The sequence below is a fragment of the Rhodococcus sp. Leaf225 genome (assembly GCF_001426145.1).
Lineage (GTDB): Bacteria > Actinomycetota > Actinomycetes > Mycobacteriales > Mycobacteriaceae > Rhodococcoides.
This window is the reverse complement of sequence record NZ_LMRN01000007.1, coordinates 573,443-629,243: the sequence shown is the minus strand read 5'-3', so window position 1 is coordinate 629,243 and position 55,801 is coordinate 573,443. Positions and strand designations below refer to the sequence as shown.

56 protein-coding genes (1 of these 56 only partly in view) are annotated in these 55,801 nt (G+C 69.3%); 31 read left to right on the top strand and 25 right to left on the bottom strand.

Annotated features, from left to right (window positions below; all coding sequences use genetic code 11):
• Together ASG69_RS03140 and ASG69_RS03135 are read left to right on the top strand one after the other, a co-directional pair.
• Nucleotides 1-641, top strand: partial view of a class II fumarate hydratase gene (locus ASG69_RS03140; RefSeq protein WP_027503925.1) — the 3' end only. It extends 760 nt beyond the left edge of the window; only the last 641 of its 1,401 coding nucleotides appear in the window; its start codon lies beyond the left edge, outside the window; its stop codon occupies nt 639-641.
• 71 nt (nt 642-712) lie between these two features.
• Entirely contained in the window at nt 713-1,123 is a 411-nt protein-coding gene (locus tag ASG69_RS03135) for a hypothetical protein (RefSeq protein WP_156380416.1), read from the top strand.
• Here ASG69_RS03135 and ASG69_RS03130 read toward each other — a convergent pair whose 3' ends face one another.
• Both ASG69_RS03130 and ASG69_RS03125 read right to left on the bottom strand, forming a co-directional pair.
• Nucleotides 1,124-1,990 carry an acyl-ACP desaturase gene (locus tag ASG69_RS03130; protein ID WP_056447371.1) on the bottom strand — a complete coding sequence of 289 codons (867 nt, stop codon included), beginning with the start codon at nt 1,988-1,990 and terminating at the stop codon, nt 1,124-1,126.
• A 146-nt stretch (nt 1,991-2,136) separates the two neighbouring features.
• On the bottom strand, nt 2,137-3,453 hold the full coding sequence (locus ASG69_RS03125) for a PhoH family protein (protein WP_027503928.1): 1,317 nt from the start codon (nt 3,451-3,453) through the stop codon (nt 2,137-2,139).
• A 304-nt stretch (nt 3,454-3,757) separates the two neighbouring features.
• On the opposite strand from ASG69_RS03125, the gene ASG69_RS03120 reads away from it, so the two are divergent.
• Entirely contained in the window at nt 3,758-4,582 is an 825-nt protein-coding gene (locus tag ASG69_RS03120) for an alpha/beta hydrolase (RefSeq protein ID WP_027503929.1), read from the top strand.
• Here ASG69_RS03120 and ASG69_RS03115 read toward each other — a convergent pair.
• The 3 genes from ASG69_RS03115 to ASG69_RS03105 are packed head-to-tail and all read right to left on the bottom strand — an operon-like array spanning nt 4,569 to nt 7,900.
• Entirely contained in the window at nt 4,569-5,372 is an 804-nt protein-coding gene (locus ASG69_RS03115; RefSeq protein ID WP_056447370.1) for a carbon-nitrogen hydrolase family protein, read from the bottom strand. The two genes, ASG69_RS03120 and ASG69_RS03115, sit on opposite strands and share 14 nt — an antisense overlap.
• A 6-nt stretch (nt 5,373-5,378) precedes the next feature.
• Nucleotides 5,379-6,683 carry a serine hydroxymethyltransferase gene (gene glyA, locus ASG69_RS03110; protein WP_027503931.1) on the bottom strand — a complete coding sequence of 435 codons (1,305 nt, stop codon included), beginning with the start codon at nt 6,681-6,683 and terminating at the stop codon, nt 5,379-5,381.
• Nucleotides 6,684-6,706: 23 nt separating this feature from the next.
• A complete protein-coding gene (locus ASG69_RS03105) occupies nt 6,707-7,900 on the bottom strand; it encodes a hypothetical protein (RefSeq protein WP_056447367.1) in 1,194 nt (397 codons plus the stop codon).
• 78 nt (nt 7,901-7,978) lie between these two features.
• On the opposite strand from ASG69_RS03105, the gene coaA reads away from it, so the two are divergent.
• Entirely contained in the window at nt 7,979-8,911 is a 933-nt protein-coding gene (coaA, locus tag ASG69_RS03100) for a type I pantothenate kinase (RefSeq protein ID WP_027503933.1), read from the top strand.
• Nucleotides 8,912-8,941: 30 nt separating this feature from the next.
• Here coaA and ASG69_RS03095 read toward each other — a convergent pair whose 3' ends face one another.
• Nucleotides 8,942-9,709: an isoprenyl transferase gene (locus ASG69_RS03095; protein WP_027503934.1), complete on the bottom strand. Its 768-nt coding sequence runs from the start codon at nt 9,707-9,709 to the stop codon at nt 8,942-8,944.
• Nucleotides 9,710-9,865: 156 nt separating this feature from the next.
• Between ASG69_RS03095 and ASG69_RS03090 the strand changes: the two genes are divergently transcribed.
• Genes ASG69_RS03090 through trhA form a run of 3 tightly spaced genes read left to right on the top strand, consistent with a single transcriptional unit; the run spans nt 9,866 to nt 12,615 of the window.
• A complete protein-coding gene (locus tag ASG69_RS03090; protein WP_056447618.1) occupies nt 9,866-10,306 on the top strand; it encodes an SRPBCC family protein in 441 nt (146 codons plus the stop codon).
• Entirely contained in the window at nt 10,303-11,904 is a 1,602-nt protein-coding gene (locus ASG69_RS03085; protein ID WP_056447365.1) for a phytoene desaturase family protein, read from the top strand. Before ASG69_RS03090 ends, ASG69_RS03085 begins: the two co-directional genes overlap by 4 nt.
• A gap of 42 nt (nt 11,905-11,946) precedes the next feature.
• On the top strand, nt 11,947-12,615 hold the full coding sequence (trhA, locus tag ASG69_RS03080; protein WP_056447363.1) for a PAQR family membrane homeostasis protein TrhA: 669 nt from the start codon (nt 11,947-11,949) through the stop codon (nt 12,613-12,615).
• 7 nt (nt 12,616-12,622) lie between these two features.
• Here the strand turns inward: trhA and ASG69_RS03075 are convergent, their stop codons facing one another.
• The 3 genes from ASG69_RS03075 to mca are packed head-to-tail and all read right to left on the bottom strand — an operon-like array spanning nt 12,623 to nt 15,776.
• A complete protein-coding gene (locus ASG69_RS03075) occupies nt 12,623-14,632 on the bottom strand; it encodes a thioredoxin domain-containing protein (RefSeq protein ID WP_056447362.1) in 2,010 nt (669 codons plus the stop codon).
• A 55-nt stretch (nt 14,633-14,687) separates the two neighbouring features.
• Entirely contained in the window at nt 14,688-14,927 is a 240-nt protein-coding gene (locus ASG69_RS03070) for a hypothetical protein (RefSeq protein ID WP_027503939.1), read from the bottom strand.
• Complete coding sequence (gene mca, locus ASG69_RS03065) at nt 14,928-15,776, bottom strand: mycothiol conjugate amidase Mca (RefSeq protein ID WP_056447616.1); 849 nt, start codon at nt 15,774-15,776, stop codon at nt 14,928-14,930. It lies immediately after the preceding gene.
• A gap of 136 nt (nt 15,777-15,912) precedes the next feature.
• Between mca and ASG69_RS03060 the strand changes: the two genes are divergently transcribed.
• The 3 genes from ASG69_RS03060 (at nt 15,913) to ASG69_RS03050 (ending at nt 17,994) form a co-directional block, all read left to right on the top strand.
• Nucleotides 15,913-16,344 (top strand): DUF4307 domain-containing protein, encoded by a 432-nt coding sequence (locus ASG69_RS03060; protein ID WP_056447360.1) that lies wholly within the window; start codon nt 15,913-15,915, stop codon nt 16,342-16,344.
• Between the two features lie 288 nt (nt 16,345-16,632).
• Nucleotides 16,633-17,127: a transcription elongation factor GreA gene (gene greA / locus ASG69_RS03055; RefSeq protein WP_027503942.1), complete on the top strand. Its 495-nt coding sequence runs from the start codon at nt 16,633-16,635 to the stop codon at nt 17,125-17,127.
• Between the two features lie 144 nt (nt 17,128-17,271).
• Nucleotides 17,272-17,994, top strand: a complete 723-nt coding sequence (locus ASG69_RS03050) for an FAD:protein FMN transferase (protein WP_056447358.1) — start codon at nt 17,272-17,274, stop codon at nt 17,992-17,994.
• Between the two features lie 19 nt (nt 17,995-18,013).
• On the opposite strand, the gene ilvA is transcribed toward ASG69_RS03050, so the two are convergent.
• From ilvA to ASG69_RS03035, 3 genes are all read right to left on the bottom strand, one after another.
• On the bottom strand, nt 18,014-19,231 hold the full coding sequence (gene ilvA / locus ASG69_RS03045; RefSeq protein WP_027503943.1) for a threonine ammonia-lyase: 1,218 nt from the start codon (nt 19,229-19,231) through the stop codon (nt 18,014-18,016).
• A gap of 26 nt (nt 19,232-19,257) precedes the next feature.
• Entirely contained in the window at nt 19,258-20,430 is a 1,173-nt protein-coding gene (locus ASG69_RS03040) for a cystathionine gamma-synthase (protein ID WP_056447615.1), read from the bottom strand.
• Nucleotides 20,431-20,493: 63 nt separating this feature from the next.
• Complete coding sequence (locus ASG69_RS03035) at nt 20,494-21,879, bottom strand: cystathionine beta-synthase (protein WP_027503945.1); 1,386 nt, start codon at nt 21,877-21,879, stop codon at nt 20,494-20,496.
• Nucleotides 21,880-21,997: 118 nt separating this feature from the next.
• On the opposite strand from ASG69_RS03035, the gene ASG69_RS03030 reads away from it, so the two are divergent.
• Both ASG69_RS03030 and ASG69_RS03025 read left to right on the top strand, forming a co-directional pair.
• Nucleotides 21,998-22,972, top strand: coding sequence for an SGNH/GDSL hydrolase family protein (locus tag ASG69_RS03030; protein ID WP_051613045.1), 975 nt, complete (start codon nt 21,998-22,000; stop codon nt 22,970-22,972).
• Between the two features lie 64 nt (nt 22,973-23,036).
• Nucleotides 23,037-24,254 carry an acetyl-CoA C-acetyltransferase gene (locus tag ASG69_RS03025; RefSeq protein WP_056447356.1) on the top strand — a complete coding sequence of 406 codons (1,218 nt, stop codon included), beginning with the start codon at nt 23,037-23,039 and terminating at the stop codon, nt 24,252-24,254.
• 79 nt (nt 24,255-24,333) lie between these two features.
• Here the strand turns inward: ASG69_RS03025 and ASG69_RS03020 are convergent, their stop codons facing one another.
• Nucleotides 24,334-25,182 carry a Bax inhibitor-1/YccA family protein gene (locus ASG69_RS03020; protein WP_056447354.1) on the bottom strand — a complete coding sequence of 283 codons (849 nt, stop codon included), beginning with the start codon at nt 25,180-25,182 and terminating at the stop codon, nt 24,334-24,336.
• Nucleotides 25,183-25,382: 200 nt separating this feature from the next.
• On the opposite strand from ASG69_RS03020, the gene ASG69_RS03015 reads away from it, so the two are divergent.
• Entirely contained in the window at nt 25,383-25,838 is a 456-nt protein-coding gene (locus tag ASG69_RS03015) for a hypothetical protein (RefSeq protein WP_056447352.1), read from the top strand.
• A gap of 39 nt (nt 25,839-25,877) precedes the next feature.
• Here the strand turns inward: ASG69_RS03015 and ASG69_RS03010 are convergent, their stop codons facing one another.
• Nucleotides 25,878-26,999, bottom strand: coding sequence for a class I SAM-dependent methyltransferase (locus ASG69_RS03010; RefSeq protein WP_056447350.1), 1,122 nt, complete (start codon nt 26,997-26,999; stop codon nt 25,878-25,880).
• Between the two features lie 65 nt (nt 27,000-27,064).
• On the opposite strand from ASG69_RS03010, the gene ASG69_RS03005 reads away from it, so the two are divergent.
• The 7 genes from ASG69_RS03005 to ASG69_RS02975 all read left to right on the top strand — a co-directional run bounded on the left by ASG69_RS03005 (nt 27,065) and on the right by ASG69_RS02975 (nt 33,749).
• Complete coding sequence (locus ASG69_RS03005) at nt 27,065-28,048, top strand: NAD-dependent epimerase/dehydratase family protein (RefSeq protein WP_056447348.1); 984 nt, start codon at nt 27,065-27,067, stop codon at nt 28,046-28,048.
• 106 nt (nt 28,049-28,154) lie between these two features.
• Nucleotides 28,155-28,742, top strand: a complete 588-nt coding sequence (locus ASG69_RS03000) for a biotin transporter BioY (protein WP_037183888.1) — start codon at nt 28,155-28,157, stop codon at nt 28,740-28,742.
• A 1-nt stretch (nt 28,743) separates the two neighbouring features.
• Nucleotides 28,744-29,874: a thiolase family protein gene (locus ASG69_RS02995; protein ID WP_056447346.1), complete on the top strand. Its 1,131-nt coding sequence runs from the start codon at nt 28,744-28,746 to the stop codon at nt 29,872-29,874.
• Nucleotides 29,871-30,551 carry an energy-coupling factor ABC transporter ATP-binding protein gene (locus ASG69_RS02990; RefSeq protein ID WP_027503952.1) on the top strand — a complete coding sequence of 227 codons (681 nt, stop codon included), beginning with the start codon at nt 29,871-29,873 and terminating at the stop codon, nt 30,549-30,551. Before ASG69_RS02995 ends, ASG69_RS02990 begins: the two co-directional genes overlap by 4 nt.
• Nucleotides 30,548-31,165 (top strand): energy-coupling factor transporter transmembrane component T family protein, encoded by a 618-nt coding sequence (locus tag ASG69_RS02985; protein WP_056447344.1) that lies wholly within the window; start codon nt 30,548-30,550, stop codon nt 31,163-31,165. The genes ASG69_RS02990 and ASG69_RS02985 overlap by 4 nt, the downstream gene beginning before the upstream one ends.
• Nucleotides 31,162-32,571: a class I adenylate-forming enzyme family protein gene (locus ASG69_RS02980; protein WP_235578825.1), complete on the top strand. Its 1,410-nt coding sequence runs from the start codon at nt 31,162-31,164 to the stop codon at nt 32,569-32,571. Before ASG69_RS02985 ends, ASG69_RS02980 begins: the two co-directional genes overlap by 4 nt.
• Nucleotides 32,572-32,741: 170 nt before the next feature.
• On the top strand, nt 32,742-33,749 hold the full coding sequence (locus tag ASG69_RS02975) for a substrate-binding domain-containing protein (RefSeq protein WP_027503955.1): 1,008 nt from the start codon (nt 32,742-32,744) through the stop codon (nt 33,747-33,749).
• Between the two features lie 75 nt (nt 33,750-33,824).
• Here ASG69_RS02975 and ASG69_RS02970 read toward each other — a convergent pair whose 3' ends face one another.
• On the bottom strand, nt 33,825-35,177 hold the full coding sequence (locus tag ASG69_RS02970; protein ID WP_056447611.1) for an MFS transporter: 1,353 nt from the start codon (nt 35,175-35,177) through the stop codon (nt 33,825-33,827).
• A gap of 138 nt (nt 35,178-35,315) precedes the next feature.
• On the opposite strand from ASG69_RS02970, the gene ASG69_RS02965 reads away from it, so the two are divergent.
• Entirely contained in the window at nt 35,316-36,701 is a 1,386-nt protein-coding gene (locus ASG69_RS02965; RefSeq protein WP_056447342.1) for an FAD-binding oxidoreductase, read from the top strand.
• A 23-nt stretch (nt 36,702-36,724) separates the two neighbouring features.
• Nucleotides 36,725-37,369, top strand: a complete 645-nt coding sequence (locus tag ASG69_RS02960; protein ID WP_056447609.1) for a class I SAM-dependent methyltransferase — start codon at nt 36,725-36,727, stop codon at nt 37,367-37,369.
• On the opposite strand, the gene ASG69_RS02955 is transcribed toward ASG69_RS02960, so the two are convergent.
• Genes ASG69_RS02955 through ASG69_RS02945 form a run of 3 tightly spaced genes read right to left on the bottom strand, consistent with a single transcriptional unit; the run spans nt 37,345 to nt 40,422 of the window.
• Nucleotides 37,345-38,442, bottom strand: coding sequence for a prenyltransferase (locus tag ASG69_RS02955; RefSeq protein WP_235578824.1), 1,098 nt, complete (start codon nt 38,440-38,442; stop codon nt 37,345-37,347). The genes ASG69_RS02960 and ASG69_RS02955 overlap by 25 nt on opposite strands.
• Nucleotides 38,429-39,181, bottom strand: a complete 753-nt coding sequence (locus ASG69_RS02950) for a class I SAM-dependent methyltransferase (RefSeq protein WP_027503960.1) — start codon at nt 39,179-39,181, stop codon at nt 38,429-38,431. Before ASG69_RS02950 ends, ASG69_RS02955 begins: the two co-directional genes overlap by 14 nt.
• Entirely contained in the window at nt 39,175-40,422 is a 1,248-nt protein-coding gene (locus ASG69_RS02945; RefSeq protein ID WP_056447340.1) for a glycosyltransferase family 4 protein, read from the bottom strand. Before ASG69_RS02945 ends, ASG69_RS02950 begins: the two co-directional genes overlap by 7 nt.
• Before the next feature lie 173 nt (nt 40,423-40,595).
• Between ASG69_RS02945 and ASG69_RS02940 the strand changes: the two genes are divergently transcribed.
• Nucleotides 40,596-41,075 carry an SRPBCC family protein gene (locus ASG69_RS02940; RefSeq protein WP_056447338.1) on the top strand — a complete coding sequence of 160 codons (480 nt, stop codon included), beginning with the start codon at nt 40,596-40,598 and terminating at the stop codon, nt 41,073-41,075.
• Nucleotides 41,076-41,083: 8 nt separating this feature from the next.
• On the opposite strand, the gene ASG69_RS02935 is transcribed toward ASG69_RS02940, so the two are convergent.
• From ASG69_RS02935 to ASG69_RS02920, 4 genes are read right to left on the bottom strand one after another with little or no spacing between them, the layout of a single operon-like run.
• Nucleotides 41,084-43,177 carry a xanthine dehydrogenase family protein molybdopterin-binding subunit gene (locus ASG69_RS02935; RefSeq protein ID WP_056447336.1) on the bottom strand — a complete coding sequence of 698 codons (2,094 nt, stop codon included), beginning with the start codon at nt 43,175-43,177 and terminating at the stop codon, nt 41,084-41,086.
• Complete coding sequence (locus ASG69_RS02930; protein ID WP_056447334.1) at nt 43,174-44,193, bottom strand: FAD binding domain-containing protein; 1,020 nt, start codon at nt 44,191-44,193, stop codon at nt 43,174-43,176. Before ASG69_RS02930 ends, ASG69_RS02935 begins: the two co-directional genes overlap by 4 nt.
• Complete coding sequence (locus ASG69_RS02925; protein WP_056447332.1) at nt 44,190-44,747, bottom strand: 2Fe-2S iron-sulfur cluster-binding protein; 558 nt, start codon at nt 44,745-44,747, stop codon at nt 44,190-44,192. The genes ASG69_RS02930 and ASG69_RS02925 overlap by 4 nt, the downstream gene beginning before the upstream one ends.
• Nucleotides 44,748-44,798: 51 nt before the next feature.
• Nucleotides 44,799-45,596, bottom strand: coding sequence for a PIG-L family deacetylase (locus ASG69_RS02920; protein WP_056447330.1), 798 nt, complete (start codon nt 45,594-45,596; stop codon nt 44,799-44,801).
• Between the two features lie 118 nt (nt 45,597-45,714).
• Between ASG69_RS02920 and ASG69_RS02915 the strand changes: the two genes are divergently transcribed.
• From ASG69_RS02915 to ASG69_RS02895, 5 genes are all read left to right on the top strand, one after another.
• Nucleotides 45,715-46,050 carry a DUF3140 domain-containing protein gene (locus ASG69_RS02915; RefSeq protein WP_056447328.1) on the top strand — a complete coding sequence of 112 codons (336 nt, stop codon included), beginning with the start codon at nt 45,715-45,717 and terminating at the stop codon, nt 46,048-46,050.
• Between the two features lie 278 nt (nt 46,051-46,328).
• Nucleotides 46,329-47,567, top strand: coding sequence for a glycosyltransferase (locus ASG69_RS02910; RefSeq protein WP_056447606.1), 1,239 nt, complete (start codon nt 46,329-46,331; stop codon nt 47,565-47,567).
• Nucleotides 47,568-47,752: 185 nt separating this feature from the next.
• Nucleotides 47,753-48,145 (top strand): STAS domain-containing protein, encoded by a 393-nt coding sequence (locus tag ASG69_RS02905; protein ID WP_051612937.1) that lies wholly within the window; start codon nt 47,753-47,755, stop codon nt 48,143-48,145.
• A complete protein-coding gene (locus ASG69_RS02900) occupies nt 48,142-48,651 on the top strand; it encodes an ATP-binding protein (RefSeq protein WP_056447326.1) in 510 nt (169 codons plus the stop codon). Before ASG69_RS02905 ends, ASG69_RS02900 begins: the two co-directional genes overlap by 4 nt.
• A gap of 89 nt (nt 48,652-48,740) precedes the next feature.
• The gene (locus ASG69_RS02895) at nt 48,741-50,090 is read left to right on the top strand and encodes a PP2C family protein-serine/threonine phosphatase (protein ID WP_235578823.1); all 1,350 of its coding nucleotides are present in this window, start codon (nt 48,741-48,743) and stop codon (nt 50,088-50,090) included.
• Here the strand turns inward: ASG69_RS02895 and ASG69_RS02890 are convergent.
• A complete protein-coding gene (locus tag ASG69_RS02890) occupies nt 50,070-50,621 on the bottom strand; it encodes a CinA family protein (RefSeq protein WP_081821031.1) in 552 nt (183 codons plus the stop codon). The genes ASG69_RS02895 and ASG69_RS02890 overlap by 21 nt on opposite strands.
• A gap of 108 nt (nt 50,622-50,729) precedes the next feature.
• Here ASG69_RS02890 and nadE point away from each other — a divergent pair, with 108 nt between their 5' ends.
• Complete coding sequence (gene nadE, locus ASG69_RS02885; protein WP_056447323.1) at nt 50,730-51,554, top strand: ammonia-dependent NAD(+) synthetase; 825 nt, start codon at nt 50,730-50,732, stop codon at nt 51,552-51,554.
• A 342-nt stretch (nt 51,555-51,896) separates the two neighbouring features.
• Here the strand turns inward: nadE and ASG69_RS02880 are convergent, their stop codons facing one another.
• Nucleotides 51,897-52,871, bottom strand: a complete 975-nt coding sequence (locus ASG69_RS02880) for a hypothetical protein (protein ID WP_027503970.1) — start codon at nt 52,869-52,871, stop codon at nt 51,897-51,899.
• Between the two features lie 154 nt (nt 52,872-53,025).
• Between ASG69_RS02880 and ASG69_RS02875 the strand changes: the two genes are divergently transcribed.
• Nucleotides 53,026-53,280, top strand: a complete 255-nt coding sequence (locus tag ASG69_RS02875; protein WP_027503971.1) for a hypothetical protein — start codon at nt 53,026-53,028, stop codon at nt 53,278-53,280.
• A 130-nt stretch (nt 53,281-53,410) separates the two neighbouring features.
• Here the strand turns inward: ASG69_RS02875 and ASG69_RS02870 are convergent, their stop codons facing one another.
• Complete coding sequence (locus ASG69_RS02870; protein WP_056447321.1) at nt 53,411-53,878, bottom strand: NUDIX domain-containing protein; 468 nt, start codon at nt 53,876-53,878, stop codon at nt 53,411-53,413.
• A gap of 98 nt (nt 53,879-53,976) precedes the next feature.
• On the opposite strand from ASG69_RS02870, the gene ASG69_RS02865 reads away from it, so the two are divergent.
• Nucleotides 53,977-55,635, top strand: a complete 1,659-nt coding sequence (locus ASG69_RS02865) for a catalase (RefSeq protein WP_056447318.1) — start codon at nt 53,977-53,979, stop codon at nt 55,633-55,635.
• Nucleotides 55,636-55,801: the final 166 nt, after the last annotated feature.

The window sequence follows — 55,801 nt, the reverse complement described above, 5'->3', positions numbered from 1 at the left end:
ACGCCCTCACCGCGGCGAAGAACTCGTTCGAGGCCCAGGCGGCTCGTGACGGTCTGGTCGAGGCGTCGGGCGCGCTGCGCACCATCGCCGTCTCGTTGACCAAGATCGCCAACGACATCCGCTGGATGGGGTCGGGCCCGCTCACCGGTCTCGGCGAGATCCGGCTCCCCGACCTGCAGCCCGGCAGCTCGATCATGCCCGGCAAGGTCAACCCGGTTCTCCCCGAGGCGGCCACCCAGGTGGCGGCGCAGATCGTCGGCAACGACGCGGCGATCGCCTGGGGCGGCGCAGCCGGAGCCTTCGAACTCAACGTCTACATCCCCATGATGGCGCGCAACCTGCTCGAGTCGTTCACGTTGCTCGCCAACGTCTCCCGCCTGTTCGCCGACAAGTGTGTCGACGGCCTCGTCGCCAACGAGGAGCACCTCAAGCAGCTCGCCGAGTCGTCGCCGTCCATCGTGACACCTCTCAACAGTGCGATCGGCTACGAGGAAGCTGCGGCCGTCGCCAAGCAGGCCTTGAAGGACAAGAAGACCATTCGCGAGGTCGTCCTCGAGCGTGGACTCGTCCCCGAGAAGTTGTCGGAAGAAGAACTCGACAAGCGCCTCGACGTCCTGGCGATGGCCAAGGTCCAGGACTGACCCAGCACTCCCCGCCCCGCATCACGGCGAAACGCTGTGGTGCGGGGCGATCAGGAGGAGTGTGACGTGTCATGACACGAACTGCAGTGGCACTCCTCGGCGGCGCCGCCGCGATCGGCGCGGCGCTGGCCGCCCCCGCACTGGCGTCCGCCGGACCCGTTCCCGACGGCGTCTACGTCGGCACCACGCCCGAGGGCGCTCCCGTCCCGCTGTGGGACGGCAAGACCATCACCGGCGACACGACGGTCAACCGACTTCTCGGCGTGAACGCGATCCCGGGCGACGTCTACCGCGCCCCGAGCATCGCGACCGGGGCCGACGTGGTCCACGTCTACTACTCGCGCCTGTCCCCCGCCTTCGGAGCCGTCTTCCACGACGAGATGACGCGCGACGCCGTGAACCCGAACCGTTGGAACGGCACCGTGTACTTCGTCGGTGCCGGTCAGCCGGTGGTGGTGGGCGGGTTCGCGATCACGCGCTGATCAGGACGCGGCAGTGGCGAGTGCGCTCTCGAGCTCCGCGCGGGCCGCGAGGCCGTCCTCGCCGAGGCCGTCGAGGGTGAACACGTTCCACGCCTCGAGCAGGGGCTTGATCACCTCTTCGGTCTCGATGGTGCGGTCGTAGAGCCCGATGCCGGCGAGCAGTTCGGCGCTGCCGCCGCGGCCGGGGAGATCGACGGTGGGGACCGAGAAGGACGCGACGGTGTCGGCGATGGCGCGGACGGCGCCGTCGGCATCGACGCGGATCGCGGCGGAGACCAGGTCGGTGAAGAGCGTGGTCTGCAGATCGTCGTCCTCGGCGATGCGGTCGAGGATGCTCGACAGGAGAGCGTCCTGCGACGACGCGGAGGCGCGACGGTGGCGCACGGCCGCTGCTCGCTCGTCGAGGGCGAACTTGGCGAGGATGTGCAGCACGTGGAGCGACGGTGCGGAGTAGCCGGTGGTCATGTGCTCGATGCGCACACGCTCGAGATCCACTGGGTCGACCGCGCGAGTCGTCATGAGGTAGTTGCGCAGCACGATGGCGTGCCGGTTCTCCTCCGCGGTCCACCGGCCGATCAGCTTCCACCAGACGTCGCTGCTCCGGAGAGCGAACGCCAGGTCGCGGTGGTACTCGGGCAGGTTGTCGGCGACCAGCACGCTGACGGTGGCACCGACGACCTCGGCGTCACCGAGCGTCACCTGCTCCGGAGACCAGTCCTCGCCGCCGAGGAACGCGAAGTTGCGACCCGAGTCCCACGGAACATAATCGTGGGGCTGCCAGTCCCGAGCAGCGTCGATGTGCTTCTGCAGCAGGTGCGCGGCATCGGCTTCGAGCTCGCTCAACAGGTCCTGGTCACTCTTCGGCATCACAGCAGCATAACGGCCGTAGGTGTCCACTCCGAACCTTCGGACCGCGCGACGCGGATTCCGGTGATCTCCCTGACAAAGAGGTCGGTGATAGTTCGGCGTCACACCGCGCCGGGCGGTCCGTGCCGCCCGGCGCGAACGGTGACTCAGGCCGGCCCGAACTCCTCGAGCATCTCGGTGACCAGTGCGGCGATGGGCGAGCGCTCCGAACGGGTCAGCGTGATGTGGGCGAAGAGAGGGTGCCCCTTCAACTTCTCGATCACGGCGGCGACACCGTCGTGGCGTCCGACCCGCAGGTTGTCGCGCTGTGCCACGTCGTGCGTGAGCACCACGCGTGATCCCGTGCCGAGCCGCGAGAGCACCGTCAGCAGGACGTTGCGTTCCAGCGACTGCGCCTCGTCGACGATGACGAACGAGTCGTGCAGCGACCGTCCGCGGATGTGCGTGAGCGGCAGCACCTCGAGCATGCCGCGTGCGGTGACCTCCTCGATGACCTCCGGACTCGCGAGACCGTCGAGCGTGTCGAACACCGCTTGCGCCCACGGGCCCATCTTGTCGCTCTCGCTGCCGGGGAGGTAGCCGAGCTCCTGGCCGCCGACCGCGTACAGCGGCCGGAACACGACGACCTTGCGATGGGTCCGTCGTTCGAGCACCGCGTCGAGGCCCGCGGTGAGCGCGAGCGCGGACTTACCGGTGCCGGCCTTCCCGCCGAGCGAGACGATGCCGATGCTCTCGTCGAGCAGCAGATCCAGGGCGACGCGCTGCTCGGCGGACCGGCCGTGCAGGCCGAACGCCTCACGCTCGCCGCGCACCAGCTGCACCTGCTTGTTCGCCGTCACCCGACCCAACGCGCTGGACGTGCCGCCGAGCAGTCGAACACCGGTGTGGCACGGCAACTCTCGCGCTTCGTCGATGTCGGCGAATCCCTCGGCGAACAGGCCGTCGATGGTCGCGCGCGACGCCTCGATCTCGGCCATGCCCGTCCATCCCGACGGGACGACGTCGTGAGCGTGGTACTCGTCGGCCGGCAGACCCACCGCACCGGCCTTGACGCGCAGCGGGATGTCCTTGCTGACCAGCACCACGTCCTTGCCCTCGGCGGCGAGGTTCAGTGCGCACGCGAGGATCCGCGAGTCGTTGGAGTCGGTCCGGAAGCCGACGGGAAGAACAGCGGGGTCGGTGTGATTGAGCTCGACCTGCAGGGTGCCGTTCTCGGTGCCGATGGGCACGGGCTGATCGAGGCGCCCGTGGCGGATCCGCAGGTCGTCGAGCATCCGCAACGACTCGCGCGCGAACCACCCCAGTTCGTGATGATGCCGCTTGCCCTCGAGCTCGCTGATGACGACGAGTGGAAGGACGATCGCGTGCTCGGCGAACCGAGTCACGGCCCAGGGGTCCGAGAGCAGAACCGAGGTGTCCAGCACGTAGGTGCGGACGGAAGAACCGGAGCGAGCTGCAGTCACGTGGGGCTCCTAAGGACGCGCGGTCACCGCGCATCCGTCGATCGCTGGACCGGTCGATCCCGACACCGCAGGGACCGGGGCCGGCCCCTCCCGACCGAATGACTCAGTCATGTGTGAGGACCTCCCGTACGGACGGCTTCCCCGCCACCCGCACTGCTGACGCTAGACCGGATCGGGGGCGCAGGCTCGGCGACACGTGGGGACGTGTGGGTGAACTCTGCGTTACACGCCCGTGCGCCTTTCGCGCATCCAGGAGTACGCAAAAGGCGCACGGGGCCGAAGGCCACGGTGTTAACTTCGGCCGATGCAGAACGCGCAGGAAATGCAGCAGCTCAGGGGAACCCACGGCACCGTCGCCTACCGTTCCTGGCCGTCCACCACGCCGGGATTCGTCGCGCTGCTCGCGCACGGGTACGGCGAACACTCGGGTCGCTACGGCCACCTGGCGTCGACCCTGACGTCGGCCGGAGCGGCGGTGTACGCCCCCGACCATCACGGGCACGGGCGGTCCGACGGGACGCCCGCCGAGATCACGGACGTGGACGGCATCGTCGCCGATCTGCACTCGATCGCGGACATCGCCCGCGGCGAGCACCCCGATCTACCGGTGATGCTGCTGGGCCACTCGATGGGTGGTCTCATCGCCACGCGCTACGCGCAGACCCACCCCGGCGAGCTGGCGGCACTCGTGCTGTCCGGTCCGCTGGTCGGGCAGAACCCGGCCTTCTCGATGCTGCTGTCGATGGACGAGATCCCCGAGATCCCGATCGACCCGTCCGTGCTGTCCCGCGACCCCGAGGTCGGCGCCGCCTACCAGGCGGACCCGCTGGTCTTCCACGGCCCCTTCGCGCGCGTCACCCTCGAGACCTTCACGGCCGCGGTGGAGACGGTGGCGTCCTCCGGCACTCTCGGCGACCAGCCCACGTTGTGGCTGCACGGCGGCGACGATCAGCTGGTGCCGCTGGAGACGACGACCGAGGCGATGCGCTCGCTGCGCGGCCCGTCGTTCGAAGAGAAGGTCTACCCCGGTGCGCGGCACGAGATCCTGAACGAGACCAACCGCAGCGAGGTCGAGTCGGACATCCTCGACTTCCTGGGCCGCGCCGGCCTGCCGCTCACTCGCGACTGAGGTCGCGGACGATCGACGAGTAGAGGCCGGGGCGGCGGTCCACCAGGTAGGGGTTGTCTCGATGGGCCGCCGCCACGACCTCGGTGTCCACCGTGCCGAGAATCAGGCCGGTCTCGTCGTCGAGCCGGTCGACCACCTCGGCGTCGGGGCCGACGATGCTGCTACGGCCGACGTAGGTGGTGGCGCGCTCGGTTCCGACGTGGTTGACGTACGCGACGTAGAGCTGGTTCTCCCATGCGCGGGTGCGGATGACGACGTCGGCCACGAACGTGAACGGCACCATCTGCGCGGTGGGAACGAGCAGGGCGTGCGCGCCCGCGAGGGCCGCGGCTCGGACGTTCTCGGGGAACTCGACGTCGTAACAGATCATCAGACCGAGCCGCACCCCGCGGAAGTCGACGACCGTCACCGAGTCGAGCCCGGGCGAGTACCACTCCCGGTCGAGCTCACCGTAGAGGTGCGACTTGCGGTGCTGCGCGATCACACTGCCGTCCGCATCGACGAGTGCGACCGTGTTGTACACCGCTCCCGCCTCGGTCTCCGGCAGACCCACGAGCAGCGCGATGCCGCGGCGGCGCGCCAGTGCGCACACCTCGGAGAGAAGGTCCCGTGACGTCAGGTCACCGAGGCGATCGCCGATGTCGTACCCGGTCACGAACATCTCCGGCGTGACCAGGAGGTCGGCTCCGCGCGCCAGAGCCGCCCCCGCGGCTCCGTCGAGTTCCGCGAGGTTGGCGTCGACGTCACCGGGTGACCCCGCCGTCTGCAGACCCGCCACGGTGAGCCGCATGTCGGATCAGCCCAGCAGTCCCCAGCCCTCGAGTCCCTCGTACAGCGGGAAGTCGTGGGCGAGCGTGCTGACGCGACCACGCAGGTCGTCGGTGGCCTCGCCGGTGGCGAGCGCCGTCGCGATGATGTCGGCGACCTCGGTGAACTCGGCCTCGCCGAACCCGCGGGTCGCGAGCGCCGCGGTACCGATACGCAGACCGGAGGTGACCATCGGCGGGCGCGGATCGAACGGCACCGCGTTGCGGTTCACGGTGATGCCGACCTCGTGCAGCAGATCCTCGGCCTGCTGGCCGTCGAGCTGCGAGTTGCGCAGGTCCACCAGCGCGAGGTGGACGTCGGTTCCGCCCGTCAGCACCGAGACACCCTTGTCGGAGACGTCGGCGCCGGTCAGCCGCTCCGCGAGCAGCGACGCACCGAGCAGGGTGCGTTCCTGACGCTCCCGGAACTCGGGAGTGCCGGCGATCTTGAAGGCGACGGCCTTGGCCGCGATCGCGTGCATGAGCGGACCGCCCTGCTGGCCGGGGAACACCGCGGAGTTGAGCTTCTTCGCCCACTCCTTCTTGGCGAGGATGATGCCGGAGCGGGGCCCACCGAGGGTCTTGTGGACGGTGGAGGACACGACGTCCGCGTAGGGCACCGGCGACGGGTGCACACCGGCGGCGACGAGCCCGGCGAAGTGCGCCATGTCGACCCACAGAAGCGCACCGACCTCGTCGGCGATGGAGCGGAACGCGGCGAAGTCCTGGTGCCGCGGGTAGGCCGACCATCCGGCGATGAGCACCTGCGGGCGCGCGTGCAGCGCCTGCTTGCGCACCTCGTCCATGTCGATGCGGTGGTCTTCCTTGCTCACACCGTAGGACTCGACCTCGTAGAGCTTGCCCGAGAAGTTCAGCTTCATGCCGTGCGTCAGGTGGCCGCCGTGCGCCAGGTCCAGACCCATGATCTTGTCGCCCGGGTTGATCAGAGCCATGAGAACGGCGGCGTTGGCCTGGGCGCCCGCGTGCGGCTGCACGTTGGCGAACTCGGCGCCGAACAGCTCCTTCGCCCTGGTCCGAGCCAGATCCTCGACGATGTCGACGTGCTCACACCCGCCGTAGTACCGACGACCGGGGTAACCCTCGGCGTACTTGTTGGTGAGGACGCTGCCCTGCGCCTGGAGCACCGCGCGGGGAACGAAGTTCTCCGACGCGATCATCTCCAGGGTGTCGCGCTGGCGTCCCAGCTCGCCGGCCATCGCCGCGGCGACCTCGGGATCCACCTCGGCGAGGGAGGCGGTGTCGATGTTGGTGGCAGAGACGGGCGCAGCAGTCATGCCGCCGAGTCTAATGCCCGTGATCAGCGCAGTTGAGACGGGATGAGGGGTTCGTCGAGCAGCCGCTCGAAGCGGTCGGCTCGGCCGTCCGCCGAGTCGGCCCGGTGCAGCCACGAGCGCAGCAGGCGATACCCCTCGACATAGGTGCTGGTGTAGGCACGCCAGAGCGGTGAGGACAGGAATCGCAGCATCTGACGGGCGCGTTCCGGTGTCGCGAGCGACCACTGCCCCAGGAACGCGGCCACGTCGTCCTGGCTGCGGTGCTCGTCGTGCAGCAGCAGCGCGGCGTCCTGACGCACCCCCAGCAGCTTCGCCGACGCGGTCTGCAGCGCCTCGGCGCGTTCCCCGTCGAATCGCAGGCCGAGGTCGGCGTAGACCTCCTGCGCCCACACTCCCCAGCCCGGCCCGACGATCGACTCGAGCGCCAGGTCCGCGAGGCCCTCGGCCATCAGGCACTGCGGAGTGTTGACGACGAAGAGCGTCTGCTCCGCCTGCCCGGCTCCGCGCACGAGCCCGGCCTCCTTGCGGCAGTGCTCGGTGTGGTGGCCCGGGTACGACTCGTGTGCGATGAGATGGGGCAGATGCGCCATGTGCTGCTTGAGGTCCGAGTTGATCGCGACGGTGGACCGGTAGTCGCCCAGGTAGTAGTTGAACCCGGACCACGGCTTGTCGCCCACCACCTCGTAGGTGACCTTCTCGGTGTCGGGCAGCGGGTACCGGCCGCGCACCTTGTCGCGCAACGCACTGGAGAACGCCTCGACGCACTCGGCGAGCCGCTCGGGCGGGATCTCGTCGGCCACGCGGTGAGCGCGCACCCGCTCCCCCAGTGGCCCCGCCCCGCCCAGCACCTCGTCCATCAGGCGATGTGCCTCGCGGTAGTCGTCGGTGTCGCCCGGTGCGATCGCGACGTCGAAGTAGTCGTGCACCTCGTCGACGAATCCGATCTCGTCACCGGCCAACTTCCGTGCCGACGTCTCGAGCGCGCGCAGGTGGACGTCGAGGAACGCGGCGCGGTCCTCGGAGAGCCCCGACGAGGGCAGTTCGGTCCGCAGTTCCGCCGCCCGCCGCGCCAGCGCGCGGGGTTCGGGCGGGGGCGCGTTCTCGACCTGGCGTCGCAGAGCGGGGTCGCCGGTGTAGGCGTCGACGAACCCCTCCTCGAGGCGATCGAAGGACAACCCCAGCACGAGGTAGTCGTGGACGAGAGTGTCGGCGTGCATGACGCTCGACTCTAGTCACGCACCACCCGGCTGTCGGTTCGCCGGAGCCACCCAGCACAATTCAGTCATGGAGGCAGCGTGTCCCGAGTGAGCGAGTCGAGTCCGTACGTCGAATTCGACCGTCGACAGTGGCGCACTCTCCGGAACGCGACACCCCTGGTCCTGACCGAGGACGAGCTCACCGGCCTGCGCGGTCTGGGCGAACAGATCGACCTCGACGAGGTCGCGGAGGTCTACCTCCCCCTCGCTCGACTCATCCATCTCCAGGTGGCCGCCCGCCAACGCCTGTTCGCGGCGACGGCCACGTTCCTCGGGGAGAAGACGCCGGACCGCCAGGTCCCGTTCGTCATCGGCATCGCCGGCAGCGTCGCCGTCGGCAAGTCCACGACCGCGCGCGTGCTGCAGGCACTGCTGGCGCGATGGGAGCACCACCCGCGCGTGGACCTGGTGACGACGGACGGGTTCCTCTACTCGTCGGCCGAGCTGGTGCGTCGAGGAATCATGCACCGCAAGGGTTTTCCCGAGAGCTACGACCGGCGCAAGCTTCTGCGCTTCGTCACCGAGGTGAAATCCGGCGCCGAATCCGCACGCGCACCCGTGTACTCGCACGTCTCGTACGACATCGTGCCGGGCAAGTACACCGAGGTGCGACAGCCGGACATCCTCGTCATCGAGGGACTCAACGTCCTGCAGACCGGTCCGCGCCTCATGGTCTCGGACCTCTTCGACTTCTCCATCTACGTCGACGCCCGCATCGAGGACATCGAGAAGTGGTACGTCGACCGCTTTCTCGCCCTGCGCTCCACGTCGTTCGCCGACCCGGCCTCGCACTTCCACCACTACTCGGGACTGTCCGACGAGCACGCCAGGATCGCGGCCGCGGACATCTGGCAGTCGATCAACCGGCCCAACCTGGTGGAGAACATCCTGCCGACGCGCCCCCGCGCCACCCTGGTGCTGCGCAAGGACGCCGACCACACCATCAACCGGCTGCGCCTGCGCAAATTGTGACGACCGGCCTCCGGCCTGCCCGGCTCCGGCTCAGGTACCGAATCTCCGGTGCCGCGCGGCGAAGTCGCGCAGCGCGCGCAGGAAGTCGACGCGGCGGAACTCGGGCCAGTAGGCCTCGGTGAACCAGATCTCCGAGTACGCGCTCTGCCACAGCAGGAACCCGGACAACCGCTGCTCCCCCGACGTGCGGATCACCAGATCCGGATCCGGCTGGCCCGACGTGTAGAGGTGCGAGTCGATGCCCTCGACGGTGACCGAGCGGAGCAACTCGTCCCCGTCGGCACCGTCGGACAGCCGTTCCGCGATGAGCGACTGCACGGCGTCGGCGATCTCCTGACGGCCGCCGTACCCGACCGCGACGTTGACGTGCGTTCCCGAGCGGCCGGCCGTGCCGGCGGCGGCCTCCTTGAGGCGGCGGGCGGATTCGGCGGGAAGCAGATCCATCGTGCCGACGATCTTCACGGACCAGTTCTTTCCCGGTCCGCTGATCTCCTCGACGACGTCGGTGATGATCTCGAGCAGCGAGTCGAGCTCGTCCGGTGACCGGCGCAGGTTCTCGGTGGACAACAGGTAGATGGTGGCCATCTCGACGCCGGCCATGTCACACCACGTGAGCAGCTCCGCGATCTTGAGCGCGCCCATCCGGTGCCCGTGGCTGACGTCGGTGAAGCCGTTCTCCCGGGCCCAGCGACGATTGCCGTCGCACATCACGGCGACGTGCCGAGGGTGCTGAGCGCCCTCGAGCTGACGCAGCAGGCGCCTCTCGTAGAGCGTGTACAGCAGACCGCGAGCCTTCACCCAGCTCCCCACTTCGACAGAATTGTTCAGCAGGTGATTACCCTACGCCCGCAGTACGACGCGATCGGCGTGACCGACTCGTCACCGCGCCGCATGATGGTTCCGTGGCGTACGGGGTACCCGGCTCCGACCGCACACGAGAGAACAGGAGCAGTCATGACTGTTGTCCGGGACACCACGGCGAGCGTCGATGCCGTGTGGAACGTGCTCTCCGACGGGTGGAGCTACGCGACGTGGGTGGTGGGCGCCTCGCGCATCCGCGCCGTCGACCCCGAGTTCCCCGCGCCCGGCTCGCGGATCCACCATTCGGTCGGGCTGTGGCCCGCCGTGCTGAACGACGAGACGCAGGTACTGAGCATGACGGAGGGACGCGAGGTGACACTCGAAGCGCGCGGGATGCCGGCAGGCAAGGCGACGATCGTCCTGCGCCTGACGCCGCGAGGCTCGGGGTGCCGGATCGAGATGATCGAGCACGCTCGGACCCTCCCGTTCTCGCTCGTTCCCGAGTCGGTCCAGCACGCACTCGTGTATCCCCGCAACACCGAGGCGACACGGCGACTCGCGCTGCTGGCCGAGCGTTCCGCGGTTCCCCGATGACGACCACGACGGTGGACGCCGTCGTGATCGGAGCGGGCCACAACGGACTCGTCGCGGCGTCCGTGCTCGCCGACGCAGGATGGGACGTCGTCGTCCTGGAGTCCGCCCCGGTGCCCGGCGGCGCGGTCCGCAGCGCCGAGCTCACCCCGGGATACGTGAGCGACCTGTTCAGTGCCTTCTATCCCCTCGGTGCGTCGTCCCCGGCGTTCACGGCGCTCGAGCTCGACCGCCACGGACTCCGCTGGACCCACTCACCCGTCGTCTTCGGTCACCCGCGCTCGCCCGACGACGAGGACGCCCCGGTGGTCCACCACGATCCCGAGGACACCGCCGCCATGCTGGCGGAGCACGATCCGCGCGACGGCGAGGCGTGGATGTCCGTGGTGGACCAGTGGAACCGGATCCGCGATCCTCTGCTGCACTCGCTGTTCGGCAGCTCCTTCCCGCCTGTCAAGGGTGCCGCGACGCTCTTCCGGCGCCTCGGGACCGCGGAGACACTGCGGTTCCTGCGCTTCGCAGTACTCCCGGCCCGGGCGATGGCGCACGAGTTGTTCCACAGCGAGGCGGCGCGATGCCTGCTGCTCGGCAACGCCATGCATGCCGACGTCCCCACCGACGCACCCGCGAGCGGCATCATGGGCTACCTGCTGACGATGCTCGCGCAGGATGTCGGCTACCCCGTCCCGGTCGGCGGTGCGCAGGAGCTGACCAGCGCGCTCGTGCGCCGTGCCGAGAGCGCCGGGGCGCGGGTCGTCTGCGGAACCGAGGTGACCTCGATCGACGTCTCCGGCGGTGTCGCCCGCGGCGTGCGGACGGCAGGCGGCGACACGTACGTCGCACGGCGAGCCGTCGTCGCAGACGTGTCCGCTCCCGCGCTGTACGGCTCGCTGTTGCCGCGGGACGCGGTTCCCGCCCGGGTGCACAGCGATCTCGAGAAGTTCGAGTGGGACACCCCGGTGGTGAAGATCAACTACGCGCTCGACTCCCCGATCCCGTGGCGCTCGAAGAGTCTGAACGAGGCGGGCACGGTGCACGTCGGCGCAGACGACGACGGTCTGGTGCGATGGAACGCCGACCTCGTGACAGGCCGCATCCCGGAGCGGCCGTTCATGCTGTTCGGTCAGATGACGACCGCGGACGCCACCCGCTCCCCGGCCGGGACGGAGAGCGCATGGGCATACACACACCTCCCCCGCGGTGTGACGGACGACGCCTCGGGCGACCTGCTCGCCGAGCGGGTCGACACCGTCCTCGAGGAGTACGCGCCCGGGTTCGCGGCGTCGATCGTCGGCAAGCACGTCCAGCGGCCGGGCGACCTGACAGCGGACGACGCCAACCTGTTCGGTGGCGCGGTGAACGGCGGAACGTCGCAACTGCAGCAGCAGTTGGTGTTCCGGCCCGTTCCCGGACTCGGACGTACGGAGACTCCCGTCAGTCGGTTGTTCCTCGGGAGCGCGTCCGCCCATCCGGGCGGCGGCGTGCACGGGGCACCGGGACTGGCTGCGGCGAGGGCCGCGTTGGCGAGCGACGGTGTGCGCGGATGGGTTCACCGCAAGACGATCAGTGCCCTGATGGATCTGACACTCGGTGACCGCTAGTTCGGCCACGGTCGGAGCGCGAACCTACGGTACCGTAGGTTCGTGACTGTCTTCGGGCTCGACGAACTGCCGGTGAAGCCGCGCATGCGCGGATGGATCCACCTGTACGCCTTCGGGGTGTCGGTGGTCTGCGGGATCGTGCTCGTGGTGCTCGCCTACTCGGCGGTGTCCGTCCGGGCCGGTCTCGCGATCACTGTCTACGCCGTCGCGACGTGCGGTCTCTTCGGAGTGAGCGCGACATACCACCGCGTCCACTGGCAGACCGTGCGCAGCCGGACGTGGATGAAACGCGCCGATCACTCGATGATCTTCCTGTTCATCGCCGGCAGTTACACGCCGTTCGCAGTGCTCGGGCTGCCGAGCCGCACCGGCACCATCGTGCTGATCGTGGTGTGGGCCGGTGCGCTGGCCGGAGTGACGCTGAAGATGCTGTGGCCCACGGCCCCTCGCTGGCTGGGCGTGCCCCTGTATCTCGTGCTGGGCTGGGCCATCGTGCCGGTCGCGGGCGAACTCACCCATCGTGTGGGCGTCGGACCGATGGCACTGTTGGTGGCGGGCGGCGTGTTCTACAGCATCGGCGCGGTTCTCTACGCAACGAAATGGCCCAACCCGTGGCCCACCACGTTCGGCCATCACGAGTTCTTCCACGCCGCGACGGTCGTCGCCGCGGTGTGCCACTACATCGCCGTGTGGCTGGTGCTCTTCACCTGATCCGGCGTCACCGGACCAGGAGTGCGGTCAGGTCCTCGGAGTCGGTGACCGGTCGGTCGCACACGAAGCCGTGACACACGTACGCGGCCGACTCGCCGCTCACCAGCGGGCGATCCGCGAGCAGCGGGACCGAGTCGGGCGGACCCGCGACCACCACCGTGCCGCCGGCGGCGACGCGGCGGGCGGTACGCACGAGGTCGTCGTCGACCGACTCCGTGGCGATCGCCACCTGCACCGGTCCCGCCACCGCGGCTTCCGCGACGGTCAGCCAGTGGCCGGCCGACCGGGGTGCCCGCTCGAGCAGGATCGACGCTCGCGCCAGCGACCTGTCCGCCGCCGCACCGAAGCGCGAGGAGTTCTCGCTGGACGCGGCCACCGTCAGCAGAGCCTCGGTGATCAGTGCCGCTCCGGACGGGGTCGCGTTGTCGAGTGGATCGCGAGGCCGGGTCACGAGCGTCTCCGCGTCGTCGGCGGTGTCGAACCAGCTGCCCGGCTGCTCAGGATCGGCGAAGTGGTCGAGCGCGACGTCGAGTACCTCCTCCGCCGCCGTCAGCCAACGTGCCTCCCCGGTCGCCTGGTGCAGCGCGGCGAGAGCGACGGCGAGTGCGCCGTGATCCTCCGCGATGGCCGCCGCATCGCCCACGACACCGCCCAGGGACGCACGCCGTAGTCGGCCGTCGACGCGGTGCAGGTCCAGGATGCGGTCCGCGCAGCGTGCTGCCGCATCGACCCAGTTCCGGTACCCCAGCGCGGCGCCGCCCTCGGCCAGCGCCGTGATCGCGAAGCCGTTCCAGGCGGTCACCACCTTGTCGTCGCGCCCCGGCTGAGGACGCGTGGCACGCGACGCGGCCAGTGCTGCGCGCATGCGTGCGAAACGCTCGGGGTCCGTCGGTTCGGCCCGCAGCTGCAACACGGACGCCCCCTCCTCGAACGTGCCCGTGTCGGTCACCCCGAACACCTGTGCGGCCCGAGCCCCGTCCTCGTCGCCCAGCACCTCGACCAGCTGCGCGGGTGTCCACGCGTAGGTCAGACCCTCCACCCCGTCGGTGTCGGCGTCCAGGGCGGAGGCGAAGCACCCGTCGTCCGTGCCGAGATCGCGCAGGAGGAAGTCGGCGGTGTCGACGGCCACACGATGAGCGAACGCATCGCCGCGGCGCGCCAGGTGAGCGTAGAAGCGCAGCAGCAACGCGTTGTCGTAGAGCATCTTCTCGAAGTGCGGCACCACCCAGTCCGCATCGACGGAGTACCGGGCGAAACCGCCCCCGAGCTGGTCGTACATCCCGCCGCGGGCCATGGCGTCGGCGGTACGGCCCACCGCAGCGCGGGCAGGCTCCGACCCGGTGCGCTCGACGTGGCGGAGCAGCCCCTCCACGAGAGACGACGGTGGGAACTTCGGTGCTCCGCCGAAGCCGCCGCGCGGCACGTCCTCGTCCGCCAGAACGCGCGCCACCGCCTCGTCGACCAGGGCGGCGTCGACGACTCGGTCGCCCTCCGGGATGCCCGCGGCGGTCCTGCGCAGTTCCGCGACCACCGAGGCCGACGCCTGCTGCACCTCGTCACGACGGGTGCGCCACGTCTCGGAGATGGCTTCGAGTAGCTGCGTGAACGACGGCATCCCCTGCCGAGGTGTGGGCGGGAAGTAGGTGCCGCAGTAGAACGGTTCCGCGTCGGGGGTGAGGAACGCCGTCATCGGCCAACCGCCCTGACCCGTCATCGCGACCGTCGCGTTCATGTAGACGGCGTCGATGTCGGGACGTTCCTCGCGATCGACCTTGATGCACACGAAGTTCGCGTTCATGATCTCCGCGATGGCGTCGTTCTCGAACGACTCGTGTGCCATCACGTGACACCAGTGACACGCCGAGTAGCCCACCGACAGCAGGACCGGGACGTCTCGTTCGCGAGCCCACGCCAGGGCGTCGTCACCCCACTGCTGCCAGTGCACGGGATTGTCGGCGTGCTGACGCAGGTAGGGGCTCGTCGAGTCGGACAGGGTGTTGCGCTCACGGGTGGCCACCCCTGCAGTGTCCCCCGTGACACCCGGCGCAATCACCGCTCGGGTCGCAAACCCCTCACCGCTCGGGTCGGAAGCCTCCGCGGTCCGTGCCCTCGTCCGCCGCCTGGTCCGGCGTCGGATCCTCCGGCTCGAAGGACGCCGGAAGCTTCTTGAAGTGCGCGTTCATCGACCGCACCAACAGGGCGGTACCGATGAGCAACAGCACGATGATGACGAGGCCGACGGGTGACGCCTTACCGAACTCGGGCCCGGTGTTGTTCTGCGCCAGTATGATCGACGCGCTGAGCACGGTCATCTAGGACTCGATCCCGGCGAACAGGTCGGTCTCGGGCAGCGACGTGCGCACGCGGGTCCGCGCCAGCTCGTACTCCTCGGTCGGCCACAGCTTCTTCTGCACGTCGACCGGGACCGCGAAGAAGCGGCCGTTCGGATCGATCTGGGTGCGGTGCGCACGCAGTGCGTCGTCACGCTGCTGGAAGTAGTCCGCGCACTCCACCTGGGTGGTGACGCGCTCCATGATCTCGCCGCGATCCTTCGGCCACTGCGCGAGCCATTCCGTGAACGGCCCCTCCTGACCGGAGGCGATCATCTCGTCGTCGAACAACTGCATGCGCTGGCGGATGAAGCCGTGGGAGTAGTAGAGCTTCGAGACCTCCCACGCCTCGCCCGTTCCGGGGAACTGCTCGGGATCGCCGGCCGCCTCGTACGCGGCGACCGACACCTCATGGCAGCGGATGTGGTCGGGGTGGGGGTAGCCACCCTTCTCGTCGTAGGTCGTCATGACGTGCGGCTTGAAGTCGCGCACCACGCGCACCAGAGCCTCGGTCGACTCCTCGAGCGGCACCAGCGCGAAGCATCCCTCGGGAAGCGGCGGCAGCGGATCTCCCTCCGGCAGACCGGAGTCCACGAACCCCAGCCACGTCTGCCGCACCCCGAGAATGGCTGCGGCAGCGGCCATCTCCTCCTTGCGCACCTCGGACATGCGCTCGCGCACACCGGGGATGTCCATGGCCGGGTTGAGGATGTCGCCGCGCTCACCGCCGGTGAGCGTGACCACCAGCACCTCGTTGCCCTCGGCCGCGTAACGCGCCATGGTGGCAGCGCCCTTGGAGGACTCGTCGTCGGGATGGGCGTGCACTGCCATCAGTCGCAGTCCGCTCACGTGTGCCTCACTTCAACTATCGGTGGTGCTCCGGTTCCGGTCCGGGCACCTCCAATAGTTCCACTTCGTCCGGTACCCCGCCGAGGCGGTACCGGGTCCGCGGGTAAGTTCGACGGCGATGTCCACCACGCCGCAGAGTCTCCCCGAGGGTCGCTACCCCACCAGTCGGGGAATCGCCCCGTCCCGTGTCCTCGCCGTGGCTCTGACGCTTCTGGTCATCGCGCTGGGCGTGGCCGTCGCCTACCTCGGATACACCAAGTTCACCACCCCCGACGTCGACGGGACCATGGTGTCGTTCGACATCGTCGGCGAGGACCGCGTCGACGTACGCCTGAACGTGACCAGGGACGACCCGTCCCAGCCCGCGGTCTGCATCATCCGATCGCGATCGCGCGACGGAACCGAGACCGGGCGACGCGAAGTACTGATCCCGGCGTCCGAGAACGGCACCGAGGACGTCCGCAGCTTCGTGATCACCTCGGCCGCGCCGGGCCTCGCCGACCTCTACGGATGCAGCCTGGACATACCGGAACATCTCACACCTCGGTGACCGTCGGGTGCCGACCAAGAAACCACGAAGTTCTTTCGTGGTAAAATCGCTTCGTACACGGCTCACCCAGTGGGGCCGTGTATTGCTGCATTGACGGGCGTAACGCGAGCACTCGAGCCAAGGGCCGTTCGCATCGACCGCGTTCCGCCCCGGCGGAACGCCCTGCTCGTGACGGAGCTCGCGCACCAGCGCGGGCTCTCTTTCACGTGTGGGCTCGGTGACACCACCGCACGCCGCCTACGAATACCGGAGCCGAACGGCTCTGAAGAACACGAGGGAGTGATCGAGATGAGCGAGACCCAGGTGACCTGGCTGACCCAGGAGTCGCACGACAGGCTCAAGGGCGAACTCGACCAGCTCATCGCCAACCGACCCGTCATCGCCGCGGAGATCAACGAGCGACGGGAAGAGGGCGACCTCAAGGAGAACGGTGGATACCACGCCGCCCGCGAGGAGCAGGGCCAGCAGGAGGCGCGTATCCGCCAGCTGCAGGAGCTGCTGAACAACGCCAAGGTCGGCGAGGCTCCCACCCAGTCGGGCGTCGCGCTCCCCGGGTCGGTCGTCAAGGTCTACTACGACGGTGACGAGTCCGATTCCGAGACGTTCCTCATCGCCACGCGTGAGGAGGGCGCACGGGACGGCAAGCTCGAGGTCTACTCCCCCAACTCGCCCCTCGGCGGCGCATTGATCGACGCCAAGGTCGGCGACACGCGCGAGTACTCGCTGCCCAACGGCAAGACCATGAAGGTCACGCTCGCGAGCGCGGAGCCGTACCACAACTGATCTCGCACGACGCATGTCGTTCGGCCCCGCACGTTCGCGTACGGGGCCGAACTGCGTTTCCCATCCGTGTGGCCGCCGGGCTCGAAGCCCTGGTGTAACAGGCACGCGCTCGCCGAGCGATGAACGCCATGGAGGTGCCACCAGATGAGTCTCGCCACGAAGGCATTCGCAGGGTTCGACATCGACGACCGCCACGTGCGGGTGGTCGTCACCGACGCGGCCGTGATCACCGATGCGGCAGCCGCGGCGCGCACCGCCCTGGACACGTGGCTCGACATCGTCTCGCTCACCCGTGCGGACTCCGAACTGCAGCGACTGAACCGCTCCTTCGGCCGGACCGTGCGCGTCTCCCCTGCTCTGGCGGACCAGGTGCGACACGCCCTCGCCGCCGCGGACCTGACGGCCGGCGCCGTCGATCCGCTCCGCAGCTCGCGCACGGACACTCACGAGGCCATCGAGGTCGACGGTCTCGGCGTGCGCCTTCCCGGCTGGGCCACAGTCGATCTGGACGCGACAGCGCTCGCCGTGGTCGTGGAGCGCATCGCCGCGACGATCGCACGCCGCTTCGCCTGCGGGGCACTGGTGTCGGTGTCGGGTGCGAACTCGACCGACACCGACATTGCCGTCGCCGGGCCGGAACCCGTTCGTGGATGGCAGATCTCGGTGATCGACGGCTCGGCGGAACGCCTCGTTCCGATCGCCTCGGGAACCACGATGGTGACCACCACGGGCACCACCACGGCCACGGTGGCCGCGCCCTCCCCCGTGGTGGCAGCCGCGCTGTCGCGCGCCGCGGCAGCGGGCGCCGACGCGCTGGTCGATCGCGCCGCCGACCACGCCTCCGCCGCGGTCTTCATCGCCGCCTGATCACTCCTGAACTGTCCGATCACTCCTGAACTTCGGCCTCGTATCCGGCGGCCGCGAGACCCGACAGCACGGCGGCGCGGTGATCCGGGCCCCGGGTCTCCAGGGTCATCATGATCTCGACCTCGTCCATCGCCAGCCGCCCTGCCGTGCGCGCGTGCACCACGTCGACCACACTCGCGGCCGTGTCGCGTGCCACGCCGAGCACCCCCACCAGGCCACCCGGGCGGTCGGGGATGACGATGCGCACCGTCAGATAGCGACCCGCCGCTCGCAACCCGTGCGCGACGACGTGTGTCAGCAGGAGCGGATCGATGTTGCCGCCGGACAGGACAGCGACGATCGGGCCGTCACCGTGGAACTGTTCGGGATGGTCCATGAGCGCAGCGACGGCTGCCGCTCCGGCGGCTTCGACGATGAGTTTGGCGCGCTCCATACACAGCAGCAGTGCCCGCGACAGCGCATCCTCGCTGACGGTGATCACGCGGTCCACCATTTCGGTGACGTGCGCGAAGGGGACCGCCCCGGGACGCCCCACGGCGATACCGTCGGCCATCGTCGACATCCGTTCGGCAGAGATCGGCATACCGGCCTCGAGCGATCCGGGCCACGCGGCTGCCTGTTCCGCCTGCACCCCGACGATGCGAATGTCCTTGCCGCTCAACGCGACGGCAGCGGCGATGCCGGCGACGAGACCGCCGCCGCCGGTCGGCACCACGATGGTGCCCACATCGGGCATCTGGTCGAGAATCTCGACGCCGACCGTGGCCTGGCCAGCGACCACGTCGATGTGATCGAACGGGTGGATCAGCACGGCGCCGGTCTCGTCGGCGAAGGCCATGGCCGCCAGGAGAGCCTCGTCGATGGTGGTGCCCACCTGGTGAATGGTGGCCCCGTACGCCTTGGTGGCCACCAACTTCGGCAGCGGCGCACCGTTCGGCATGAACACCGTCGACGCGGCCCCGAGTTCCGACGCCGCCCACGCGACGCCCTGCGCGTGATTGCCGGCACTGGCCGCGACCACCCCACGAGCGCGCTCCTCGTCGGTCAGACCCGCGATCCGGTTGTACGCACCCCGCGGCTTGAACGATCCGGTGCGCTGCAGGTTCTCGCACTTGAGCCACACCTGGCGGTCGGTGCGATCGGACAGGACACGGGACGCCACGAGGGGTGTGCGGCGCATGACCGGGGCGAGCAGCGCGGTGGCGCGGTCCAGCCGGTCGGCGGTGAGGAGATCCATGGCTGGAACCCTAAACCCGAATGCTCCTAGGCGAGCGCCTGTTCTATGTCTCCCACCAGGTCGGCGGCGTCCTCGATGCCGACAGACAGGCGCACCAGGTCGTCCGGCACCTCGAGAAGCGAGCCGGCGGTGGAGGCGTGGGTCATCGCTCCGGGGTGCTCGATGAGCGACTCGACGCCGCCGAGCGACTCCGCGAGCGTGAAGATCTCGGTGCGGGCGCACAGGTCGAGCGCGGCCTGGCGGCCACCCTTCAGACGGACCGACACCATGCCGCCGAACCGACGCATCTGCTTCGCGGCGACGGCGTGGGACGGGTGGCTCTCGGATCCCGGGTAGATGACCGAGGAGACGGCAGGGTGACCCGTCAGCAACTCGACGATCTTCTCGGCGTTGTCGCTGTGCCGCTCCATGCGCAGGGCGAGCGTCTTGATGCCGCGCAGCGTGAGGAACGCGTCGAACGGTCCGGGAACACCGCCGGCGCCGTTCTGCAGGAAGGCGAACGACGCGTCCAGTTCCTCGTCGTTGCACACGAGGGCGCCGCCGACCACGTCGGAGTGTCCACCGATGTACTTCGTCGTCGAGTGCAGCACCACGTCGGCTCCGAGCGTGAGGGGCTGCTGCAGGTACGGCGACGCGAACGTGTTGTCGACGACGATCTTCGCGCCCGCCTCGTGTGCGACGCCCGACAGAGCCTCGATGTCGCCGACGTTGAGCAGCGGATTGGTGGGCGTCTCGACCCAGACCAGCTTCGTGTTGGGGCGAATGGCCTCGCGCACGGCGTCGACGTCCGACACCGCGGCCACCGAGTACTCGATGCCCCACTGGGTGAACACCTTGTCGATGAGCCGGAAGGTGCCGCCGTACGCGTCGTTCGGGATCACGAGGTGGTCGCCCGGGCGCAGCGACGCCCGCAGGAGGGCGTCCGTCGCGGCCATGCCCGAGGAGAACGCGCGACCGTAGTGGCCGTTCTCGAGGGCTGCCAGGTTGGCCTCGAGCGGACGCCGGGTCGGGTTGCCGGTGCGGGCGTACTCGAACCCGCTGCGCATACCACCCACGCCGTCCTGGGCGAAGGTGGAGCTCGCGTAGATCGGGACGTTGACCGCACCGGTCAGCGGGTCGGGCTCGTACCCGGCGTGCACCGCGCGAGTGGAGAACCCCTGCCAGGACGTCGTGTCGGACTTGCTGCGCTGCTCACTCATGCGCACCAGCCTAACGAGCGGGCAGGCCGGAGGCCGGTCGGGATAGGTCAGTAGTTCCGTGTGTCAGGACGCGGTGGTGACGAATCCGAGGAGATCGTGGCGGGTGATGACGCCGACCGGCTTGCCGTCGTCGACGACCATGACGGCGTCGGTGTCGCCGAGCGTCTTCGTCGCGGCCGAGACCGGCTCACCGGCGCCGATGAGCGGGAACGGCGCACTCATGTGCGTCTTCACGGCGTCGGACAGGTTCGCCCGGCCCTCGAACACGGCACTGAGCAGATCGCGCTCGCTGACACTGCCCGCGACCTCGCCCGCCATGACCGGCGGCTCGGCGCCGACGACCGGCATCTGGGAGACGCCGTACTCGCGCAGGATCTCGATGGCGTCGCGCAGCGTCTCGGACGGGTGCGTGTGCACGAGGTCGGGCAGTGCGCCGGACTTGCCGCGCAGCACGTCACCGACGGTGGGCTCGGCGGTGCCGCCGTCGAGCCGGGTGCGCAGGAAGCCGTAGGAGCTCATCCACTTGTCGTTGAAGATCTTGCCGAGGTAGCCGCGACCACCGTCGGGCAGCAGGACGACGACGAGGGCGTCCGGGCCCTCGCGCTCGGCCACCTGCAGCGCGGCGACCATGGCCATACCGCAGGATCCGCCGACCAGCAGGCCTTCCTCGCGGGCCAGGCGACGCGTCATCTCGAACGAGTCGGCGTCGGACACGGCGATGATCTCGTCCGGGATCGACGGGTCGTACGCGCTGGGCCAGAAGTCCTCGCCCACGCCCTCGACGAGGTACGGCCGGCCGGTCCCGCCCGAGTAGACGGAACCCTCGGGATCGGCACCGATGATCTTCACCGCACCGCCCGACATCTCCTTGAGGTAGCGACCGGTTCCGGTGATGGTGCCGCCGGTACCGACGCCGGCGACGAAGTGCGTGATCTTGCCGTCCGTGTCGTTCCAGATCTCGGGTCCGGTGGTCTCGTAGTGGCTCTGCGGACCACCCGGATTGGCGTACTGGTTGGGCTTCCAGGCACCGTCGATCTCGCGCACGAGGCGGTCCGAGACGCTGTAGTAGCTGTCCGGATCCTCGGGGGCGACCGCGGTGGGGCACACGACGACCTGCGCGCCGTAGGCACGTAGGACGTTGCGCTTGTCCTCGCCGACCTTGTCGGGGCACACGAAGACGCACTTGTAGCCGCGCTGCTGTGCGACGAGGGCCAGGCCGACTCCGGTGTTGCCGGAGGTGGGCTCGACGATGGTGCCGCCGGGCTTCAGTTCACCGGACGCCTCGGCCGCCTCGATCATCTTGACGGCGATGCGGTCCTTCGAACTGCCACCGGGATTGAGGTACTCCACCTTGGCGGCGAGGAGTGCGGACCCGGGGGCGACGACGGTGTTCAGCTTCACCAGCGGGGTGTTGCCGATGAGGTCGACGACGCTGTTTGCAATGCGCATGCGTCCATCCTCCCAGATGTCCGGCCGGACACCCACCGAGCCTCGTCGCGCTGCGGCGATCGCACTGCACGGCACCACCGTCGGCGCACCTAGAATCGGACAGGTGAACGGAGGTGCGATGCAGCAGGGCGGCTCGGGTCGCGGTGGGTGGCGACAGGCAGCGGTGGCGGGAGCCGCCACCGTCGTCGCGGGATCCGGCGCGGGAACGCTGTCCTGGGCCGCGTACCGGCACCTGCTGGCGCAGGCGGCCGCTGCCCGGACCGTGATCGGCCGCAGCACGGACCGGCCGCCCGAGGCCGACGGTGTGTACGCCCCGGGTGCGCGCGTCCCGCAGCGGTGGCGCCCCGGCGTGCAGTCCGACCTGCACCTGATGATCTTCGGCGACTCGACGGCGGCCGGCATGGGCTGCGTCGTCGCGGACGAGGTGCCGGGCGTGCTGATCGCGCGGGGTCTCGCCGACGAGAGCGGGAAGCGGATCCGGTTGAGCACCAAGGCCATTCCCGGCGCGACATCCAAGGGACTCGAGGGTCAGGTCGATGCGATGCTGGTCGCCCACCACGACCGGCCCGACGCTGCGGTCGTCTTCATCGGCGCCAACGACGTCACCAAGAAGCATGCGGTGGCGGCCTCGGCCGAGCGTCTGCGTACCGCGGTGCGTCGCCTGCGGGCGGAGGGCACCGTCGTGGTCGTCGGAACGTGCCCGGATCTCGGTGTCGTCACCGCCATCCCGCAGCCGCTCCGCGCTGTCGTGCGGACGTGGGGCCACCGACTCGCGCGGGCTCAGACGTCGGCGACTCTCGCCGCCGGCGGCCACCCCGTCGCGCTGGCGGATCTGCTCGCCCCGGAGTTCCTCGCGGCACCGGAGCGGATGTTCTCGGCCGACCGTTTCCATCCGTCCGCGGCCGGATACGAACTCGCTGCCCAGCAGATCCTGCCCGTGCTGGCGGCCGCGCTGGGCGAATGGGCGGGCGGCCCCCTGCCGACGCTGCCCACGGTGTCGGACGTCGCCGAGCAGCGTCGCCTCGTCTCCCGCCTCACCGCCTCGGCCAACCGCCACGTGTCGCGGCTACGGCCGCGAGACGCCCTGCAGTGACCGGGGGCAGACCGGACGAGAGTTACCCTCCAGTCATATCGTCGCCAACCCCAGGAGTCCTCCCATGCCAGAAGCAGTGATCGTGTCCGTGGCCCGTTCGCCCATCGGGCGCGCGATGAAGGGGTCGCTCGTGAGCATGCGTCCCGACGACCTCGCAGCGCAGATGGTCAAGGCAGCCCTCGACAAGGTGCCCGCCCTCGACCCCACCATGATCGACGACCTCCTCATGGGGTGCGGTCTGCCCGGCGGCGAGCAGGGCTTCAACATCGGCCGCAACGTCGCCATCCAGCTCGGCTACGACTTCCTCCCCGGCACCACCATCACCCGCTACTGCTCCTCGTCGCTGCAGACCACCCGCATGGCACTGCACGCCATCAAGGCCGGCGAGGGCGACGTGTTCATCTCCGCCGGAGTCGAGACCGTCTCCCGCTTCGTCAAGGGCAACTCCGACTCCTACCCGGACACCCAGAACCCCATCTACGCCGACGCCCAGGCCCGCACCGAGAAGATCGCCGAGGGTGGCCAGACCTGGTCCGACCCCCGCGAGAACGGCAACCTCCCCGACGCGTACATCGCGATGGGCCAGACCGCAGAGAACGTCGCCCAGCTCACCGGCATCAGCCGTGAGGAGCAGGACCACTGGGGCGTCCGCAGCCAGAACCGCGCCGAGGAAGCCATCGCCAAGGGCCACTTCGAGAACGAGATCACCCCGGTCACGCTGCCCGACGGCACCGTCGTCAGCACCGACGACGGCCCCCGCGCCGGCACCACCTACGAGAAGATCTCGCAGCTCAAGCCGGTCTTCCGCCCGGACGGCACCATCACCGCCGGCAACGCCTGCCCGCTGAACGACGGCGCCGCGGCACTGGTGATCATGTCCGACACCAAGGCCAAGGAGCTCGGGCTGACCCCGCTCGCCCGCGTCGTGGCCACCGGCGTCTCGGGCCTCTCGCCCGAGATCATGGGCCTCGGCCCCATCGAGGCCTCGAAGAAGGCGCTCGCGCTCGCCGGCAAGACCATCGACGACATCGACCTGGTCGAGATCAACGAAGCCTTCGCCGTCCAGGTGATCGGCTCCGCCCGGGAACTGAAGATCGACGAGGACAAGCTCAACGTCTCCGGCGGCGCCATCGCCCTCGGCCACCCCTTCGGCATGACCGGTGCCCGCATCACCGCGACCCTGCTCAACAACCTGCGCGCCCACGACAAGCAGTTCGGTCTCGAGACCATGTGCGTCGGCGGCGGACAGGGCATGGCCATGGTGCTCGAACGCCTCAGCTGAGTCGTCCCGTACACAGCGAACAGCCCCCGCCCTCCGAGAGGAGGACGGGGGCTGTCGGCTGTGACGACTACTGCTGGAACTAGTCGTTGTTGAAGTAGCTCAGCAGTCGCAGGATTTCGACGTACAGCCAGACCAGGGTGATGGTCAGACCGAGCGCGACGCCCCAGGCAGCCTTCTCCGGTGCCTGGGCACGGATCAGCTGGTCGGCGGAGTCGAAGTCGAGCAGGAAGCTGAACGCGGCGATGCCGATGCAGACGAGGCTGAAGATGATGGCGACGGTGCCGCCGTCACGCAGTCCGAGCCCGCCGGGGGTGAAGAAGCTGGCGACCAGGTTGCCGAGCATGAGCACGACGACACCGATGAGGGCGCCGACGACCATGCGGGTGAGGCGCGGCGTGACACGGATGGCGCCGGTCTTGTAGACGACGAGCATGCCGAAGAAGACGCCGAAGGTGCCGAGCACGGCCTGGGCGATGAGCGCACTGCCGCCGACGCCGCCGAAGCTGATGTCGGTGAACATGAGCGACAGGGCACCGAGGAACACGCCCTCGAAGGCCGCGTACGCGAGCACCAGGGGCGCGCTGTCCATCTTGCGGCCGAACGTCGCCACGAGGACGAGGACGAAGCCGATGAGTCCGCCGCCGATGACGAACATCGGGGCCAGGCCGGGGTTGTTGCTCGCGAGCACGTAGGACGCGATGGCGAACACCGTGAGGACACCGAGGGTGGTGGCCGTCTTGGTGACGACGTCGTCGATCGTCATCGCACGCTGCTGCGAACCGGTCTGGTACGGCTGCGGCTGTCCCTGCGGGGAGCCGTACTGCTGGGTGACCGCACCGGCACCGGCGGCGGCCGAACCGAAGGAGGCATATCCGCCTCCCGCCTGCTTGGGCAGATTGCGGAACACCGGGTTGCTGGAAGTGCGCACCGTGTCTCATCCCTTTCGTGTGATGGAGCCTGTGTATCTCTCAACGTTCGGATGCGACGGAAAAGTTCCCATCGGACAAAACGGACTGTACCGGGCGGACGTCGCCGTTCCCCCAGCGCAGTACCGCATCAGTACACACGGTCGGCGCACGTTTGTCCGCTCACGTTTGTCGCTCGGGCGATCCGGGCACCTTCTCCCTCATGAGCATCGAAGACGGACCCGGAGACACGCTGGACCAGAGTGAGAGTCTCGACTCGGACGAGATCCGAGGCACGGACGACGTCGACGACGTGGTCACCCCGCCGGACTCGTGGACCGAGGCCGACAAGTTCGGCACCACCGAACGCGAGGCGCGGGAGGGTGAGAGCCTCGACCAGAAGCTGGCCGAGGAAGTGCCGGACGTCCCGCTCGAGGAGGAACTCGACGTCCCCGTGGCGGCGACACCAGACGACGATCTGACCGAGGAACTGGTGGACCGAGTCGTCGACAGCGACGACGAGAACGACTACATCGCGGACGCCACGGAGGACGACGGCACCGACGGCGCCGCCGTGAAGGACGCGGACGTGGTGGACGGAGTCGTGGTGGAGAACTCCGCGACGCACCGCGGCCAGATCGACGGTACCCCCGAGGACGCGGGCTCCTACTTCGACTGAGTCACGTCCGCCTGACTTGTGCGGCCGACACATTCACCGTCACCTGATCGACCGGGTGACGGTGAATTTGTCGTTGCGGCCCATCACCTCCGTCGGCCCGACCATGCGCGCGAGCATGGAGCGGAACCGCAGGTGTGAGTTGTGCACCGCCCACAGTTCGCCGCCGGGGCGCAGGACGGTCCGCGCGGCCGCGAACAGTTTCTCCGCTCCCCCGGTGTGCACGGCCGCGTTCTCGTGGAACGGTGGATTGCACAGGATCACGTCGGCGCTCGCGGGCGCCTCCGACGCCATGGCGTCGTCCCGACGCGCCGTGACCCACACGCCGGACGCCTCCGCCGTGGCCGCCGCCGAGGCCACCGCCGCGGCCGAGCGGTCTGTGACGACCACCTCCGCGTCCGGCCGCAGGCGCGCGGCGAGGACCGCGAGAATGCCGGTCCCGCACCCCAGATCGACGATGCGGCGCGCGTCGTGCGACATCCGGTCGAGGAACGTGCACAGGTACCGGGTGCCGATGTCCAGCCGGTCCCCGGAGAAGACGGCACCGTGGGCGACCACGGTGAGGTCCAGATCGGCGAGGACGGTCGACACGGGGTACGTCGCGCTCTCGCGAGGCAGCGGCCCGGTCGCCACCAACCCGCGGGACTTCTGCGCCGCGCGGGTGGCCGCCACGTCGGTGAAGTTCGCGGCGAGCACGTCGTTCATCGACCGACTCATGTGTTTGAGTCGACCCGCCGAGATGACGCGGACCGACGGATCCGCCCAGCGGGCAACGGCTTCGGCGATCTCGGTGAGCTCGGCGAGGGCGCGGGGAAGCTGCAGCAGCACCACGGTCGCACCGTCGAGCAACTCTCGATCCAACGCGTGGTTCGTGTAGACGTCGCCGAGGCCGAGCGCGCCGGCGTTGCGGGCCAGCGCGAGCTCGGAGGTGAGGGGATCCTGGTGCACGCGAATGCCGGTGAGGCCGTGCGCGGCGGCGGTCCCGAGGGTCAGCGCGCCGTACCGGTCGCCGATCACCGCGACCGACCCGGGCTCGGCGGTGGAGGTCGACTCCGCGGCCTCGGCCAGGATCAACCGGTCGGAGGCGTCGACGGCGTGGAGATTGGGCGCCTCGACATCGGGTGAGCGACGGAGCGCGCCGAGAACATGGTCCGGATCCTGCATCGTCGCAGTCTCTCACTCCCACCGAACCTTGCTTGAATCCCGACGTCAGCGGGCATCATCGACCCATGGGACTCACAGTGGCAGTGACCGGTCCGACCGGCGAGATCGGCATGTCGGCGGTGGACGCGCTCGAGCGCGATCCGGCCGTGGACCGCATCCTCGGCATGGCGCGACGACCGTTCGACGTGGACGAGCACGGCTGGACCAAGACGGAGTACCGGCAGGGCGACATACTCGATCGTGAGGCGGTGGACGTCTTCGTCGCCGAGGCGGATGTCGTGGTGCACCTCGCCTTCCTCATCATGGGATCGCGTGCCGAGAGTTCACGGATCAACCTGGCCGGGACTCGCACCGTCTTCGAGGCGACGGTGGCCGCCGCGCGGCCGACACGGCTCGTCTACACCTCGTCCGTCGCCGCGTACGGCTATCACTCGGACAACCGGGTGCCGCTGACCGAGGACACGCCGACGCGCGGATCGAAGGAGCACTACTACTCCGAGCAGAAGGCCGAACTCGAGGAGGTCCTCGACGAGGTCACCACGGGATCGGATCTCGAGGTGTACGTCCTGCGGCCCTGCATCGTCGCCGGCCCGAAAGCGCCCGCCCTGGCCGACTCCATGCCGTGGCGCTCGATCGCGGCCCAACTCCCCGCACCACTGGGGGCCGTGGTCGGCGCGGTGCGTCCGGTGTTCCCCGACCCGGGACACCCGCTGCAACTGGTGCACCACGACGACGTGGCGACGGCCATCGCGCTCGCCGCGACCACGGACGCACCTCCCGGCCCGTACAACATCGCGGGCGACGGGGTGGTGTCCCTGTCGCAGGTGGCGGCCGCGCTGGGCGCCTTCCCGGTGCGGGTGCCGTCCCTCCTCGGGTCTGCGGCGTCGGCGGTGATCCGCACCCTCCCGTTCGTCCCGTCGATGGTGGAGTGGGTGCACGTGGGACGGACGTCCGTCGTCATGGACACCTCGAAGGCCAAGCGCGACCTCGGGTGGCATCCCGCGCACAGCAGCTCCGCCACCCTGAACGCCCTCGTCGCGTCGCTGTGACACGACGGGGAGTTGCACCGGGTACGAGCACCCCACTAGCGTGACTCCGCGCACTTGAACACCGTTCAAGTGGTCCTCGCTCACGCCACGCACAGGAGTCCCGACCGTGTCCCCTCGTTTCTCGGCTCGTGACCTCGCTCAGGTCGCCGTCTTCGCGGCACTGATCGCGGCACTCGGCCTTCCCGGCTCCATCACGGTCGGCATCAGCGGTGTGCCCATCACCCTGCAGACCCTCGGCGTCATCGCCGCGGGCGCGGTTCTCGGCGCCCGCAAGGGTGCGGCCGCGGTACTGGTCCTGCTCGCACTCGTCGCGATCGGCCTCCCGTTGCTCGCCGGCGGACGCGGCGGTCTCGGCGTCTTCGCGGCCCCCAGCGTCGGGTACCTCGTCGGATGGGTCGTGGGCGCCTTCGTCATCGGCGCGCTCACGCGGCTGATCGTCCCGTCCTACCCGCTGTGGGCCGGTCTGCTCGTCAACGCCGTGGGCGGCATCGCCGTCATCTACGTCTTCGGCGTCCTCGGCCTCCTGCTGCGCACCGACCTCGGCGTAGGGGCGGCCATCGCGTCCACGGGCGCCTACGTTCCCGGCGACGCGGTCAAGGTCGTCGTCGCGACCGTCGTCGCGAAGGGCGTGCACCGCGCCTACCCCGGTCTCGTCGCGCCGCGGCGTCGCGCGACCGTCGGGTCCGCCGCCTGACATGGTGCGCTCGTCCCCGCGCGATCCGATCCTGCTGGCGGGACGGCGGACGGCGATCGGCACGGCGGGGCATGCGTTCGCCGACCTGACGGCCGCCGACCTCGCGGCACCCGTCCTCGCCGACGTCGCTCGCCGGGTGCACCATTTCGGCCGCATCGACGACGTCGTCCTGGGCAACTGCCTCGGTCCCGGCGGCGACCTCGCTCGGGTCGCCGCGCTGCAGGCCGGTCTCGGTCACCACGTCCCTGGCGTGACGGTCGACCGCCAGTGCGGCTCGGGCCTCGACGCCGTGGCCCTGGCCTCGTCCCGTGTCCGCGCGGGTGACGACGCCCTGATTCTCGCGGGGGGAGTCGAATCGGCGAGCACGGCGCCGTGGCGTTTCCACGCCCCGGTCGGCGACGGGGGTCCGCAGCGGTACACGCGCGCACCGTTCACCCCGCGCGGTCAACCCGACCCCGACATGGGCACGGCCGCGGACGATCTCGCCCGCACGCTCGGCATCGACCGGGAGCAACAGGACGCGTACGCCGAACGCTCGCACCGACTCGCCTCGCAGACGGACTTCTCGGCGGAGATCGTCACCGTCGCCGGGATCGATCGGGACGAGCGGGTGCGCAGCGGACTCACCACGGCGCGTCTGAGCAGGCTGCGTCCGGCGTTCTCCCCCGACGGCACCGCCACCGCGGGCAACTCGTGCGGCATCTCCGACGGCGCGGCCGTGCTCGCCGTGACGACCGCGGACCGGGCCGACGGCCCTGCCCTGCGGGTACTCGGCTCGGCCGTCGCCGGGACGGATCCCGCGCTCCCCGGACTGTCCCCCGTGCCCGCGGTCCGCGCCGTCCTCGACCGCTGCGGAGTGGACCTGTCCGACGTCGGGATCGTCGAGATCACCGAGGCCTTCGCCTCGGTGGCCCTGGCGGCCGTCGACCGGCTGGGCATCGATCCGGACATCGTGTGCCCGCACGGAGGGGCCATCGCGCTCGGACACCCGTGGGGCGCCTCCGGAGCGATTCTCCTCGTCCGGTTGGCTGAGCAGATGGCCACGACCGACTCCCCCGCTCTCGGTCTTGTGGTGTGCGCCATCGGCGGTGGTCAGGGCATCGCCATGCTCGTGGAACGAGTCGGAGCATGAGCGTGATCCGGTTCGATCACGTCTCGCACGGATACGGCGATCGGCCCGTGCTGCGCGACATCGATCTCGAGATCACCGAACACCGCGTCGGCATCGTCGGATCCAACGGCTCCGGGAAGTCGACCCTGGCCCGCATGATCAACGGTCTGGTGTCGCCGAGTTCCGGCACCGTCACCGTCGACGGTCTGAACGTCGCGCGCAAGGGTGGCCAGGTGCGACGGAAGGTCGGGTTCGTGTTCACGGACCCGGACAACCAGATCGTGATGCCGACCGTCGCCGAAGATCTGGCGTTCTCGCTGCGCCGCACCGGAGCGTCGAAGGACGAGGTGGCGGACCGCGTCGCCGACATGCTCGACCGTTTCGGGCTGGCCGGTCACGCCGATCATCCCGCGCACCTGTTGTCCGGCGGACAGAAACAGATGCTTGCGATCGGCGCAGTGCTGATCCGCCGACCCGAGGTCCTGGTGGCCGACGAACCCACCACGCTTCTCGATCTCCGCAACTCCCGCAAGGTCGGCGCGGTGTTCGACACTCTCGAGCAGCAGGTCGTCGTGGTGACACATCACCTCGATCTCCTGACGAACTTCGATCGCGTCATCGTGATCCACGACGCTCGGGTCGCCCACGACGGACGGCCCGCCGACGCCCTGCCCGCGTACGAGGCGCTGCTCGAATGATCGGCCTCTACCGACCCGGTCACTCGCTCCTGCACCGACTTCCGGCCGGGTGGAAGCTTCTGCTGCTCATGGTCGGCGTCATCGCGGTCATCGCCCTCGTTCGCCGACCGGTCGACGTCGCGGTCGCTGCCGGCGTGGTCGCCGTTCTCTTCGGGATCGGGGGCATCGGCCCGCGGACCGCACTCGCGCAGATCCGGCCGCTCTTCTGGATGATCGCGATCATCGCGGTGTTCCAGGTGATCATCACGACCCCGGCCCGCGCCGTGGTCGTGTGCGGGATTCTCGTCGTCACGGTGGCCGCGGCGAGTCTGGTCACCCTCACCACCCGGGTGACCGCGATGCTCGACGTGTGCGGCAAGGTCCTGGAACCGTTGCGGCGCTTCGGCGTCGACCCCGACCGCATCGGACTGCTGCTGGCACTGACGATCCGGCTCGTCCCCGTCCTCACCGGCATCGTGCACGAGGTCTCCGACGCACGGAAGGCCCGCGGACTGCAGTGGTCGATGACCGCGCTGGCGACACCCGTGGTGGTCCGCGCGCTGCGGACCGCGGATGCGCTGGGAGACAGTCTCGTCGCCCGCGGTGTGGACGACGACCGGGACGATGACGCGTGATCGCGGACTCGATCGACGAGCGCATCGGTCGTCGCGCCCGGGACCGTCCGGACTCGCTCGCGGTCGTCGCCGCGGACGGCAGTCTCACCTATCGTGAGATGTGGGATCGGTCGGGACGCGTCGCCGCACGCCTGCTCGGTGCGAAGCGAGTGGCCGTACTCCCGGCGTCCGATCTCGGTTCCGTCGTCACGGTTCTCGGCGCGATCCGTGCAGGTTGCTCGCTCGTCCTCCTGCACCGCCACCTGCTTCCCGACCACCTCGCATCGGTTCTCGAGATCGGTCGCCCCGCTGCGGTGATCGCCACGGAGCGCGGGCGGACCCGGCTGCGTCGACTCGGCGTCACCGGCACGCTCACCTCGCCCGACGACCTCGCCGCCGCACCCGCGGTCCCCCTCCCGGCACCGGACGAGGCCGGAGAACTGTTGGCGGGGTTGACCTCCGGCACGTCGGGCACTCCCAAGCTCTTCGTCCGCTCGCGGCGATCGTGGTCGCGCACGCTCGATCGGTCCGACGAGGAGTTCACCGTGGACCGGCACTCCCGGGTGGCCGCACCGGGCGTCCTGGACCACACCCACTTCCTCTACGGACTGGTGCACGCGCTCACGCGAGGTGCTGCCGTGGACCTACGACCCCTCGAGTCGTGGTCCTCCGCGGGAGATGTCGACCCGACGCACGTCTACACCGTGCCCACCCTCGCACACGACATCGCCGTGTCCACCCGACCCGGGCTGGCGCAGGTCCGAGAAGTGTTGTCCTCCGGTGCTTTCTGGCCCCGCTCCGGTCGCGACGCCCTGTCCGCTCGCGTTCCCGGCGCTCGGCTCGTGCACTTCTACGGAGCCTCGGAACTGTCGTTGGTGGCCGTGGACTCCTCCACCGAACCGGTTCCCGACGGCTCCGCCGGGCGGCTCGTCTCGGGAGTCCGCACGAGAACCGTTTACGGCGTCGTCAGCGTGCACAGCGACATGCTGTTCGACGGATACCTGACCCACCCCGATCACGCGGAACCGTCCGACGGGCCCGTGAACGGGTGGACGAGCGTGGGCGATCGGGGCGAGATCCGCGGCGGGTGGCTGTTTCTCGCGGGCCGCAGTTCCGACACCATCGTGCGCGGCGGCCTCAAGGTGGAGCCACTCGATGTGGAGACCGCCCTGCGGGGGTTTCCCGGCGTGCTCGACGCGGCGTGTGTGGGCGAGCCGGATCCGAGGATGGGGCACGTCCCGGTCGCGGCGATCACGGTCTCGGAGCCGGTCGACCGCACCGCTCTGCGGCGTCATCTGCGGGCGCACCTCGAGGCACCGGCGATGCCCACTCGCGTGGTCACGGTGCCCGCGCTCCCCCGCACGGCCCGCGGCAAGCTCGACCGCCCTGCCGTCCTGGCGATGATCGCGACCGGGCCTGGAGCCTGACGGCTCGCTGTGCTGCGGACGTATTGTCCGAACAAACTATTGACTTCCCTTGTGATGTGGATTACACATATGTCGGGCCGCGACCGAACAGGTCACCGGCTCGATCCATTCCAGTCGTACCCAGTATGTCGCCGCGTTGTTCTCTCGTCGGCGTTCGAGAAAGAGACCGAATGACACGTCATTTCACCCGTCGGGGCACTGCTGTCGCTCTCGGCGTGGCACTGAGCGTCAGCCTGGCAGCGGGCTGCTCCAGTTCGGGCGGCGCACCGGAGTCCTCCGGTGACGGCGGCGGCAACGCCGGCACGGCCGACACCCCGCGCGCCACGATCGCGATGATCACGCACGAGGTTCCCGGTGACACGTTCTGGGACCTCATCCGCAAGGGCGCCGAGGCGGCTGCGGCCAAGGACAACATCGAGCTGCGCTACTCGGCCGATCCCGAGGCACCGAACCAGGCCAACCTGGTGCAGAGCGCCATCGACTCCGACGTCGACGGCATCGCGGTCACACTGGCCAAGCCCGACGCCATGGCACCCGCCGTCGAGGCCGCCACGGCCGCCGGCATCCCGGTCGTCGCCTTCAACTCCGGCTACGACGCGTGGAAGGACCAGGGCGTCCAGCAGTACTTCGGCCAGGACGAGACCATCGCCGGCCAGGCCGTCGGTGCGCGTCTGACCACCGAGGGTGCGAAGAAGACCCTCTGCATCATCCAGGAGCAGGGCCAGGTCGCCCTCGAATCCCGTTGCGCGGGTGTGACGCAGGGCTTCACCGGCGGTTCCACCGAGATCCTGAACGTCAACAGCAAGGACATGCCGTCCGTCGAGGCCACCATCACGGCCAAGCTGCAGCAGGATCCGACCATCGACCACATCGTCGCCCTGGGCGCTCCCATCGCGCTGACCGCGGTGCAGTCCAAGGCGAACGCCAACTCCGAGGCCACGGTGGTCACCTTCGACACCAACGCCGCACTCGTCGAGGCCATCCAGAGCGGCGACGTCGCGTGGGCCGTCGATCAGCAGCCCTACCTCCAGGGCTACCTGGCCGTCGACTCGCTGTGGCTGTACCTGAACAACGGCAACACCATCGGTGGCGGCACGCCCGTTCTGACCGGCCCGGCCTTCATCGACTCGACGAACATCGACGCGATCGCCGAGTACGCCAAGGGCGGCACTCGCTAGCCTCCACGCACACGAGATCCGGTGCAGAGATCCGCGTTCACCGCGGATCTCTGCACCGGATTCGTCGTCGTGGGGTCAGGTCAGGTCGTTGTTCTTCGTCTCCACCAGTGCTCGCGTGCAGATCAGACTGAGCACCGACAGGAGCGCCAGCATGACGCCCACGGCGATGCTGCCGAACTGCGCCGTCAACGGAGCCGCCAGCAGCGGCGGGATCGCACCGCCGAGCACGCCCGCCAGGTTGTAGCCGAGACCGGCACCGGTGTAGCGGAACCGGGTCCGGAACAGCTCCGGGAGCAGCGCACCGGTGGGGCCGTAGGCGATACCGAAGATGGACAGGGTCACGCACATCGCGATCACGTACGCCGTACTCGATCCCGTGTCGAGGATCGGGAACAGGGCGAGCGACCAGGGAACGGCCACCGCGCAGGACACCATGATGACGCGGCGCCGACCCACCCGATCCGAGAACGTCGCCGACAGCGCGATGGTGATGCCGAAGATCACCGCACCGACGATGCCGGTCCACAGCACGAACGGCCGGTCGAAGCCGAGGGTCTTCGTGCCGTAGCTCGTGAGATACGCGGTGCCCATGTAGAACAGCGAGAACAGCGACGCCAGCGCACCGGCCGCGAGCAGCACCTCGCGCTTCTGCACGTGCCACGCCTCGAGCACCGGGAGCCGGGTGGGAGCGGACGGCGTGGTCGCGGCGGCGGCCTGATCGGCCTTGAACACCGGCGTCTCCTCGATCGCCAGGCGCATGTAGAGACCGATCAGCACCAGCACGGCGCTGAAGAGGAACGGGATTCGCCACCCGTAGTTCAGGAACGTGTCGTTGGTGTCGCCGAACACGGCGCCGGTCACCAGGAACGTCGCGCTGGAGAGGATGAAGGCGGCGGCCGGACCGAGCTGCGGGAACATGCCGTAGAAGCCGCGCCGCTTCGCCGGTGCGTACTCGGCGGTCAGCAGCGTCGCTCCCGCCCATTCGCCGCCGACGGCGAACCCCTGCCCGAACCGCAGCACCACCAGGATGATCGGTGCGGCGACGCCGATGGTCGCGGCACCGGGGAGCAGCCCGATGACGAAGGTGGAGACACCCATCAGCAGCAGCGTCGAGATCAGCGTCTTCTTGCGGCCGATGCGGTCGCCGAAGTGACCGAACAGCACGGCTCCCGCGGGACGCGCGACGAAGGCGACGGCGAAGGTGGCGAACGAGGCGACGGTGCCGGCCGTCGATCCCAGTGCCGGGAAGAACACCGTCGGGAACACCAGCGCGGCCGCGGTGCCGTAGATGAAGAAGTCGTAGAACTCGATGGTCGTTCCGATGCCGCTGGCGACGGCCACCTTGCGGACGCTCGTGGCGGGCGGTGCCGCGACGGGTGGTGCCGAGGTGGCGCGCGCCGTCGCGTCGTCCGGCGAAACTGTGGTCATGGTTCTCCATCCGAGGTGAGGATCGTCCGAATCGTCGGACTCGGGAGGAACGTATGTGACCTGAACCACTCCCACCACCCTCCGAAGAGGGGGGCGGGATCCGGCGGGCGGGCGGTCGCCCGGCGCTACGCTCGACCGATGATCGTCGATGCCCTGCTCGCCGTACTCCCCGCCGATCGGGTGGTGGTCGATCCCGACGTCATGGCGTCCTTCCAGCACGACGAGGCCGAGTGGGCACCGTCCGCGACCCCTCTCGCGGTGGTGCGTCCCGCCACGGCCGACGAGGTCCAGGCGACGGTACGGGCGTGCCTCGCTCACGGCACCGCCGTCGTGACCCGCGGCGCCGGAACAGGGCTCTCCGGGGGTGCGAACGCCACCGCGGGGTGCATCGTCCTCGCTCTCGACCGCATGACCGCGATCACCGAGATCGATCACCTCGAGCGGTACGCCGTCGTGCAGCCGGGTGTGGTCAACGACGATCTGCGCGCTGCCGTCGCGGAGGTCGGCCTGTGGTATCCCCCGGATCCGGCGAGTTCGCCGTGGTCGACCATCGGCGGCAACGTCGCCACCAACGCCGGCGGCCTGTGCTGCGTCAAGTACGGCGTGACCCGCGACTACGTCATGGGCATGGAGGTGGTCACGGGTACCGGTGAGAAGGTTCGACTCGGCCGACGCACCGCGAAGGGCGTCGCGGGGTACGACCTCGCCGGACTGATGGTCGGCTCCGAGGGAACGCTCGGCGTCATCACCGAGATCACCGTGAAGCTGCGCCCCTTGCAGGACCCGCAACGCACCGTAGCCGGCTACTTCGACTCGATCGTCGACGCGGGCCGAGCGGTCGCCGCCGTCGCCGCTGCCGGGCTCACTCCCTCCGCTCTGGAACTGGTGGACAAACAGTGCCTCCTCGCGGTGGACGCGTGGAAGAACATGGGACTGTCCGTCGACGCCGAGGTGGTGCTGCTCGGCCGCGTGGACACCCCCGGGCAGATCGGTGACCAGGAGGCGGAGAAGATGCTCGCCTGCTTCGACGAGGGCGGTGCCACCTGGTCTGCGGTGTCCACCGATCAGGAGGAGGCGGACGCGCTCTTCGCGGCGCGGCGCCTGGCCTACCCGGCCATGGAACGACTCGGCCCGGTGCTCACCGAGGACGTGTGCGTCCCCAAACGGCATGTCCCGGACATGCTCTCGCGGATCGAGAAGATCGGCATCGCCCACGACGTCGTCATCGCCAACATCGCCCACGCCGGCGACGGCAACCTGCATCCCCTGCTCATCACACCCCCGGGCGACGACGCCGCCCGAACTCGCTCGCAGGCAGCGTTCGCCGAGATCATCGACGCCGCGCTCGCCCTCGGTGGCACGGTCACCGGCGAGCACGGTGTCGGCCTGCTCAAGATGCACGGACTCGTCCAGGAGCTCGATCCGGTGGTCCTCGCCATGCACCGCGCGGTCAAGGGAGCACTCGATCCGCAGGGCATCCTCAACCCGGGCAAGGTGTTCGACCAGCTAGGCTCGCCCGTGTGACCGACACCCCCGCACGTCCCGTCATGCCCGCCGACCTGCGCGAGTTCGCGGAAGCAGCAACAGGATTCATGCCCGTCGACGAGGGACTCGCACTCTTCGACGCCACCGCCGAGTTCCTGGGCGACGGCGTGGTGGTGGAGATCGGCACCTACTGCGGCAAGTCGACCGTGTACCTCGGCGCCGCGGCACGCGCCACGGGCGGCCGTGTGGTCACCGTCGACCACCACCACGGATCCGAGGAGCACCAGGTCGGCTGGGAGTACCACGACGCCACGCTCGTCGACCCCGCCACCGGTGCGTTGGACACTCTCGGACGATTCCGGCGCACCCTGGCGGGGGCGGGCCTCGAGGACGTCGTCGTCGCCGTCGTCGGCCGTTCCGGCGACGTCGCCGCACTGTGGAAGCACCCTGTCGACGTGTTGTTCATCGACGGGGGTCACACCGACGAGGCGGCCACCGTCGATTTCCAGGGGTGGGCACCGTGGGTCGCGGTCGGAGGCGCCCTGCTCATCCACGACGTGTTCCCGGATCCGGCGGACGGCGGGCAGGCCCCGTACCGCATCTACCGGCGCGCCCTCGACAGCGGCATGTTCACCGAGAACCGCGTGATCGGCTCACTGCGCGTCCTGGTGCGGACCTCGGGTCAGCCGGGCACGCTCGCCGGGTAGAACTCCCCCGCGCAGCCGCAGCTGCGATGCGCACCGGAGAGTCCGACGGGCAGATCGTCTCCTCGGAAGATTCCGGATCCGGCACTGGACCGGGACAGGGCGTCGGCCGCCAGGATCATGGCTCCGGTGGTCCACGTCGTCCTCTCGACGGGCCACCGCTTGCCGTCCGCGTAGACCAGCCCGGTCCAGTACGACCCGTCGTCCTCCCGCAGGTGCTGCATGTTTCCGAGCAGGTCCGTGGCCACGTCGACCCGGTCCATCGCGTCGAGAGTCAGGACCAGTTCACACGTCTCGGCACCGGTGACCCAAGGCCGATCGTCGACACAGCGGATACCGAGCCCGTCCACGACGAAGTCCGACCACCGGTCGTCGATGCGCCGCCCGGCCGCCGGGCCGCGCACGGCGCCGCCCAGGATCGGGTAGTACCAGTCCATGGAGTACGACGGCTTCGGCGTGAAAGCCGAGAGGTGATGCCGCAGAACGTGACCCAGCCGGCCGACGGCGACCTCCCAGTCCGGCTGCGGGTCGCCGATGTACGCCGCGAGTGCCAGCGCGCACCGCAGACTGTGGTGGATGCTGGCGTTCCCGGTGAGCAGGGCCTCGGCACGCGATCCGTTCGGCCCTGCGGCCCAGGCGATCTCGCCGCGTTCGGTCTGCAGACCGAGGACGAAGTCGACGGCGCGGCGCACGGTGGGCCACAGGGCCAGGGCGAAGTTGTCGTCGCCGGTGACGAGGAAGTGGTGCCACACTCCCACCGCGATGTACGCGCAGAAGTTGGTGTCGGCGCCGGCGTCCTCCACGACGTCGCCGCGCAGCCGGATCGGCCAGGTGCCGTCGCTGCGCTGCGTGCGCCGCGACCACTCGTAGGCGGCGTCGGCCTCCTCGACGAGGCCCGCGGCGCTGAGCGCCATGGCCGATTCGACGTGGTCCCACGGGTCGAGGTGCCCGCCCTCGGACCACGGAATCGCCCCAGACCGGACCTGGACGGCGGCGATGCTGCGCGCACTGGCGAGACACTGCTCGGCGGACAGGATTCCGGGAACCGACGGCGTCACGTGATCAGTGAGCGCCACGTCCGGCCCCCGGTCCGCCGATCCCGGTCTCCGGCTTGCGCAGGTAGATCACCACGGACTTGCCGATGACGGGATTCAGGACCTGCTCGAGCACTCGGGTGGTGCGCGGGGCCTTCATCATGTCCCACACCAGCATCGAGTGATAGCCGCGCACCAGCGGGTGATCGTCGTTCCGCACCCCGACCGCGCACTTGAGCCACCAGTACGGAGCGTGCAGTGCGTGCGCGTGGTGGGTGTGCGTGACCTCGAGGCCGGCCGCGGTGAGCGACGCCGCCAACTCACTCGCACGGTAGATCCGGACGTGGCCACCCTCGTTCGCGTGGTACTCGTCGGAGAGGGACCAGCAGACCCGCTCGGGCAACCAGCGCGGGACACTCACCGCCACCGTGCCGCCGGGGCGCACCACGCGCGCGATCTCGGCGATGGCCGACGCGTCGTCCGGCACGTGCTCGAGCATCTCGGACACGATCACCCCGTCGAACCACTCGTCCGGGAACGGCAGGGACAACGCGTCGCCGACGACCGTCTCCGCCGTGGCGGACTCCGGTACCTGCTTCTCCTCGGCCATCGCGCCGAACATGACCTTGACCTCGTCGAGTTCGTCCGCGTTCTGGTCGAAGGCGGTGACATGGGCCCCGCGGCGGTACAACTCGTAGGAGTGGCGCCCCTGGCCGCACCCGATGTCGATGACGCGATCGCCCGCACCGAAGCCGAGTCGGTCGAAGTCCATCGTCAGCATGTCGTCTCTCGATTCCCTCGTCCACGGCGATCGGCGATCGCCTTCTCGTACTCCGCGACGGTCGCGGCGGCCACCGCCGGCCAGCCGTAGGTCTGCGTGGCCCGTTCCCGCCCGCGCTCGCCCATGGCGCGTCGGCGGGGCTCGTCGTCCAGCGCGCGCATCAGGGCCCGCGCCAGGGCGTCGCTGTCACCGGGAGGCACCAGATCGGCGCAGAGCCCGTCGGGCCCCACGACCTCGGGGATCGCCCCGGTGCGGCTCACCACGAGGGGGGTCGCGCAGGCCATGGCCTCGATGGTCGGGAGCGAGAAGCCCTCGTACAGCGACGGCACGCAGGCCACGTCGGCCGACGCCAGCACGCGCGCCAGTTCGGCGTCGTCGAGACCGCTCCGCGTCCGCACGATGTCGTCGATACCGAGATCGTCGATCAACGTCCGGGTCGGCCCTGCGGGGTCCACCTTCGACACCAGTTCGAGTTCGACATCCCGCTCGGTGCGCATCTTCGCGACCGCCTCGAGAAGGTGCCGCACACCCTTGAGGGCGACGTCGGCACTCGCGACGGCGACGATGCGGCCGGGAACTCGCGGCGCCGCGCCGGGGGTGAACACGGTGGTGTCGACCCCGAGCGGGACCACCGTCACCGCACCCGGAGCGACCCCGAACGCGTCCACGATGTCCACCGCGGACGAGCGGGACACGGTCAGCAACCGCGGGATCCGGCGCGCCACCCGCCGCTGCATGGTGAGGAAGCCGTACCAGCGCCGCACGGTGATCCGTCGTCGCCACGGCGCCGCCGCGAGGTCGAGGGCACGGTCGCGGGTGATGGGGTGATGAATGGTGGCCACGAGCGGCAACGGGATGCGCAGCAATCCGTAGCTCAGCGACTGGTTGTCGTGCACCACGTCGAACTCGTCGGCTCGCGCGCGCAGCAGACGAGCGGCGCGCGCCCCGAACGTGCGGGGCTCCGGGAACCCGGCCGTCCACATGGTCAGCACCTCGGACACGTCGACCAGGTCTCGGATCTCGGAGGGCCGCGGGGTGCGGAACGGATCGTCGTCTCGATAGAGGTCGAGGCTCGGTACTCGCGTGAGCCGCACCCGCGGGTCGAGATCGGGATAGGGCTGACCGGAGAACACCTCGACCTCGTGCCCCTCGTCCACCAGCGCTCGACTCAGACGCGCGACGTAGACACCCTGACCGCCGACGTGGGGCTTGCTCCGGTAGGACAGCAGAGCGATACGCACGTGGGTCCCCCGAGCTGTCGCGGCAGTGTGATGGCAGACACCCTCGCCGCGGTGGAACCGGCGATCATGTCCCGATGTGTCTACCACCTTCCGTTCTTCTCGAATCCACACGACCGACCACCAGCACTGATTCACACTGGACGTCCCCGCCACCCGAGATCGAGGAGACCACGATGACCGGAACCGGCGACAGGGCTCTGCACATCCACTCACCGGCGGGTCTGCCGTTCATCGATGTCCGGCGCGAGTTCGACGCACCCGTGTCCGCGGTCTTCCGGGCCCACGCGGAGCCCGAGCTGGTGGCCCGCTGGCTCGGTCCCGCCGGCTACGAGATGTCGGTCGAGGAGTACGACTTCCGCAGCGGTGGCCGGTACCGCTACGTCCACCGTGATCCCGGCGGTGCGGAGTACGCCTTCCACGGCGTGTTCCACACGGTGCGGACGGACGAGTTGGCCGTGCAGACCTTCGAGTACGAGGGCTTCCCCGACGTGGTGAGCATCGAGTTCCTCACGTTCGTCGACCTGGGTGACCGCTGCCGGCTGGAGGGCCACTCGGTGTACCCGACGATGGAGGCGCGGGACTCGATGGCGGCGAGCGGGATGGAGAAGGGCATGCGCGAGGGCTACGAGCGCCTGGACGATCTGCTGGGCTGACCGGGCGGTCACAGGCGCAGCGCGGGGTCCATCCGCTCGATCAGGGTGTCGAGAGTGATGGGCAGGTCTCGCACCCGGACACCGCACGCGTGGAACACCGCGTTGGCGATGGCGGCGGGCGACCCCACGATGCCGATCTCACCGATCCCCTTGCTGCCCATCGGATTCAGAGCGTCGTCGTGCTCCTCGACCCAGATCGCCTCGATGTCCGCGACGTCGGCGTCCACCGGGAGGTGGTACTCCGCGAGGTCGGCGTTGAGGAAGCCGCCGTGCCGACGATCCACGATGCCCTCCTCCATGAGTGCCATGCCGATACCGAACACCATGCCGCCCAGGAGTTGTGAGCGCGCCAGCCGAGGATTCAGTACGCGCCCCACGGAGAAGACGCCCAGCATCCGCGTCACCCGGACCTCCCCCGTGTCGACGTCGACGTGTACCTCGGCGAAATGGGCGCCGAACGCCTGCCGCGCCAGCGCCGCACGCTCCTCGAGGTCGTCGGTGGTGTCCGCGGTGGCCGTCGCACCCGGCGAGAGGTCTCCGTCCGAGCGCAGCGCACGACAGGCCTTGGTCACCGCCCAGCCCCACGACGACGTGCCCGAGGACCCGCCCGCGCCGGGCGCGGTGGGCAGCGCACTGTCCCCGACATGGATGTGGACCCGGTCCAGCGCGACCTCCAGCGCGTCGGCTGCGATCTGGGCGAGCACCGTTCGGGCGCCGGTACCGATGTCCGACGCGGCGACGGACACGTCGACCGTCCCGTCGTCGCGGACGGTCGCCCGCGCCGTGCTCGGCGATGTCATCGCGGGGTAGGTCGCCATCGCGACACCGGTGCCGACGAGGGTGCGCCCCTCGCGGCGCACCGCGGGCCGCGGGTCGCGCCCGGACCAGCCGAAGCGTCGCGCGCCCTCCTCGAACACGGCGCGGACGGTCCGCGAGCTGTAGGGGTCCCCGTCCGCGGGGTCGACCGACGGCTCGTTCCGCAGCCGCAACTCGACGGGGTCCGTTCCGAGCGCGTGGGCCAGTTCGTCGACCGCGCACTCGAGGGCGAACATGCCGGGCGCCTCACCGGGAGCGCGCATCCAGCGTGGTGTCCCGACGTCCAGTGCGACCGCGCGGTGCGTGGTCGAGACGTCGTCGATGTCGTACACGTGGCGACTGCCCTCGGAGGTCTGCTCCACGTACTCCATCACGGTGGAGGTCTGCTGGAGCGAATCGTGCAGCAACGCCGTCATCGAGCCGTTCGCGTCCGCGGACAGTCGGACCCGTTGGATCGTCGGCGTCCGGTAGCCGACGAAGTCGAAGGTCGACCGACGTGGGACCGGGAACGAGACCGGCCGACCCACGACGGACGACGCCATGGCAGCCACGACAGCGTTCGGTCGGGTGCTCCCCTTCGATCCGAAGCCGCCGCCCACGTGCCGGGCGATGACGCGCACGGCGTCCGAGTCGACGCCGAAGAGATCGGCGAGATCTCCGGCCACTCCGGACGGCGCTTGCGTCGAGTCCCAGACCGTGAGGGTCGACCCGTCCTCGCTCCACGCGGCGATCGACGCGTGCGGTTCCATGGGCGCATTGTGTTCGGGCGGCGTCGTGTAACGGACGTCGACGCGCACCGCGGACTCCTCGAAGCGCCGCTCCGGTTCCCCGGTGACGACATCGGTGTCGAAGCCCGCGTTCACCTGCTCGGGTGCGTAGATGCCCGGGTGATGCTCTCGTAATTCGTTGTCGCACTGTCGACTCTCGTACGTGACGTCCAGAACGGAGGCCGCGTACGTCGCCTGCTCCGACGTCTCCGCCACGACCACGGCGACGATCTGCCCGCGGTAGGCGACGACATCGGACTGGAGCACCTGCAACTCGCCGTCCCCGGCGGACCCGAGCGTCGGAGCGTTGCCGTGCCACAGCACGGCGAGGACACCCGGAAGCGTCAGCGCCGAGGCGCGGTCCACGTCCAGCACGCGCCCCGCCGGAACGGCGGCGACGACGATCGCCGCGTGGGCCGGTTCTCCGCCGACGTCCCGGTACTCCGCCGCGTACCGAGCGGCTCCGGTGACCTTGTCGCGGCCCTCGAGCCGCGCGACCGGTGTTCCCGTGACGGTCATCGGGTGGCCGCCTCGTCTGCGGCCGCGTCGGCGAGGGACATCACGGTGGAGGCCACCGTCGACGCGAGGAGCGACAGCTTGTAGTCGTTGTCGGGGAACGTGTGTGCCGCCGCGAGCTCGTGCTCCATCGCAGCGATCACGCCGCTCCGGGACGGGATCGCCCCGAGCAAGTCGGACTCCGCGACCGTGGCCCGCCACGGCTTGTGGGCAGCTCCGCCGAGCGCGATGCGCGCCGTGGTGAACACCCCGTTCTCCACGACCACGACGGCGGCGACCGACACCCTCGCGAAGGCGTAGGACGCACGGTCCCGCACCTTCCGGTAGGTCGAGCGCGCACCGGGTGGAAGCGGCGGTATGTCGAGATGTGTCACCCACTCGTCCTGTCGCAGAGTCGAATCGCGTTCGGGTGCGGACTCGGGAAGCCGATGCAGATCGGCGAACCGGATCTCGCGCACTCCGTCGGTCCCGACGACGGTGACAGTGGGATCGAGCACTGCGAGACCCACGGCCATGTCCGAGGGATGGGTGGCGATGCAGTGCTGCGATGCGCCCAGCACCGCGGCGTTGCGCCGATCGCCGTTCAAGGCCGAGCAGCCCGAGCCCGGTTCACGCTTGTTGCACGCGGTGTCGACGTTCATGAAGTACGGACAGCGGGTGCGCTGGAACAGGTTCCCACCTGTGGTCGCCATGTTCCGCAGTTGACCAGACGCACCCGAGAGCACGGCGCGCGACAGGACGGGAAACTGCGAACGCACGACGGGGTCGGCGGCCAGATCGCTGTTGCGAACGAGGGCCCCGACGCGCAGACCCGGCACCCCGCCGCCACTGCCGTCGTTCCACTCGATGTCCGCCAGGGCCAGACCCGTGATGTCGACGAGCCGGTCCGGGGTCTCGATTCCCAGCTTCATCAGATCCACGAGGTTGGTTCCGCCGGCCAGCACGCGGGTGGACCCCTCGGCGAGTGCGGACGCGATGGTCGACGCGTCGGCGGCACGGTCGTACGCGAAGGTTCTCACTGTTCCGCGCCCGTCTCCATCGTCCGATCGGATCTGCCGTCGACGTTCTCTCGCACGGCATCGACGATGTTGGGATAGGCGCCGCACCGACAGATGTTGCCGCTCATCCGTTCACGGATCTCCGCGTCCGAAGCCGTCGGCACGCTGTCGAGGTCCTCGGTGACGGCGCTGGGCCATCCGTTCTTCACCTCGTCGAGGACAGCGACGGCGGAGCAGATCTGACCGGGGGTGCAGTAACCGCACTGGAACGCGTCGTGCGCGAGGAACGACGCCTGCACGGGATGCAAGTCCTCTCCGTCGGCGAGCCCCTCGACGGTGGTGATGTCGTCGTCCTGCGCCGCGACGGCCAGCGTCAGGCAACTGACCACGCGCCGACCACCGGACAGCACCGTGCACGACCCGCACTGGCCGCGGTCGCATCCCTTCTTCGACCCGGTCAGCCCGAGCCGTTCACGGAGCGCGTCGAGGAGGGTCGTCCGGACGTCGCACTCGATCCGGTGCTCCTCGCCGTTGACCGTGAGGCGTACTCCGACATCTCCTGTGGCGAGGCTCATACTCCGGGCTACCCTGCGCTCCCGCCGTCAAACCGTCCCCGGAACACCGGACTACAGGGGCAGGGCGCTCTCACGCACGGCGCCGGGCGCGTCGACCGGGGGCACGATGCGTCGGAACCACTCGGTGCCGAACGCGGACGCGAGATCCTCGTCCGACATGGGGATGAACGGGCCGAAGTCACCGATCTGCGACTCGTGCACCACCATCGCCGCCCGCTTGGCGGCCAGGACCCCGGACACGTCCACCGCGGTGGTGAGTTCCGACTCGGGCAGGCCGAACGCCTCGATGTCGAGCTGCGAGGCGTCCTCGTTCTCGCCCGGATCCCAGTTGGGGTTCGCCGTCATCATCTCGCGCATGCGGTCACGGTTCATCGTCGCCTCGTAGACGAACGGCACCTCGGCGATGGCCGCGGCGCGCACCCCCACGTGGTGCACCTGCACGTGGTCGGGATGGCCGTAACCACCGTGCGAGTCGTAGACCGTCAGGACACGGGCCTGCTCCTCGACGAGAACGTCCGCGAGCCGCCGAGCGGCCTCCTCGACGTCCACGTTGGCGAAGGCGTGCGGGTTCGTGTTGCCCTCGGTCCCGGCCATCCCCGAGTCCGCGTATCCCAGCAGGACCACACGCTGCGCACCCAGCACCTCGGCCGATCGCTCCAGCTCGCGCTGCCGACGATCGTGCAGCGACTCGCCCTCGGTCAACAGGCCGTCGGGCACCTCACCGAGCGCACCGTCCGTCGCCGTCACCAGCACCACTCGGTGGCCGGCGTCGGCCGCCGACCGCATGATCCCGCCGGTGCCGAACACCTCGTCGTCGGGATGGGCATGAAAGCACACCAACACACTCATCGGCAGATGGTCGCACGGGCGCGGTGCGCGGGCTCGATCACGTCGGGTGTCGACCCGCCGCGTCGGTGCGCCGACAGATCGTGATTGTCGCCGTCGCTTCCGGGGAACGCGATGCGTCATGACGCAGAGGAACGAGACGGTGGACGACGTGTGGGACGACTGGAAGGACGCGGTCACCATGACGCGGAAGGAGCTCGAGGACTGGCTGACGACCGACGAGTCCCGCTCCGTCGGTGACTCGAAGGACGGTGAGTCGACGGGGCACGAGATGGGGCGGCGCATCACCTCGATCCTGGACACGAAGAAATCCGATCTCACGGACGACGACGTCGCCGCGATGCGCAAGGTCGTCGGATACGTGCACCGACATCGCGCCCAGGGCCCCTCGAAGGACGTGGAGCACTCGCGGTGGCGCTACTCGCTGATGAACTGGGGACACGATCCGCTGAAGTGACACCCACGTCAGATGAGGAGCAGGCATTCGGAGCCGATCGGCGTTCGGATGTTTTCTTCTCTCGATTCGGGATATTCACGACCTAGCTCGTCGGCGTGTTCATCACTCACGGTGTTCGACGGCCCGCGTACTTCCGCCTGCTCTCGACATACCCGCGGGCCCGACGTTCTGTCCGATCCGGTCTCCAGCCGACCTCGACTTGCACCACCGACAGTAGCGAGACGTCGTTCAGTCACCAGCGACGACTCGGAACGCACGATCCGAGGGACGGATTCCTCATGCGCATCGCCATGGTGTCAGAACATTCCAGCCCGCTCGCCGCGCCGGGCGGTATCGACGCCGGGGGGCAGAACGTCCATGTCGGATGCCTCGCCGTCGCCCTCGTCGCCCGCGGCCACGAGGTGTCGGTGTTCACCCGACGCGATTCGCGCGAACAGCCCGACGAGGTCGTCGTCGACGAGGGCTACCGCGTCGTCCATGTTCCAGCGGGTCCGCCCGAGCCGGTACCGAAGGACGAACTACTGCCCCACATGGGCGACTTCGCCTCGCACCTGGCCGAGCGCTGGACGCGAGACCGACCCGACGTGGTCCACGCCCACTACTGGATGTCGGGCTTCGCGACCCAGCTCGCGGCGCGTCCGCTCGCGATTCCCACCGTGGTGACGTTCCACGCACTCGGTGTGGTCGAGCGTCGGCACCAGGGCACGCGGGACACGTCGCCGCCGAGCCGACCCAAGATCGAGCGGCTCATCGCACGCGGAGCCGATCACGTCGTCGCGACGTGCTCGGACGAGGTCACCGAACTGGTCCGGATGGGCATACCGCGCCGACGGGTGTCGGTGGTGCCGTGCGGCGTAGACCTCGAGAAGTTCCAGCCGGCGCCGGTCAGCTCTCCCGGCCCCGCGCGACGGCGGCGGTTGGTCGCGGTCGGCCGTCTGGTGCCTCGCAAGGGTTTCGACCTGATGATCGCGGCTCTCGCGTCGATTCCGGACACCGACCTCATCATCGCCGGCGGCGAGCGCAGCGACGTCTCGAACGACGACGAGGCTCGACGCCTGAAGCAGATCGCGATCGCCCACGGTGTGGCCGACCGCGTCCGCCTGGTCGGGCAGGTCTCCCGTGAGGCGATGCCCGACCTTCTCCGCTCCGCCGACATCGTGGTCTGCACTCCCACGTACGAGCCGTTCGGCATCGTGCCGCTCGAGGCGATGGCGTGCGGGATCCCTGTGGTAGCCACCGCGGTCGGCGGTTTCCTCGACACCGTGATGGACGGTGTCACCGGCGTGCTGGTCCATCGCCGCACACCTGCCGCCGTCGCCGACGCCGTCCGTCGCCTGCTGAACGACGAGGGTCGACGCACCGGCTACGGCATGTCGGCCGCCGATCGCGCTCGCGCCCGGTATTCGTGGGAGCAGATCGCCGTCGACACCGATCGGGTCTACCGGTCATTGCTTCCGGAGCCGACCTCCACCGACACCGCGGACGTATCGGGGGACGACCAGCTGGACCGGGTGTGAGGCCCTGTCACCAGCCCGCGACGAGAACGCGTCGGCCGTCCGTACCGATGCTGCTCATCGGGGCTCGATACCCTGGAAAAACCCCGTCAAACTCCCCACCCGGCGCTCGGAGCCGGTGTGGCATCGGTCGGACTCGGCTGCTTGAATGGCCTTTCTGGACCGAACACCGAAAGGCAGGACATCCGATGTCGATCGCCGAGAACACCACGGACGCATTCCGTGTCGACACCGAATGGCACGACGACGCAGCGATCCTGACAGTCGTGGGCGAACTCGATCTGGCCACCGCGCCGATTCTTCAGGACGCGGTGGACGCCGTACGGACCACGGCGTCGAGCGCGCTGATCATCGATCTGACGGGTGTCGATTTTCTCGCGTCGGCCGGTATGACCGTGCTGGTGACCTCGCATCAGGCGGTGGGCGACGACGTCGCCTTCGCCGTCGTCGCCCGCGGTGCGGCCACCGCTCGCCCCCTGCAGTTGGTCGGTCTCGACGAGACGTTCCCCGTGCTCGACACCCGCGAGGCGGCGCTCGCGGCCGTCACCACGTCCGGTTCGCCCGTCGACGACCTCGCATGAGCAGCGCTCCCGGTGTGAGGACCGGGCACGCGTGGGGTACTCCTCCCCTCGTGATCGACGACGCGACGACTGAGCACCACCAGCCCCCCACCCAGTTGTCCCTCACCGATCTCGACGCCGAACCGCAGCGCATCACCGACGCTCGTGTCCGCTTCGGTGCGTGGTTGATGCACACGCCGTTCGACACGGCGCGGACGTACGACATCGTGCTCGCCGTCTACGAGGCGATGGCCAACGTCGTCGAGCACGCCTATGCCGCCACCACCGGTCGACGCGTCTTCGACCTCCAGGCCACCTACGACTCCGCGCGGCTCGAGGTCGCCGTCCGTGATCACGGGACGTGGTCCGACTCGTCGCCGGGGCCCCTCCGTGGCCGCGGTCTGCCGCTGATCGAGACCCTGTCGGACGACGTCACGCTGTCGTCCGCCGACTCGGGCACCACCGTGACCATGGCATGGGACGTGGCACCGACATCCGGCATCGACACCGACGATCAGGTCTCGTAGACTCGTACGCGATTGCTGAGGCTCCCCGTGAGTCTCTCCTCCTCCAGCCCCGGGGAGAGCATTACCGCTCTCGTCTCACCGGAGGCTTCGTGACTGCACTCTCGTCCCACGCGTTCGACTCCCCGCGCCGTGCCACGTCGAGAACGGCGATCGATGCCCTCGATCTCGGTCCCGACCTCGCGCAGGCCGCCGAGGCGGCACGCCTGGCCGCGTTGGACCGGTACGACGTCGAGCACACCGCCGCCGACGGCGCCTTCGACCGCATCGCCCGCCTCGCGGCCCGCTGGTTCGACGCGCCGTACGCGTCCGTGTCCATCATCGATGCCGACCTGGTGCGGTTCACCGCCACCTACGGCGACGGGCTCCCGGACCACACCGAACGTCACGACGCCCTGTGCACGATGGCGATGACGCACGACGGGCCGTTCGTCGCGTCGGACACCCTGGCGAACCCGGCCACCGCCGGTAGTGCCTTCGTCCGCGGCGATCTCGGCATCCGCTTCTACGCCGGCGCCCCCATCGTGACCGCCGACGGCTTTCGGCTCGGCACGGTCAACGTCTACGACGTGGTGCCGCGCACGGTGTCCGACGATCGCGCGGACATCCTGATGGAACTGGCCGACATCGCGATGGACGAGTTCGAGTTGCGACTGTCGGCCGCGACCACCGTGCGCGCCGAGCGGGAACTCCGCACGCGCGCCGAGGCGGACTCCGCGATCATCGGTGACTACGCCGCCGTGCTGCAGCGCACGCTGCTCCCACCCTCCCTTCCCACCATCGAGGGTCTGACGCTCGCGTCGCACTACCACGCCTCGTCACCCCTGCAGGTCGGCGGCGACTTCTACGACGTCTTCGCACTGGGCAAGGACCGGTGGGCGTTCTTCCTCGGCGACGTCCAGGGCCACGGTGCCGGCGCCGCGGCCGTCACCTCGCTGGTCCGCTACACCCTGCGGGCAGCGGCGCTGCACCACGACGATCCGACGGAGGGGCTCGCCGAGCTCAATCGACTGTTGTTGATGGACACCTCGCATCAGCGTTTCTGCACCGTGCTGTTCGGTGTGATCACCCCGGATCCTCGCGGCGGTTTCCGCGTCACACTGGCGACGGGCGGGCACCCACCCGCCCTGCTCCTCGATCCCGCTCGCGGCGAGGTGCACGAGATCCGTTCCAGTACAGGCATGTTCGTCGGCGCTCTGCCGAACGCGACCTTCAGTGCGTGCAGTTTCCGGTTGCAGGAGGGGCAGACACTGCTGCTCTACACGGACGGCATCACCGAGGCACGTCCCGACGGGCGCACCATGTTCGGCGAGGACGGTCTCGCGCAGTTCACGCAGGCCCGCCTCGGACTGTCCACGACGAAGATGGTCGAGGATCTGGTCGCCCTCATCCCCGACCTCTCTCCGATCGACGACATCGCCCTACTCGCGCTGGGCGCCTGACCGGGCGTGGTCGCGCAGCAGGCGTAGCGCGCGTTCGATGGTCGCGGCCAGGACGTCCTTCGGGTCGCCCTCGAAGACCACGCGCTCCGCGCTGGTCGTCCCGTGGTCGGCGATGCCGAACCAGACCGTTCCGGGTTCCACGTCCTCGTTCGTCTCCGGTCCCGCCTCACCGGTGACGGCCACGGCGAGATCCGCGCCGAGCGCCGACGCCGCTCCGCTCGCCATGGCCGTGGCGGCCTCCTCGCTCACCACGGGGCCGCGGGGTACCTGCAACAGCGAGTACTTCACCTCGCTGGCGTAGGCGACGATCGACCCGCGGAACCACGTTCCGGACGACGACGCGCGGCCCAGGTTGGCAGCGATGTTCCCGGCGGTGAGCGACTCGGCGGTGGCGATACGGAGGTCGCGTTCGAGTGCGAGTTCCGCGATCTCCGAACAGAGCTCGGCGAGATCCTCGTCGGTGTCGACACGCTGCTCCGGTTCGGCCGCCTCGCCCTCGATGAGTTCCTCGGTCTCGACGTGGTGAGACATGTGTCTTCCGTTTCCTCTCTCAGTGCTGCACGGACCGGTAGTCCTTCCCGCTCCGTCCGGTGACAAACATCCCCGGCACGCGCGGAGGATCGGCGCTAGCGTTGAGTCATGCCAAGCCTTCGCGACACCATTCGAACCGAACTCGAGGTCCGTCCGACCATCGATCCCGCAGCGGAGATCGACACGCGGGTGGGCTTTCTCGCCGACTACGCCGTCGCCACCCGAACTGCCGGCTTCGTACTCGGCATCAGTGGCGGACAGGACAGCACACTCGTGGGACGCCTGTGCCAGCTCGCCGCGGAACGCGTTCGCGCCGGCGGCGGCGACGCGACGTTCATGGCCGTACGACTCCCCTACGGTGAGCAGGCGGACGAGGCCGACGCGGCGATCGCGCTCGATTTCATCCGCCCCGACACCACGGTGACGGTGGACGTCAAGCCGTCCGCGGACGGCGCAGGCGTGGCGGCTGCCACGGCCCTCGGAGTCGATCGACTGCGCGACTTCGTTCGCGGCAACATCAAGGCACGCGAGCGGATGGTCGCCCAGTACGCGCTCGCGGGCGAGCGGAACCTGCTCGTCGTCGGTACCGATCACGCTGCCGAGGCCGTGACGGGGTTCTTCACCAAGTACGGCGACGGCGGTGTGGACCTCACGCCGCTGACCGGCCTGACCAAGCGCCAGGGTGCGGCCCTGCTGCGCGAACTCGGTGCCCCGGAGAGCACGTGGAAGAAGGTACCCACGGCCGACCTCGAGGACGACCGGCCGGCGCTGCCCGACGAGGAGGCACTGGGTGTGACGTACGCCCAGATCGACGCTTACCTCGAAGGCAAGGACGTGCCCGACGAGGCCGCCGCCACCATCGAGAACTGGTTCGTCAAGACCCGGCACAAGCGCACCACTCCGGTCACCCCCAGTGAGACGTGGTGGCGCTGACCGTCTCGGTCGGTCGGTGTGATCCTGCTCCGAACGGGTAATCCCCCTCACAGCGCTCGAGAAGTGAGGCGTCGACGCATTCCGGTGTTTCGACAGGAGATGAACAGATGGACATCGACACGGTGGTCTGGACCGAGACCGGTCCGCGGCAGGAATGGTGGGAGGCCGTGATGGCACGGTGCGGAGCGGAGACTGCACGACCGGTTCCCCTCGACTCGGCACCCTCCCGCCGAGAACGACCGGACCATGCCGACACCCCGACCAGGCGTGCGGGCTGACCGGACCGACGAACGACGAAGCCCCCGAGGATCGATGATCCTCGGGGGCTTCCGTGTGAGTGGATCAGGAGATGCCGACGATGTCCTTCGCCAGCGCTGCCAGACGAGTCTGCGCGGCGGAGACCACCGAGTGGCGGTTCTTGTTGCGCTCCTCGTAGGCGACCACGGTGCGCAGATCTGCCGGATCGGTCAGTTCCTTGATCTCGGCGACTGCTGCGGCGACGTTCAGACCGTCGTAGTCGGCGATGGGAAGTTCGTGCTCCTCGAGCGTCCCGCCGGCCGCACGGGTGCGGTGGATCGCGTCGGCGACACCGGTCGCGCCGCCGTCACGAGTGACCTCCTCGGCCGTCTCGAGTGCCGCGTCGCGGCTCGCGGTGACAGTGTCGACGGCCAGTTCGGTCGCGCGCTGGCCGCGGCCGATGAGGGTGGACACCTTCGCGGGAACGTCCTTCGCCGTGCCGACGACGCGGTCGACACCTCGCGACGACCAGGTGACCGGCGTGTTGATGAGACGCACGGCAGCACCGGTGGCGGCCTGGATCGGCGTGCGGCGCAGTGCGGCCGGTCCACCGAGGGCGTCCTCGGCGAGGACGGTGGTGAGCCACTCGACGGTCGCCGTGTGGGCGGTCACGAGATCGTCTGCGAGCGACACGACGCCCGGCGTGGACGCGGTCGTGGCGAGAGCCTTGACGTAACGGGCGCGGTCGAGCAGCTGGTGCTCCAGCGCGAGATCGCCGAGAAGGGCCTCGTCGAACGGCTGCGCCTGCTCGCCGATGGCCTTGAGCAGCGCGGTGAGGCGCCCGACGACGGGTGCGACGACGCCGGGGAAGCCGCCGAGTTCACGAATGGCGGCATCGATGCGAGCAGCGCGATCGCGTCCGTTCGACGCGTTCTGCAGCAGTTCCTCGCGGACAGCTTCCGTCCGAGCCTGTGCGACGCGGGTCTCGGCCACCTGAACCTCGGTGTTGGTGAGCGCGAGCAGAGCGCGAAGCTGGGCGACGAGCGTCGCCCGTTCGGTGTGTGCGGTGGTGCTGACCATGTGATGTGCCCCCTGTGATGGAAGTTGAGTCTCGGTGCAAGAGCAGCCGGAACGACCGCTCCGTGTCGTTCGGTGACAGATCGTGGTTACCCGCCGGTACAACGGGGAAAACGCAGTGTGACGAGGCACATTCCCCGCGATCGAAGGAGTTCTCATGGCCGACGAACTGGACGAGACGATGCTCGACTCCGTGCAGGAGAAGATCGACGAGGCCAAGCAGGCGGCGGGAGACATCCCCGAGCGGCGTGAGGGCGGGCCGGATCAGGACGATCTCCACGATTCCTCCGACGGTGCCGCCGAACAGACCGGCGACGCGGCGGAGGCGACACTCGACGAGTTCCGCAACGCCGACGGTGACCGTGACGAGGGCATGACCGAGGGCGGCGGCGGAGGTCAGGGCGCCGCCTGAGTGGGCTGAGCGATCCGTCTCATCACGTCGGCGACCAGTCCGCTCCGCGATGCGTCGACGGTCTGTGTGCAGAGATCCGCGTTCACCGCGGATCTCTGCACACAGGTTCTCCGCCCGCGCGACGTGCGCCTCAGAGCTGCTCGAGGTGGCGGTCGAGGGCGTCGAGAAGCGGAACCTGCCCGCTCAGCAGCCGACGCCGCGCGGACTCGCGATCACACCACTCCACGCGGTCGACCTCGGGAAACACCAGCCGTCGCCCCGATCTGGGTGGCCACTCCATCTCCACACTGTTGCTCACGGCGGTCGAGGGGTCGAGTTCGCCGCGCACGGCGAACGCACGAACCGACTTGGCCCTGGACTGCGCGACCGTGCCGAGATCGATCCAGTCCCCGTCGGGCACCGGGGACCCGAGTTCCTCCGCGAACTCTCTGGCCGCCGCTGTGCGCGCATCCTCGGTGTCGGCGTCGTACTCGCCCTTCGGTATGGACCAGGCGCCGGCGTCCTTGCGCGCCCAGAAGGGTCCGCCGGGATGCGCCAGCAGCACCTCCAGCTCGCCCCCACCCCCGCGGAACAGCAGCACACCGGCACTCGTCCTCATTCCAGGATTCTGTCGGATCACGTTTTCTCGCGATCGTGTCGGGTACGCGGTCCGCTGCACGAAGCGGCCGTTCCACAGAGCAGTCAAGGAGCCGACACATGACAGACGTCGCGTCGCAGGGGTCGACACCGGCAGACGACCGGGACTTCCTCACCAATCGTCAAGGGCATCCCGTCTACGACAACCAGAACCAGCGCACCGTGGGCTCACGCGGTCCGGCCACCCTCGAGAACTACCAGTTCCTCGAGAAGGTCAGCCATTTCGATCGCGAGCGCATCCCGGAGCGCGTCGTCCACGCCCGCGGAGCCGTCGCCTACGGCTATTTCGAGGCCACCGGGAAGTGGGGTGACGAACCCATCGAGAGGTACACCCGCGCGAAGCTGTTCGCCGAGGCCGGCAAGCGCACGGACCTCGCCGTCAGATTCTCGACGGTGATCGGCGGGCGCGATTCGTCCGAGGCCGCGCGTGACCCCCGCGGCTTCGCGATCAAGTTCTACACCGAGGACGGCAACTGGGACCTCGTCGGGAACAACCTGGGCGTCTTCTTCATCCGTGACGCCATCAAGTTTCCCGACGTCATCCACTCGCTCAAGCCGGATCCGGTGACGTTCCGGCAGGAGCCCGCGCGCATCTTCGACTTCATGTCGCAGACGCCCGAGGCGACCCACATGCTCGTGAACCTGTTCTCCCCCCGCGGGATTCCGGCCAACTACCGGACGCAGCAGGGTTTCGGAGTGAACACCTACAAGTGGGTCGACGCCGAGGGCGAGACTCACCTGGTGAAGTACCACTGGATCCCGAAGGCGGGAGTCGCGTCGCTCACCGAGGAGGACGCCGCCGCGATCCAGGCGAACGATCTGGGCCACGCGAGCAAGGATCTGTACGAGCACATCGAGCGCGGCGACTTCCCCGAATGGGAACTGCGCGTGCAGGTGATGAGCGACGACGAGCATCCCGAGCTGAACTTCGACCCGCTCGACGACACGAAGGTGTGGCCGGAGAACGAGTTCCCGCCGAAGGTGGTGGGCCGCATGGTGCTGGACCGCAACGTCTCGAACCACTTTGCCGAGAACGAGCAGATCTCGTTCGGCACCGGTGTGCTCGTCGACGGCCTGGACTTCTCCGACGACAAGATGCTGGTCGGCCGGACCTTCTCGTATTCGGACACCCAGCGCTACCGCGTGGGGCCGAACTACCTGCAGCTGCCCGTCAACCAGGCGAAGAACGCGCGGGTGTCCACGAACCAGCAGGGCGGCCAGATGCAGTACTCGGTGGACAACACCGGCAGCAATCCGCACGTGAACTACGAGCCCTCCATCACGGGCGGTCTCCGTGAGGCCGAGTACCCGACGCACGACGAGCAGGGTCCGGAGATCCACGGCCGCCTCACCCGCAAGCGGATCGATCGCACCAACGACTACGAGCAGGCCGGTCAGCGGTACCAGCTGATGGACCAGTGGGAGAAGGACGACCTCGTCGCAAACCTCGTCGCGAACATCTCGGAGGCGACGCGCGAGGTGCAGGAGCGGATGGTCTGGCACTTCTTCATGGCCGACGACGAACTCGGCGCCCGCGTGGGAGAGGGGCTGGGCATCTCGGCCGACGACGTCCGCGGACTCGAACCGCTCGCATCGCAGACCCTGTCGGAGGAGGAGGACCGGCGGCGCGCGAATCTCGGGAAGAACGGCCCCCGCGATGTCGCCGACCTGCAGATGACGCACTGCGTCCCGAACGAACGCGCGACGACTGCCGGATGACGTCGTCATGACGCAGGTGTGGACAGCGTCACTCCGCGGGGTTATCGTCGGAGACGCAAGCCGAACAGGTCGTAGGACGAACTCGAGGCAGGTGGTGCGTATCAACACGGTGACGACGAGACACGTGTTCATTCCGACGCGAGGACGATCACGCGGAGCCTGTTCT

Coding starts and splice junctions, on each gene's coding strand:
- ASG69_RS03015 (WP_056447352.1), top strand. CDS start 25,383: ATGAGCATCGAAGACGGACCCGGAGACACGCTGGACCAGAGTGAGAGT.
- ASG69_RS02965 (WP_056447342.1), top strand. CDS start 35,316: ATGATCGTCGATGCCCTGCTCGCCGTACTCCCCGCCGATCGGGTGGTG.
- ASG69_RS02950 (WP_027503960.1), bottom strand. CDS start 39,181: ATGCTGACGATGGACTTCGACCGACTCGGCTTCGGTGCGGGCGATCGC.
- ASG69_RS02920 (WP_056447330.1), bottom strand. CDS start 45,596: ATGAGTGTGTTGGTGTGCTTTCATGCCCATCCCGACGACGAGGTGTTC.
- ASG69_RS02905 (WP_051612937.1), top strand. CDS start 47,753: ATGTCGATCGCCGAGAACACCACGGACGCATTCCGTGTCGACACCGAA.
- ASG69_RS02960 (WP_056447609.1), top strand. CDS start 36,725: ATGCCCGCCGACCTGCGCGAGTTCGCGGAAGCAGCAACAGGATTCATG.
- ASG69_RS02990 (WP_027503952.1), top strand. CDS start 29,871: ATGAGCGTGATCCGGTTCGATCACGTCTCGCACGGATACGGCGATCGG.
- ASG69_RS02890 (WP_081821031.1), bottom strand. CDS start 50,621: ATGTCTCACCACGTCGAGACCGAGGAACTCATCGAGGGCGAGGCGGCC.
- ASG69_RS02995 (WP_056447346.1), top strand. CDS start 28,744: ATGGTGCGCTCGTCCCCGCGCGATCCGATCCTGCTGGCGGGACGGCGG.
- ASG69_RS03070 (WP_027503939.1), bottom strand. CDS start 14,927: ATGACCGTGCTCAGCGCGTCGATCATACTGGCGCAGAACAACACCGGG.
- ASG69_RS03090 (WP_056447618.1), top strand. CDS start 9,866: ATGACTGTTGTCCGGGACACCACGGCGAGCGTCGATGCCGTGTGGAAC.
- ASG69_RS03030 (WP_051613045.1), top strand. CDS start 21,998: ATGCAGCAGGGCGGCTCGGGTCGCGGTGGGTGGCGACAGGCAGCGGTG.
- ASG69_RS02940 (WP_056447338.1), top strand. CDS start 40,596: ATGACCGGAACCGGCGACAGGGCTCTGCACATCCACTCACCGGCGGGT.
- ASG69_RS02935 (WP_056447336.1), bottom strand. CDS start 43,177: ATGACCGTCACGGGAACACCGGTCGCGCGGCTCGAGGGCCGCGACAAG.
- ASG69_RS02865 (WP_056447318.1), top strand. CDS start 53,977: ATGACAGACGTCGCGTCGCAGGGGTCGACACCGGCAGACGACCGGGAC.
- ASG69_RS02925 (WP_056447332.1), bottom strand. CDS start 44,747: ATGAGCCTCGCCACAGGAGATGTCGGAGTACGCCTCACGGTCAACGGC.
- ASG69_RS03085 (WP_056447365.1), top strand. CDS start 10,303: ATGACGACCACGACGGTGGACGCCGTCGTGATCGGAGCGGGCCACAAC.
- ASG69_RS03025 (WP_056447356.1), top strand. CDS start 23,037: ATGCCAGAAGCAGTGATCGTGTCCGTGGCCCGTTCGCCCATCGGGCGC.
- ASG69_RS03130 (WP_056447371.1), bottom strand. CDS start 1,990: ATGCCGAAGAGTGACCAGGACCTGTTGAGCGAGCTCGAAGCCGATGCC.
- ASG69_RS03040 (WP_056447615.1), bottom strand. CDS start 20,430: ATGAGTGAGCAGCGCAGCAAGTCCGACACGACGTCCTGGCAGGGGTTC.
- ASG69_RS03105 (WP_056447367.1), bottom strand. CDS start 7,900: ATGCACGCCGACACTCTCGTCCACGACTACCTCGTGCTGGGGTTGTCC.
- ASG69_RS03035 (WP_027503945.1), bottom strand. CDS start 21,879: ATGCGCATTGCAAACAGCGTCGTCGACCTCATCGGCAACACCCCGCTG.
- ASG69_RS03115 (WP_056447370.1), bottom strand. CDS start 5,372: ATGCGGCTCACCGTGGCGGGTCTGCAGACGGCGGGGTCACCCGGTGAC.
- ASG69_RS03120 (WP_027503929.1), top strand. CDS start 3,758: ATGCAGAACGCGCAGGAAATGCAGCAGCTCAGGGGAACCCACGGCACC.
- mca (WP_056447616.1), bottom strand. CDS start 15,776: ATGGCAGTGCACGCCCATCCCGACGACGAGTCCTCCAAGGGCGCTGCC.
- ASG69_RS02910 (WP_056447606.1), top strand. CDS start 46,329: ATGCGCATCGCCATGGTGTCAGAACATTCCAGCCCGCTCGCCGCGCCG.
- ASG69_RS03135 (WP_156380416.1), top strand. CDS start 713: ATGACACGAACTGCAGTGGCACTCCTCGGCGGCGCCGCCGCGATCGGC.
- ASG69_RS02900 (WP_056447326.1), top strand. CDS start 48,142: ATGAGCAGCGCTCCCGGTGTGAGGACCGGGCACGCGTGGGGTACTCCT.
- greA (WP_027503942.1), top strand. CDS start 16,633: ATGAGCGAGACCCAGGTGACCTGGCTGACCCAGGAGTCGCACGACAGG.
- ASG69_RS02915 (WP_056447328.1), top strand. CDS start 45,715: ATGACGCAGAGGAACGAGACGGTGGACGACGTGTGGGACGACTGGAAG.
- ilvA (WP_027503943.1), bottom strand. CDS start 19,231: ATGGATCTCCTCACCGCCGACCGGCTGGACCGCGCCACCGCGCTGCTC.
- glyA (WP_027503931.1), bottom strand. CDS start 6,683: ATGACTGCTGCGCCCGTCTCTGCCACCAACATCGACACCGCCTCCCTC.
- ASG69_RS02880 (WP_027503970.1), bottom strand. CDS start 52,871: ATGGTCAGCACCACCGCACACACCGAACGGGCGACGCTCGTCGCCCAG.
- ASG69_RS03005 (WP_056447348.1), top strand. CDS start 27,065: ATGGGACTCACAGTGGCAGTGACCGGTCCGACCGGCGAGATCGGCATG.
- ASG69_RS03060 (WP_056447360.1), top strand. CDS start 15,913: ATGTCCACCACGCCGCAGAGTCTCCCCGAGGGTCGCTACCCCACCAGT.
- ASG69_RS03010 (WP_056447350.1), bottom strand. CDS start 26,999: ATGCAGGATCCGGACCATGTTCTCGGCGCGCTCCGTCGCTCACCCGAT.
- ASG69_RS02875 (WP_027503971.1), top strand. CDS start 53,026: ATGGCCGACGAACTGGACGAGACGATGCTCGACTCCGTGCAGGAGAAG.
- ASG69_RS02970 (WP_056447611.1), bottom strand. CDS start 35,177: ATGACCACAGTTTCGCCGGACGACGCGACGGCGCGCGCCACCTCGGCA.
- ASG69_RS03050 (WP_056447358.1), top strand. CDS start 17,272: ATGAGTCTCGCCACGAAGGCATTCGCAGGGTTCGACATCGACGACCGC.
- nadE (WP_056447323.1), top strand. CDS start 50,730: ATGCCAAGCCTTCGCGACACCATTCGAACCGAACTCGAGGTCCGTCCG.
- ASG69_RS02985 (WP_056447344.1), top strand. CDS start 30,548: ATGATCGGCCTCTACCGACCCGGTCACTCGCTCCTGCACCGACTTCCG.
- ASG69_RS02975 (WP_027503955.1), top strand. CDS start 32,742: ATGACACGTCATTTCACCCGTCGGGGCACTGCTGTCGCTCTCGGCGTG.
- ASG69_RS02870 (WP_056447321.1), bottom strand. CDS start 53,878: ATGAGGACGAGTGCCGGTGTGCTGCTGTTCCGCGGGGGTGGGGGCGAG.